The organism is Sphingomonas sp. S2M10 (assembly GCF_012650175.1).
Classification (GTDB): Bacteria; Pseudomonadota; Alphaproteobacteria; order Sphingomonadales; family Sphingomonadaceae; genus Sphingomonas.
The window spans coordinates 1-57671 of sequence record NZ_JAAILI010000026.1 but is presented as its reverse complement, the minus strand read 5'-3'; the positions used below and the strand labels follow the sequence as shown (position 1 = coordinate 57671).

At 68.2% G+C, this 57671-nt stretch carries 47 protein-coding genes and 2 pseudogenes (1 of these 49 running past the window's edge); 28 read left to right on the top strand and 21 right to left on the bottom strand.

Features of this window, described 5'->3' with window-relative positions; all coding sequences use genetic code 11:
• From S2M10_RS07125 to S2M10_RS07110, 4 genes are all read right to left on the bottom strand, one after another.
• Positions 1–960 carry the 5' portion of a glycosyltransferase family 2 protein gene (locus S2M10_RS07125; RefSeq protein ID WP_168845500.1) on the bottom strand. The gene continues 141 nt to the left of window position 1, outside the view, so the window shows 960 of its 1101 coding nt (coding positions 1–960); its start codon is at positions 958–960; its stop codon lies off the left edge, out of view.
• Complete coding sequence (gene leuB, locus S2M10_RS07120) at positions 957–2009, bottom strand: 3-isopropylmalate dehydrogenase (RefSeq protein ID WP_168845499.1); 1053 nt, start codon at positions 2007–2009, stop codon at positions 957–959. Before leuB ends, S2M10_RS07125 begins: the two co-directional genes overlap by 4 nt.
• 57 nt (positions 2010–2066) lie before the next feature.
• Positions 2067–2798, bottom strand: coding sequence for a DNA repair protein RecO (gene recO / locus S2M10_RS07115; RefSeq protein WP_168845498.1), 732 nt, complete (start codon positions 2796–2798; stop codon positions 2067–2069).
• A 73-nt stretch (positions 2799–2871) separates the two neighbouring features.
• Positions 2872–3921, bottom strand: coding sequence for an NAD(P)-dependent alcohol dehydrogenase (locus S2M10_RS07110; RefSeq protein ID WP_168845497.1), 1050 nt, complete (start codon positions 3919–3921; stop codon positions 2872–2874).
• A 126-nt stretch (positions 3922–4047) separates the two neighbouring features.
• Between S2M10_RS07110 and S2M10_RS07105 the strand changes: the two genes are divergently transcribed.
• Positions 4048–4941: a LysR family transcriptional regulator gene (locus tag S2M10_RS07105; protein ID WP_168845496.1), complete on the top strand. Its 894-nt coding sequence runs from the start codon at positions 4048–4050 to the stop codon at positions 4939–4941.
• Positions 4942–5019: 78 nt separating this feature from the next.
• Entirely contained in the window at positions 5020–5508 is a 489-nt protein-coding gene (locus S2M10_RS07100; RefSeq protein ID WP_348770546.1) for a cupin domain-containing protein, read from the top strand.
• A gap of 10 nt (positions 5509–5518) precedes the next feature.
• Here the strand turns inward: S2M10_RS07100 and S2M10_RS07095 are convergent.
• The 3 genes and pseudogenes from S2M10_RS07095 to purB form a co-directional block, all read right to left on the bottom strand.
• A pseudogene (locus tag S2M10_RS07095) lies at positions 5519–8088 on the bottom strand (HWE histidine kinase domain-containing protein).
• The gene (locus S2M10_RS07090) at positions 8089–8634 is read right to left on the bottom strand and encodes a biliverdin-producing heme oxygenase (RefSeq protein ID WP_168845495.1); all 546 of its coding nucleotides are present in this window, start codon (positions 8632–8634) and stop codon (positions 8089–8091) included. It lies immediately after the preceding pseudogene.
• An 89-nt stretch (positions 8635–8723) separates the two neighbouring features.
• Positions 8724–10040, bottom strand: a complete 1317-nt coding sequence (gene purB / locus S2M10_RS07085; protein WP_168845494.1) for an adenylosuccinate lyase — start codon at positions 10038–10040, stop codon at positions 8724–8726.
• A 132-nt stretch (positions 10041–10172) separates the two neighbouring features.
• Between purB and S2M10_RS07080 the strand changes: the two genes are divergently transcribed.
• The 9 genes from S2M10_RS07080 to S2M10_RS07040 all read left to right on the top strand — a co-directional run bounded on the left by S2M10_RS07080 (position 10173) and on the right by S2M10_RS07040 (position 19035).
• Positions 10173–10634 (top strand): EF-hand domain-containing protein, encoded by a 462-nt coding sequence (locus tag S2M10_RS07080; RefSeq protein WP_168845493.1) that lies wholly within the window; start codon positions 10173–10175, stop codon positions 10632–10634.
• 42 nt (positions 10635–10676) lie between these two features.
• A complete protein-coding gene (locus tag S2M10_RS07075) occupies positions 10677–11126 on the top strand; it encodes a PH domain-containing protein (RefSeq protein WP_168845492.1) in 450 nt (149 codons plus the stop codon).
• Positions 11127–11312: 186 nt separating this feature from the next.
• Positions 11313–13397 (top strand): hypothetical protein, encoded by a 2085-nt coding sequence (locus S2M10_RS07070; protein WP_168845491.1) that lies wholly within the window; start codon positions 11313–11315, stop codon positions 13395–13397.
• Positions 13397–14947 carry an MBL fold metallo-hydrolase gene (locus tag S2M10_RS07065; protein WP_168845490.1) on the top strand — a complete coding sequence of 517 codons (1551 nt, stop codon included), beginning with the start codon at positions 13397–13399 and terminating at the stop codon, positions 14945–14947. Before S2M10_RS07070 ends, S2M10_RS07065 begins: the two co-directional genes overlap by 1 nt.
• A gap of 21 nt (positions 14948–14968) precedes the next feature.
• Entirely contained in the window at positions 14969–15751 is a 783-nt protein-coding gene (locus tag S2M10_RS07060) for a hypothetical protein (protein ID WP_168845489.1), read from the top strand.
• Between the two features lie 3 nt (positions 15752–15754).
• A complete protein-coding gene (locus S2M10_RS07055; RefSeq protein WP_168845488.1) occupies positions 15755–16435 on the top strand; it encodes an N-acetylmuramoyl-L-alanine amidase in 681 nt (226 codons plus the stop codon).
• A 42-nt stretch (positions 16436–16477) separates the two neighbouring features.
• Positions 16478–17635 (top strand): patatin-like phospholipase family protein, encoded by a 1158-nt coding sequence (locus tag S2M10_RS07050; protein ID WP_168845487.1) that lies wholly within the window; start codon positions 16478–16480, stop codon positions 17633–17635.
• Between the two features lie 96 nt (positions 17636–17731).
• Positions 17732–18187, top strand: a complete 456-nt coding sequence (locus S2M10_RS07045; protein ID WP_168845486.1) for a carboxymuconolactone decarboxylase family protein — start codon at positions 17732–17734, stop codon at positions 18185–18187.
• On the top strand, positions 18184–19035 hold the full coding sequence (locus S2M10_RS07040) for a sigma-70 family RNA polymerase sigma factor (RefSeq protein WP_168845485.1): 852 nt from the start codon (positions 18184–18186) through the stop codon (positions 19033–19035). Before S2M10_RS07045 ends, S2M10_RS07040 begins: the two co-directional genes overlap by 4 nt.
• A gap of 14 nt (positions 19036–19049) precedes the next feature.
• Here the strand turns inward: S2M10_RS07040 and S2M10_RS07035 are convergent, their stop codons facing one another.
• The 9 genes from S2M10_RS07035 to S2M10_RS06995 all read right to left on the bottom strand — a co-directional run bounded on the left by S2M10_RS07035 (position 19050) and on the right by S2M10_RS06995 (position 29069).
• Positions 19050–19370 (bottom strand): 2Fe-2S iron-sulfur cluster-binding protein, encoded by a 321-nt coding sequence (locus S2M10_RS07035; RefSeq protein WP_168845484.1) that lies wholly within the window; start codon positions 19368–19370, stop codon positions 19050–19052.
• Positions 19371–19457: 87 nt separating this feature from the next.
• Complete coding sequence (locus tag S2M10_RS07030) at positions 19458–21890, bottom strand: TonB-dependent receptor (RefSeq protein WP_168845483.1); 2433 nt, start codon at positions 21888–21890, stop codon at positions 19458–19460.
• A gap of 194 nt (positions 21891–22084) precedes the next feature.
• Entirely contained in the window at positions 22085–23002 is a 918-nt protein-coding gene (locus S2M10_RS07025) for a YncE family protein (RefSeq protein ID WP_247650684.1), read from the bottom strand.
• Between the two features lie 18 nt (positions 23003–23020).
• Positions 23021–23905, bottom strand: a complete 885-nt coding sequence (locus S2M10_RS07020) for a sterol desaturase family protein (protein ID WP_168845481.1) — start codon at positions 23903–23905, stop codon at positions 23021–23023.
• Positions 23906–24079: 174 nt separating this feature from the next.
• Positions 24080–24412, bottom strand: a complete 333-nt coding sequence (locus S2M10_RS07015) for a UrcA family protein (protein ID WP_168845480.1) — start codon at positions 24410–24412, stop codon at positions 24080–24082.
• Positions 24413–24619: 207 nt separating this feature from the next.
• Positions 24620–24994: a hypothetical protein gene (locus S2M10_RS07010; protein WP_168845479.1), complete on the bottom strand. Its 375-nt coding sequence runs from the start codon at positions 24992–24994 to the stop codon at positions 24620–24622.
• 61 nt (positions 24995–25055) lie between these two features.
• Positions 25056–26603 (bottom strand): sulfotransferase, encoded by a 1548-nt coding sequence (locus tag S2M10_RS07005; RefSeq protein ID WP_168845478.1) that lies wholly within the window; start codon positions 26601–26603, stop codon positions 25056–25058.
• Entirely contained in the window at positions 26600–27517 is a 918-nt protein-coding gene (locus tag S2M10_RS07000; protein ID WP_168845477.1) for a DNA-binding response regulator, read from the bottom strand. The genes S2M10_RS07005 and S2M10_RS07000 overlap by 4 nt, the downstream gene beginning before the upstream one ends.
• A complete protein-coding gene (locus S2M10_RS06995; RefSeq protein ID WP_168845476.1) occupies positions 27507–29069 on the bottom strand; it encodes an ATP-binding protein in 1563 nt (520 codons plus the stop codon). Before S2M10_RS06995 ends, S2M10_RS07000 begins: the two co-directional genes overlap by 11 nt.
• 463 nt (positions 29070–29532) lie before the next feature.
• On the opposite strand from S2M10_RS06995, the gene S2M10_RS06990 reads away from it, so the two are divergent.
• Genes S2M10_RS06990 through atzF form a run of 8 tightly spaced genes read left to right on the top strand, consistent with a single transcriptional unit; the run spans position 29533 to position 39520 of the window.
• Entirely contained in the window at positions 29533–30612 is a 1080-nt protein-coding gene (locus tag S2M10_RS06990; protein ID WP_168845475.1) for a putative urea ABC transporter substrate-binding protein, read from the top strand.
• Positions 30613–30625: 13 nt separating this feature from the next.
• Positions 30626–31441 carry an ABC transporter permease subunit gene (locus tag S2M10_RS06985; protein WP_168845474.1) on the top strand — a complete coding sequence of 272 codons (816 nt, stop codon included), beginning with the start codon at positions 30626–30628 and terminating at the stop codon, positions 31439–31441.
• Positions 31438–32244 (top strand): ATP-binding cassette domain-containing protein, encoded by an 807-nt coding sequence (locus tag S2M10_RS06980; RefSeq protein WP_168845473.1) that lies wholly within the window; start codon positions 31438–31440, stop codon positions 32242–32244. The genes S2M10_RS06985 and S2M10_RS06980 overlap by 4 nt, the downstream gene beginning before the upstream one ends.
• 32 nt (positions 32245–32276) lie before the next feature.
• Entirely contained in the window at positions 32277–32720 is a 444-nt protein-coding gene (locus S2M10_RS06975) for a CopG family ribbon-helix-helix protein (protein WP_206364592.1), read from the top strand.
• Positions 32717–33535 (top strand): urea amidolyase associated protein UAAP1, encoded by an 819-nt coding sequence (locus S2M10_RS06970; RefSeq protein ID WP_168845472.1) that lies wholly within the window; start codon positions 32717–32719, stop codon positions 33533–33535. Before S2M10_RS06975 ends, S2M10_RS06970 begins: the two co-directional genes overlap by 4 nt.
• Complete coding sequence (locus tag S2M10_RS06965) at positions 33535–34170, top strand: urea amidolyase associated protein UAAP2 (protein WP_168845471.1); 636 nt, start codon at positions 33535–33537, stop codon at positions 34168–34170. Before S2M10_RS06970 ends, S2M10_RS06965 begins: the two co-directional genes overlap by 1 nt.
• Positions 34167–37769, top strand: a complete 3603-nt coding sequence (gene uca, locus S2M10_RS06960) for an urea carboxylase (RefSeq protein ID WP_168845470.1) — start codon at positions 34167–34169, stop codon at positions 37767–37769. The genes S2M10_RS06965 and uca overlap by 4 nt, the downstream gene beginning before the upstream one ends.
• The gene (atzF, locus tag S2M10_RS06955; protein WP_168845469.1) at positions 37766–39520 is read left to right on the top strand and encodes an allophanate hydrolase; all 1755 of its coding nucleotides are present in this window, start codon (positions 37766–37768) and stop codon (positions 39518–39520) included. The genes uca and atzF overlap by 4 nt, the downstream gene beginning before the upstream one ends.
• A 6-nt stretch (positions 39521–39526) precedes the next feature.
• Here atzF and S2M10_RS06950 read toward each other — a convergent pair whose 3' ends face one another.
• A complete protein-coding gene (locus S2M10_RS06950) occupies positions 39527–40432 on the bottom strand; it encodes an MBL fold metallo-hydrolase (protein ID WP_168845468.1) in 906 nt (301 codons plus the stop codon).
• 127 nt (positions 40433–40559) lie between these two features.
• Here S2M10_RS06950 and S2M10_RS06945 point away from each other — a divergent pair, with 127 nt between their 5' ends.
• Positions 40560–41504 carry a sterol desaturase family protein gene (locus S2M10_RS06945; RefSeq protein ID WP_168845467.1) on the top strand — a complete coding sequence of 315 codons (945 nt, stop codon included), beginning with the start codon at positions 40560–40562 and terminating at the stop codon, positions 41502–41504.
• Positions 41501–41962 (top strand): hypothetical protein, encoded by a 462-nt coding sequence (locus tag S2M10_RS06940; protein ID WP_168845466.1) that lies wholly within the window; start codon positions 41501–41503, stop codon positions 41960–41962. Before S2M10_RS06945 ends, S2M10_RS06940 begins: the two co-directional genes overlap by 4 nt.
• Positions 41963–41968: 6 nt before the next feature.
• On the opposite strand, the gene S2M10_RS06935 is transcribed toward S2M10_RS06940, so the two are convergent.
• The 4 genes from S2M10_RS06935 to S2M10_RS06920 form a co-directional block, all read right to left on the bottom strand.
• Positions 41969–43414, bottom strand: coding sequence for a family 43 glycosylhydrolase (locus tag S2M10_RS06935; RefSeq protein WP_168845465.1), 1446 nt, complete (start codon positions 43412–43414; stop codon positions 41969–41971).
• A gap of 8 nt (positions 43415–43422) precedes the next feature.
• Entirely contained in the window at positions 43423–44136 is a 714-nt protein-coding gene (locus tag S2M10_RS06930) for an acetylxylan esterase (protein ID WP_247650683.1), read from the bottom strand.
• A gap of 135 nt (positions 44137–44271) precedes the next feature.
• On the bottom strand, positions 44272–45717 hold the full coding sequence (locus S2M10_RS06925) for an alginate export family protein (protein WP_168845464.1): 1446 nt from the start codon (positions 45715–45717) through the stop codon (positions 44272–44274).
• Between the two features lie 10 nt (positions 45718–45727).
• A complete protein-coding gene (locus S2M10_RS06920) occupies positions 45728–47077 on the bottom strand; it encodes a dicarboxylate/amino acid:cation symporter (protein ID WP_282098031.1) in 1350 nt (449 codons plus the stop codon).
• A gap of 222 nt (positions 47078–47299) precedes the next feature.
• Here S2M10_RS06920 and S2M10_RS06915 point away from each other — a divergent pair, with 222 nt between their 5' ends.
• From S2M10_RS06915 to S2M10_RS06885, 7 genes and pseudogenes are all read left to right on the top strand, one after another.
• Complete coding sequence (locus S2M10_RS06915; protein WP_348770543.1) at positions 47300–48985, top strand: ATP-binding protein; 1686 nt, start codon at positions 47300–47302, stop codon at positions 48983–48985.
• On the top strand, positions 48982–50256 hold the full coding sequence (locus S2M10_RS06910) for a sigma-54 dependent transcriptional regulator (protein WP_168845463.1): 1275 nt from the start codon (positions 48982–48984) through the stop codon (positions 50254–50256). Before S2M10_RS06915 ends, S2M10_RS06910 begins: the two co-directional genes overlap by 4 nt.
• Positions 50257–50521: 265 nt before the next feature.
• The gene (locus S2M10_RS06905; RefSeq protein ID WP_168845462.1) at positions 50522–53428 is read left to right on the top strand and encodes a TonB-dependent receptor; all 2907 of its coding nucleotides are present in this window, start codon (positions 50522–50524) and stop codon (positions 53426–53428) included.
• A gap of 540 nt (positions 53429–53968) precedes the next feature.
• A complete protein-coding gene (locus tag S2M10_RS06900) occupies positions 53969–56191 on the top strand; it encodes a phage tail sheath C-terminal domain-containing protein (protein ID WP_168845461.1) in 2223 nt (740 codons plus the stop codon).
• 14 nt (positions 56192–56205) lie between these two features.
• Positions 56206–56721 (top strand): phage tail protein, encoded by a 516-nt coding sequence (locus S2M10_RS06895; protein ID WP_168845460.1) that lies wholly within the window; start codon positions 56206–56208, stop codon positions 56719–56721.
• Between the two features lie 8 nt (positions 56722–56729).
• Complete coding sequence (locus tag S2M10_RS06890) at positions 56730–57416, top strand: hypothetical protein (protein WP_168845459.1); 687 nt, start codon at positions 56730–56732, stop codon at positions 57414–57416.
• A 20-nt stretch (positions 57417–57436) separates the two neighbouring features.
• Positions 57437–57671: pseudogene (locus S2M10_RS06885) on the top strand (hypothetical protein); the annotation flags it as partial.

Below are 57671 nucleotides of genomic sequence, written 5' to 3'. Positions count from 1 at the left end.
CCCCACCGCGCATACCAGGCAGAAGCTCACCCAGCCGCCGATCAGCGCCGCCCCCTTCAGGCGCCGCTCACGATAGGTCAGGGCGTTGTTGAGCAGATAGTTGAACGTCATCGCCACGATCGTCGCGACAATCGTGCCGGTCACGAACGGCAGCCCCGCTACCCGGAACAGCAGGAACAGCACGCTGAGGTGCACCGCCGCGCCCATCGCGCCGATCGCCGAGAACATCGCAAAGCGGACGGGCACGACCTTGCCGAACATCCGGTCGTACAGCGCGATCAGATATTCCATCGCGACGACGTAATCGAGCTTGCTCTCGCCCTCCGTGCGGACGCGGAAGGTATAGGGCAGCTCGCGGAAGCTCAGCGGCCGGGGGCTCGCGGTCATGATGTCGAGCAGGATCTTGAAGCCGATACCGGAGAGCACCGGCACCAGCCCGCGCGCGATCTCGCTGCGGATCATGAAGAAGCCGCTCATCGGATCGGTCAGGTCGGCCTTGAGCACCTGGCGCGAGAGCCTGGTCGCGAAGGCCGATTTGGCGACGCGCTCGCGGTCCCATTCGCCGGTCCCGCCGCCGTCGCAGAAACGTGAGCCGATCACCACGTCGAGCGCGGCATCGGCCTGCAGCGCGTCGAGCATCTTGGGCAGCAGCGTCTCGTCATGCTGCAGATCGCCGTCGATCACCGCGACGCATGGGGCCGCCGTCGCGCACATCCCCTCGATGCAGGCCGAGGACAGGCCGCGTCGCCCGATCCGCTGAATCACGCGCACGCGCGGATCGCGGCGGGCGATGTCGCGCGCGGCGTCGGACGTTCCGTCCGGGCTGTCGTCATCCACGAAGATCGCTTCCCAGGCGCGCCCGGCAAGGGCCGCGTCCAGCTTGGCGATCAAGAGGGGCACATTGGCGCGTTCGTTGAACGTGGGAATAACGATCGCGAGTTCGAGCAGGGTTTCGCTCACTGAAGCTCCAGCAGCACCGCGTCCCCCATCGCGGACGTTGAAAGATTGCCCCCGAGATCGGCCGTCCGCGCGCCCTTGGCGAGTGCTGCGGCGACCGCTTTTTCTATGCGCTGCGCCGACGCTTCGTCGGCCAGCGAGTGCCGCAGCAGCATGGCCGCGGAAAGGATGGCGGCGCAAGGGTTCGCCTTGCCCTGGCCGGCAATGTCCGGCGCGCTGCCGTGGATCGGCTCGTACATGCCGTTCGCGCCCGACCAGTCGGCGAGCGAGGCCGAGGGCAGCATGCCGATGGATCCGGCGCACATGCTGGCCTGATCCGAGAGGATGTCGCCGAACAGATTGCCGGTGACGATCACGTCGAAGCTGGCCGGCGCGCGCACCAACTGCATCGCGGCGTTGTCGACATACATATGGGTCAGCTCGACCTCGGGATATTCGGTGCCCATCGCGGTGACGACGTCGCGCCACAGCTGCGAGGTCTCGAGCACGTTCGCCTTGTCGACCGAACAGAGCTTCTTGCGGCGGCGCTTGGCCATCTCGAAGCCGACGCGGGCGATCCGCGCCACTTCCTGCTCGTTATAGCTCATCACGTCATAGCCCTGGCGCAGGCCCTCGGGCGTGGTGCGATGGCCCTTCTCGCCGAAATAGACATCGCCGATAAGCTCGCGGACGATGACGATGTCGAGGCCGTTCACCACCTCGGGCTTGAGCGGCGAGGCATCGCCCAGCGCCGGGAACAGCGTCGCCGGGCGGAGATTGGCGAACAGGCCGAGCGCCTGGCGGATGCCGAGCAGCGCCGCTTCCGGGCGCAGATGGCGCTCCAGCTTCTCGAAGCGGGGGTCGCCGATCGCGCCGAACAGCACCGCGTCGGCGCGCTTGGCGAGCGCCAGCGTAGCATCGGGCAGCGGATGGCCGGCGGCGAGATAGCCGGCGCCGCCGACCGGCGCTTCCTCGAAGCTGAGGCCAAGGTTCATCGCCTCGAGCACCCGGCGCGCCTCGCGGGTCACCTCGGGGCCGATCCCGTCGCCCGGCAGAACAGCAATCAACGGCATTCCGATCCCCACGCAAGCAGCAGCTGGTATCCGGCCGCTTAGCCGCCTCGGGGCGGTTTATGCAACCGCTCGCAACAAGCGGTCCACCAGCCGTTCCCGCGCCGCCATCAGTTCCGCACCCCGCCCGATCAGCAGGTCGCGCGCCAGGAAATGGCCGGTGAGGCGCAGGCCGGCGAGGATGTCCTCCCAGTCCGCCGCACCGCCTTCGGTGAGGAAGGGAGGCAAGGCAAGCAGGCGGTGCTCATACCCCAGCGCCCCCGCCCGGCTGACCGCGATGCCGCTTTTGGGGCTGACATAGGCGAGCTCCTCGCTGCCGCCGGTCGCCGCGCAGCGTTCCAGATCGAGCCCGAAGCCCAGCTCGGCGAGCAGCAGCAGCTCGTAGCGCACCAGCGCCACTGCCCAGCCGCGCGCCGCCGGCGCGGCCTCGATCGCGTCGAGCACGCCGCCCAGCGCGGCGTGAAGGCGGGGATAAGGCAGTCCTTCCGGCAAGGTGGCGGCGGTGAGCGCCGTCACCCAGGCGAGCGCGGCGGCGGGCAGCGGCTCGCCGAACATCGGCGCCCTGCTGTGGAGCAGCTCGACGGTGAGACCCGCCAGCTGCTCCTCCGTCCGCGCGCGCCATTCGCCGAGGATCAGGTTGGCCGGTTGCAGCACCGGCCGCAACGCGCGCGAGCGCCCGCCGCGCACATAGCCGGGCTGCACCCCCTCGCCTTCGGTGAGCGCCCGCACGATCGCGCCATGCTCGCCATGCGTGCGAACGCTGAGCAGGATGGCTTCGGCGCGAAGGTGCATCGCTGCGATGTAGGGGCTGGGCGGCGGAAAGGGAAATGCGGGGGGCGACGGGAACGCCGCCCCCGCAACGGGCTCAGCCCATCGACGCGATGTCGATGACGAAGCGGTACTTCACGTCGCTCTTCAGCATGCGCTCATAGGCCGTGTTGATTTCGTCGGCGCGGATCATCTCGATGTCCGAGACGATGCCGTGCTCGGCGCAGAAATCGAGCATTTCCTGGGTTTCGGCGATGCCGCCGATCAGCGAGCCGGCGATTGAGCGGCGCTTGAAGATCAGCGCCGCGACGTTGGGCGAGGGATGCGCATGCTCGGGCACGCCGACCAGCGTCAACGTGCCGTCGCGCTTCAGCAGGGTGGTGAAGGCGTCGAGATTGTGGCTTGCCGCGACCGTGTCGAGGATGAAGTCGAAGCTGTTGGCGTGCGCCGCCATCGCGTCGGCATCGCGCGACACGACGACTTCGTCCGCGCCCAGCGCCAGCGCATCGGCGCGCTTGCTCTCCGAGGTGGTGAAGGCGACGACATGCGCGCCCAGCGCATGCGCCAGCTTCACGCCCATATGGCCGAGCCCGCCGATGCCGACGATGCCGACCTTCTGCCCCGGACCAACCTTCCACTGGCGCAGCGGCGACCAGGTGGTGATGCCCGCGCAGAGCAGGGGCGCAACGGCGGCGAGCTGTTCCTCGCCATGGCCGACCTTCAGCACGAACTTGTCGCTGACGACGATCCGCTGCGAATAGCCGCCAAGCGTATGGCCAGGCGCGTCCGGCGTCGGGCCGTTATAGGTGCCGACGAAGCCGTTCTCGCAATATTGCTCCAGCCCCTCGTCGCACGAGGCGCAATGCTGGCAGCTGTCGACCATGCAGCCGACGCCGACCAGGTCGCCGACCGCGAACTTGGCGACATGCTCGCCCACCGCGCTGACGCGGCCGACGATCTCGTGCCCGGGCACGCACGGGTAGAGCGTGCCGTCCCATTCGGAGCGGACCTGGTGGAGGTCCGAGTGGCAGACGCCGCAATAGGCGATGTCGATCTGCACGTCGTGCGCGCCGGGTGCGCGACGCTCGATCTCCATCGCTTCGAGCGGCTTGTCGGCGGCGTAGGCGCCAAAGGCTTTGGTGGCCATGCGGATTTCCCCTGGGTGGTGGTTGCGGAGGCGAGGCCGGACGGCCCCTCATCACCAAAGATGGTGCGGCGCGGCAGCGACGATTAGACACTGGAAGCTGCATGCGGTGATGAATAGAATTCAGCAATGAATCGTCAGCAGCTTTCCGAACTCGCCGCCTTTCTGGCGGTCGCCCGCCAGCGCAGCTTCACGCGCGCCGCTGCGCAGAGCGGCGTCACGCCTTCCGCGCTCAGCCACGCGATGCGCGGGCTGGAGGAGCGGCTGGGGCTGCGGCTGCTCCACCGCACCACCCGCAGCGTGAACCTGACCGAAGCCGGCGAGCGGCTGTTCGCCACCCTCGCCCCCCGGCTGGACGAGATCGCGGCCGAAGTGGCGGCGCTGAGCGCGCTGCGCGAGAAACCCGCCGGGCTGGTGCGGATCAGCGCCGACGAGCTGTCGCTGAAGACCACGCTCTGGCCGAAACTGGCTCCCATCCTGCGCGAATTTCCGGACATCCGCGTGGAGGTCGATACCGATTATCGCCTGACCGATATCGTCGCCGAACGGTTCGACGCGGGCGTCCGCTTCGGCGACATCGTCGCAAAGGACATGGTGGCGGTGCCGATCGGCCCCGATGCCCGCATGCTGGCGGTCGCCGCCCCGGAATATCTCGATCGCTGCGGGCGCCCGGCCGCGATCGAGGACCTGACCGACCATGCCTGCATCAACCTGCGCCTGCCCACCTATGGCGGACTCTACGCCTGGGAGTTCGAAGAGGAGGGGCGCGAGCGCCGGGTCCGGGTGGAGGGGCCGCTCACCTTTTCCTCGGTTTTCCCGGTGCTGCAGGCGGCGCTGGAAGGCTTCGGCATCGCCTGCCTGCCCGACGCGGCGGTGCAGCCGCACCTCGACAGCGGCGCGCTGGAGGCGGTGCTGAGCGATTTCTCGCCGCCCTTTGCCGGCTACCATCTCTATTATCCGAGCCGCCGCCAGCCCACCCCCGCCTTCGCCCTGCTGGTCGAGCGGCTGCGCTGGCGCGGTTAAGCGACCTACGACTCCCGCGCGCTTCCGGTGGTGCCGCAGCTCTGCCATGATCGCGCTCGCCACAGGGAGAATGATGCCGTGAAGATACCCGCCCCCCTCCTCGCGCTTGCACCGGTCTGCCTGATCGCCGCCGTACCGGCGCTGGCGCAGACCGCGACCGACCCCACCGCCGTCGCCGCCGGTCCGGCGGTGCAGGCGCAGCTGCGCGCGATGCTGGCGGAGATGAAGCCGGAACAGGGCTTCGCCTGGAAGCCGCTGGTACGCGACGGCATCAACATCGCGGCGATCGAAATCTGGAAGAAGCCGGGCAAGCCCGCCGTCCATCCCGATCAGGCCGAATATGCGATCGTGCTGGAAGGTGCCGGAACGCTCATCTCCGGCGGCACGATGCCCGACCGGGAAGTGCGCAACGCCACGCTGGTGGAAGGCAGCCGGATCGACGGCGGCACCACCCGCGCGCTGGCGCCGGGGGACGTGATTCTGGTGCCCGCCGGGGTGCCGCACTGGTTCGGCATCAACGGGGAAAGGCTGGTGCTGCTCGGGATCAAGCTACCCAAGGGCAGCTGAGCCGATCGGCCTAGCGCCCGAGCAGCCCTTCCAGCATTCGCGCCATGTTGACGGCGGTATAGGGCTTCTGGAGCACCGGCACGCCGGCATGCTCGTCGCCCAGCTGGAGCTGCTCGCCATAGCCGGTCGCGAAGGCATAGGGCACGCCTTCCGCGCGGAGGCGATCGGCGATCGGAGACTGGTCTCCGCGCCGAGATTGACGTCGAGGATCGCGACATCGAACTGCTCCGCGCCGATTTCCTCGATCGCGCTGCCGATCGACGCTGCGGTGGCGACCCGCGCAGCGCCGAGACGCAGCAGAATGTCCTCGGCGTCCATCGCGATGATCAGACTGTCCTCGACGAGCAGCACGGGCCCGCGCAGCACCGGCCGCAATTCTCCGCTCACCGGGAGCGACACCGGCTCCTCGACATCGCGGGCATGCTTCTCCGCCGCCGCGCCGTCGAGCACCACATGCCGCGCGGGGATGCAGAACTCCGCCTCCAGCCCGGTCAGCGGATAGCGCACCGTCGCCTTGCCGCCGAGGTCATAGGGTACCGAACGCTGGATGATCGTGGTGCCGAACCCCTGGCGCGTCGGCGGCTGGACCACCGGCCCGCCGCGTTCGCGCCACTCGACCCGGCAATCGCCTTCGGGATCGAGGCACCACCGCACCGATACGGTGCCGCTGTCGGATAGCGCACCATATTTGGCGGAGTTCGTCATCAGTTCGTGGAACACCAGCGCCATCGTCGAGAAGGCGGAGGGGCGCAGCAGCACCATCGGACCGTCCTGCTCCAGCCGACCCGAGCGGTCGCCCAGATAGGCTGCGGCCTCGGTGCGCAGCAGCCGGCCGAGCGGCGCGGGTGCCCAATTGTCCTCGGTGATCTGGTCGTGCGCGCGGGCAAGCGCCTCGATCCGCCCTTCCAGCAGGCGGATATAGGCGGCCGCATCCATCCCCGGCGCCCGCGACTGGCGCACCAGCCCGCGGATCAGGCCAAGGATGTTGCGCACGCGGTGGTTGAGCTCGGCGATCAGCAATTCCTGCCGCTCGGACGCGCGCTGACGCTCTTCCTGGGCGTCGTCGGACAGGCGCAGCACCACTTCGATCAGCGAGGCGCGCAGCACCTCGGCGACGCGCAGTTCCACCTCGCTGAACGGCAGCGAGCGGCCGCGAACTTCCTGGCTCCACAATTCGAAGCTCTGCCGCGGCGTCAGGCGGGCGCCGTGCGGCCCGAGCTCGACCGGCTTGTGCGGATCGCCCGCCCAGTTGACGGTGCGCACCAGTTCCTGCCGGAACAGCAGCACATAATCGCGCGGGCTCCGGCTGATCGGAATTGCCAGCAGGCCGGCACCCACATCGGCATAGTCCGCTGCCTGCGGCAGCACCTCGGCCAGATGGTCGGTCGCGAAGACGCGCCCTGCCGCCATCGCGTTCAGGCGGCGGGTGATCGCGGCGAAGGACGAGGGCGGCGGCGTGATACCGCTGAACGCCACCTTGCCGCCGATCCAGATCGCGATGCCGTCGCACGGCACCACTTCGCGCAGCCGGCTGCCCAGCCATTCGGGATCGTCGAGCAGCCCGCCATCGCTCGCCACCGCCGCCAGCAGCCGGTCGCTGGTCGCGCGCGCGGCGGCTTCGTAGATGGAGAGTTCCTTGCGTTCGCGGCTCTCCAGCTTGAGCGCGAACATCTGGCCGAACAGCTCGGCCATCGATCGGCGCTCGAAGCCCGGGCAACGCGGGCCGCCATAATGATGGCAGGCGAACAGGCCCCACAGCTTGCCCTCGACGATGATCGAGATCGACAGCGAGGCCTTCACCCCCATGTTCTTCAGATATTCGATATGGATCGGCGAGACCGACCGCAGCACCGACAGCGAAAGGTCGAGCGGCGCGCCGAATTCGTCGCGCGGCGGCACGATCGGCACCGTCGTGGCATGCACGTCCGCGATGATCCGGAACGGCGTTCGCAGATAGAGCTGGCGCGCCTGCTGGGGGATGTCGCTGGCCGGATAGCGGAGATCCATGAAGCTGCCGATGCCGCTGCGCGCGGCCTCCGCCACCACCACACCCGAACCGTCCCGCTCGAAGCGATAGACCATCACGCGATCGAAGCCGGTCAGCGCCCGCACCTGCCGCGCGCCTTCGCGGAAGAAGTCGGCGAGCGTTTCTTTCTCGTCCAGCCGCCCCATCATCGCGCGCAGCGTGCTGGCGGCATCGCCGGCGGAATCGGCGGTGCACGGCTCTCCCTCGACGACGATCGTGTCGCCGATCATGTGCAGCGCCAGATCATAGGCGCCGCCCCGCGTGCGCAGCGCCTTGATCCCGAAGATCCGCTCCAGCGCATCGTCGCCGCGCAGCAGCGTCAGCCGGTTGCGCAGCGCATGGATCGCCTCGTCCTCCAGATAGTCGCTGGCATGCGTGCCCAGCATGTCCTCGGCGGCGACGTCGAAATGCGCATCGACATTGGCGGAGGCCCGCTTGATCAGCCAGTCGCTGGAAAACGCGATGAGGAAGCCGAACGGCTGGATCGCACCGAGCTGGTGGATCGGCTCGCGATCACAGTTGGTCAGATCGACCTGAAAAACGCCATCGTCCACTTAACCAACCTTCGCCAGCCACTTCGTGCCGGCGGCCTCGAACCGCCCGAAGGTCTGGTTGGCGGCGCTTACGGCAAGTTCCAAGGATTCCGCCCCATATAGAAGCGCATCCAGTTTTTCCAACAATTCCGGCCACATATGTGGCGGCTGATGGCTGCCCAGATAGGCGCGCGGCCAGCTGTCCGGCACGCTGCGCGCAAGGAAACGGCCGCCCAGCCGCGAGCCTTCCAGCACATACAGCATGCCCGCCATCGCGGCATCGGACGTAACGGAATCCTGGATTTCGGGGGCGACAACGTGGATGCCGAGGGCGTCCAGATCGACTTTGATCACGCCCGTGCGGCGACGCTGCGGCCAGTCTTCGGTGATCGCTTCGCCGCCGCCCTGGTCGAGCAGCGCCTCGACCGGCAACAACGCCTCGGCATGGGCAGCGAGCAACCCCGCATAATCGTCGCGGCGGGCGAGATCGAAGCGGCTGAACAGCGCGTCGACCCGCGCATGCGCGGCGCCCGTGGACTCCCGCAATCGGCGATGAGCGGCATTCATGCGGACAGATTTTTCATGAGGCGGCGATCCACGGCAAGCACAAATCGCTCGCCGCAGATCCGTTCCATTATGGCCGGAATGGCCTTAAATCATGCCGTGCCAAAAACACGCGCGAAGATCGTGTCGACATGACGGTAATGATAACCGAGGTCGAACTTCTCCTCGATCACGTCCGGGCTCAGCGCCGCGGTTACTTCCGGATCGGCCTTGAGCAGTTCCATCAGCGACAGTTCGCCGTCGGACTCCCACACTTTCATCGCGTTGCGCTGGACGAGGCGATAGGCGTCCTCGCGGCTCACCCCGGCCTGGGTCAGCGCCAGCAGCACCCGCTGCGAGTGGACCAGCCCGCCCATGCGATCGAGATTCTTCTGCATCCGCGCCGGATAGACGAGCAGCTTGTCGACCACGCCGGTGAGGCGGGCGAGCGCGAAGTCCAGCGTGATCGTCGCGTCCGGGCCGATATAGCGCTCGACCGAGGAGTGGCTGATGTCCCGCTCGTGCCACAGCGCGACATTCTCCAGCGCCGGGGTGACATAGCCGCGCACCATGCGGGCGAGGCCGGTCAGGTTCTCGGTCAGCACCGGGTTGCGCTTGTGCGGCATGGCGGACGAGCCCTTCTGGCCCGGCGAGAAATATTCCTCGGCCTCCAGCACCTCGGTGCGCTGCAGGTGGCGGATTTCGACCGCGAGGCGCTCGATCGACGAGGCGATCACGCCCAGCGTGGCGAAGAACATCGCATGGCGGTCGCGCGGGATCACCTGGGTCGAAACCGGCTCGACCGACAGCCCCAGCTTGGCCGCGACATGTTCCTCCACCCGCGGATCGATATTGGCGAAGGTGCCGACCGCACCCGAGATCGCGCAGGTGGCGATGTCCGCGCGGGCGGCGAGCAGGCGCGCCTTGTTGCGCTGGAACTCGGCATGCGCCTCGGCCAGCTTGAGGCCGAAGGTGACCGGCTCGGCATGGATGCCGTGGCTGCGGCCGATCGTCGGCGTCATCTTGTGCTCGCGGGCGCGGCGCTCCAGCACGTCGAGCAGCGCGTCGATATCGGCCAGCAGCAGGTCGCTGGCGCGGGCGAGCTGCACCGCCAGGCAGGTGTCGAGCACGTCGGAGCTGGTCATGCCCTGGTGCATGAAGCGGGCTTCCTCGCCCACCTGCTCGGCCACCCAGGTGAGGAAGGCGATCACGTCATGCTTGGTCACCGCCTCGATCGCGTCGATCGCGGCGACGTCGATCGCCGGCTTGGTCGCCCACCAGTCCCACAGCGCCTTGGCGGCGCTCTGCGGCACCACGCCGAGGTCGGCGAGTGCTTGCGTCGCGTGCGCCTCGATCTCGAACCAGATGGCGAAGCGCGTCTCGGGCGACCAGATATCGGTCATCGCGGCGCGGGCATAACGGGGGACCATGGCGTTCCTTCGTGTGCGGAAAAGGGGGTGCCCGGCAGCCCCGGGCGGGTCGCCGCTGCGCCTAGCAAGAACCGGGCAGAGCGGCAACCGAACGCGCGGTCCGGCCGTTGTCCGGAGCATAGGAGAGGTCCGATGCTCATATCGCTGTTATCCGCCGCCGCGCTTCAGGCCACCGCGCCGGCGCAGGACCTGCCCGCCCAGCCGGTGCAGGCCGGCCAGTCGCCCACCGCCACCCAGGCCATGCCAGGCACCCAGCCGGTGCCCGCCGACCGCCCGCTATCGGCCCCCGCGCAACCTGCCGGCCCGCTTCCCGCGGCGGAGGCGGCGCAGCCCAGTCCCCGCCCGGATCCGGCGAAGCTGCCGGTGGAAGCCCAGTTCGCCCGTTACGACGCCAATGGCGACGGGATGTTCGACAAGGCGGAATATGGCAGCTGGCTGACCGCACTGCGCACCGCCAAGGAATCGGATTTCAAGGCGGACAGCCCCGAGGGACGCGGCTGGATCGACGGCAGCTTCGCCTCGGCCGACGCGAACCGGGACGCGAAGGTGAGCCGCGAGGAACTCGTTCGCTTCCTGACCCCGAAAGCGGGATGACTTCGCCGTTGCAGCGGGCAACGCCCCGGCTATGATGCGCGCATGGCGCAGTTGATCGATCGCTTCCAATCCTCCACCGCGGGCTGGCTGAAGGGCTCGTTCGCGGGCTGGGCGACGCTCGCTTCGTGCCTGATCGGCGTCGGCTTCGTGATCCTGGCGCTGCGCTGGATCGGCAACAAGGCAACGCTGTACGAAGTGACCGAGGACCGCATCGTCCTCTATCGCGGCATCGTCCGCAAATCGATCGACGAGATCGAGCTGTACCGCGTCAAGGACGTGCGGCTCGACTATTCGATCGTCAACCAGATTTCGGGCATCGGCACCCTCACCATCACCTCGTCGGACGAGACGACGCGCGGTGGCCCGCTGGTGATCCGCGACGTCGAATATGCGCGCGAGCGGCGGGAGAAGCTGCGCGAACTGGTCAGCAACGCCCGTCGCCTGCGCGGGGTGCGCGAAGTGGACATGGTGCAGGAAGACCTGCGCGGCTGATCCTGGCCGATCGCCAGACCCTATGCATCGTCACGCTGAGCTGCTAGGAAGCAGCTATCGACTCGTATCACGTCCCGGCCGCAAGCGTCCTTTCGGGCATTCGCACGGCCAGTTTTATCTGACGGTCGCACCATAAAAATCGTAACGATCTGATCGCAAAACACTGCTCTCAAGGGGGAGAGGCGTGTGGGTACGAACTATCCGAAGCCGGCCGTCCGGCGACTGAAGGTCTATGCCTTCGATCCGCAGGCGTCCGTCACGCTGTCGACGGCGATGGCCAACGACTATGTCATCGAACTGCCTTGGGAGCAGCGCTGGGAGGCGCCGCTCGAGAAGGGGCCGGTCAATGATTATGTCGAGGTGATCGACGTGGATCCGGCGGCAGGTCTGGTCTACGCGCCGGTCGACCTGAACGATCCCTGGCTGCGCGACGGCGGGCTCGATCCGTCCGAGGGGCGGCCGCAATTCCACCAGCAGATGGTGTTCGCGGTGGTGATGCGCACGATCCGCGCGTTCGAACGCGCGCTCGGCCGGGTGGTGCTCTGGGCGCGCGACGAGCAGATCTCGTGGCGCGACACCGCGCTCACCCCGGTGGAGCGCAACTTCACCCCCCGGCTGCGGATCTATCCGCACGCGCTTCGGGAGGCGAACGCCTATTACAGCCCGGCCAAGCGCGCGCTGCTGTTCGGCTATTTCAAGCCGGACCAAGACGCCGCGGACGTCCAGGCGAGCTGGGTGTTCACCTGCCTGTCGCAGGATATCGTCGCGCACGAGACCACGCACGCGATCCTCCACGGCATGCGCCAGCGCTCGATCGAACCGAGCGGCATCGACGCTGCCGCCTTTCACGAAGGCTTTGCCGACATCGTCGCGCTGCTCCAGCATTTCTCGATGACGCCGGTGGTGCGGCAGCTGCTTGCCGCCAGTAACGGGTCGCTGCGCGAAGCCGGGCTGTTGACCGGCCTCGCCGAGCAGTTCGGCCGGGCGATCGGCCGCAGCAAATCGCTGCGCTACGCGCTGGAAGCATTGGGCGACCGCGCCGCGGCACCGGCGGACGGATCGGCGGCCAGCATCACCGCCGCCATCCGCACGCTGGGCGCGACGACCGAGCCGCATGCGCGCGGCGGTTTCCTGGTCGCCGCCGTGTTCGATGCGTTCGTCACCATCTACGAACGCCGGACCGAAGACTTGCTGCGGCTCGCCCGGCCGGGGCTGGTGCCCGGCAATGGCCTCAGCCCCGATCTCGTCGGCCGGCTGGCGAGCGAGGCGGCCACGGCGGCGGATCAGGTGATGCGCATGTGTGTCCGCGCGCTCGACTATCTGCCGCCGGCTGGGGTGAAGTTCGGCGAATATCTGCGCGCGATCATCACCGCCGACACCGATCTCGTCCGCGACGACCCGCTGCGGTACCGCGTCGCCTTTGTCGAGGCGTTCAAGCGCTGGGGCATCACCGTGCCCGGCTGCATCTCGATGGCGCCGGACAGCCTGTTGTGGGACGCGCCGCGGCTGGAGGACTATCCGGACATCCTTCGGCATGCCGAGACCGATGCGAAAGCGCCGTTGGCGGACCCGGCCGACGCACTGAGCATGTTGTTCACCGACATGCTCAGCCGGCTCAAATTCGGGGTGACCTTCGAGGCCGCCGACAAGGGCGATGCCGCCTATTCGATGGGCGACAACGGCCATCGCAATCTGCGCGACCTGGCGATGCAGGTGGTCGTCCACAATCAGCGCGCTATTCACGACTGGCTGGAGGGTCGCGTTACGGACTCGGCCGATTGGGAGCGGCTGCTCGGGCTCCGCCTGATGCCCCTGGCCGACCGGCAGGACGATGGCTGCCGTCCGCTGCTGTCGATCGAGGGCAGCCTCGGCGATCGCCGACGCAAGCCGCAGCCCAGGTTCGAGGTTCATTCGGCCCGCATCTCGCGGCGCACCGGGCCGGACGGATTCGAAATGCACCTGCTGATCGCCGAGGTCGTCCAGCGCCGTCGCGGCTATTTCGACAAGGAAGAGCAGGCCGCCGCCGATCGCGGCGACAAAAAGGTGATCGGCGACATCCGCTGGACGACGCCCGACTTCTGGTTCCGCGGCGGCGCGACGCTGCACGTCGATCTGCGCGACGGGCGGCTGCTGCGCATCCTGCGCAAGCGGATCGACGATGACGACCGGCTCGAGCGCGAACGCGCCTTCCGCAGCGGCGAGACGACCGGGGAACCCGCCGCCGCGCCCCACCCCAACGAACCCTTCGCCTTCATCCACCGGGGGATCTGATGGCCAGTGCAGCACCGGCGGCCACGGCGCCGCTCCAGGTCTTTGTCCGCATGTACCGCGCGCTCAAGCCCGGCGCGGCCTATCAGGGGATGCTGGGCGACTGTTTCCTGATCCGGCTGGTACAGGGCGACCAGGCCTCGCACATCCTGATCGACTGCGGCCTGCTGCTCGGCAGCGCCGAGGCCGATGCGCGGATGCAGGCGATCGCCGCCGACATCGTCGCGACCACCGGCGGCGTGCTCGACCTGCTGGTCGTCACGCACGAGCATTGGGACCATATCTCCGGCTTCTCCCAGGCGCAGGACGTGTTCCTCGGCGCCCCCGATCCGGCGACCGGCACGGAGACGCTGCAGGTCGCCCATCTCTGGATGGGCTGGACCGAAAAGGATGGCGATCCGCAGGTCGAGCGGCTGCGCACCCGCTTCGACAAGGCGGGCTTCGCGCTCAACGCGCTGGCGGCGCGGCTGGAAAGCCAAGGCGCCGCGGCCGCGTCGCAGGCGGTGGAGCTCCAGGGCTTTCGCGGCGCATCGAGCAACGGTGCCAGGCGCCTGCAGGGCCGCGAGATCATGGCGGCGCTGAAGCGCAAGTCCAGGGCCGCGCCGCAGTTCCTGGAACCCGGCACCGTGCTGCCCACGCCGGCCGGCCGCCCCGGCGCCCCCGCGCTGCGCGCCTATGTCCTCGGCCCGCCCCGCGACGAGCAGTTCCTGTTCAAGGACAAGCCCTCCGCCAAGGCGCCGGAAACCTATCTCGCCGAGCTGAAGCTGAGCGAGGACATCCTCCGCTTCGCCGAGAGCGGCGACCTCGCCGCCGATCCCGACACGCCGTTCGCGCCGCCCTATCGCACGCTCAAGGTGGCGGACGTCCGCGCTGCGATGGAGGCAGGCGCACCGCTCACCGGGGATGCGGCGTGGGTCGCGGAGCGCTATTACGGCTATGTCGGGCCGTCGGCCAAGGCCAAGCCCGGCCCGCGCGACCAGTTGCTGGACGCAGCCGGCAAGCGCCGCACCGTCGATGCCGACTGGCTGGGCGCCGCCGATCCGCTGGCGCTCAAGCTGGACAGCGATACCAACAACACCAGCCTGGCACTGGCCTTCGATCTGCCCGATGGCAGCGCGATGCTGTTCGCCGCCGATGCGCAGGTGGGGAACTGGCTATCATGGTACAGCCGCACCTATCGCGACGAAACCGGCGCCGAGCACAGCGCCGAACAGATCCTCAACCGCACCCGCTTCTACAAGGTCGGCCATCACGGCAGCCATAACGCCACGCTCGACGCCAAGGGGCTGGCGATGATGACGCGCGATGATTTGGTGGCGGCGATTCCCACCGACGAGGCGTTCGGGAAGACCCAGGGCCGCAGCGGCTGGCAGATGCCCAATCCGCGCGTCAACGCCGCGCTGCTCGCCCGCACCAAGGGCAGGATCCTGCGCAACGATCGCCACTATGACAGCGCCGCGCGCGCCGCCGATCCGGAGCTGCGCGGCGTCGACGCCGGCTTCTTCGACCGGGTCGAGGAGACGGATCTCTATCTCGAATATCATGTGCTCTGAGGATCAAGGAGGGGTAGTCTGATGCCGACCATTCATGACGCACGCGACGTGATCGCGACGACCGAGCTGCCTGCGATCGAGGCGTTCGCCGCCGATGCCCCGACCGGCGGCGGCCTGCCGGATTTCGATGCGGACAAGGAACAGGCCGTGGTGATCGGTTCCGACGTCGTGTCGTTCGGCACCGGCGTCGATGCCGAGTTTCGCCAGGCGATTGCGGACAGCGCGCTGTTCGCGCAGCTTGCCGCGCTGAAGGAAGTGGGCGCGGACGCCGATCCGATGCTGTTCTTCGACGCCTATTTCCGCCGGCTGATCCAGCTGGGCTGGATGGTGCAGCAGCGCGACACGTCGGAACTCGACGTGAAGGGCGACGGGTTCGACGTCCACCACGCGATCACCGGGGTGATCACCGCCTTTCTCGCCCCCATCGCCGGCGCGGCGCAGGCGGTGCTGGCGGTGCTCGACGGGCTCTACCAGATGAACACCAGCGCGCCCTTCATCACGCTGTTCAACAAGCGCAGCACCCGGCAGAAGATCGGTCGCTTCCAGTTCACCTATGTCCGCAATGGTGCCGATAACGGGCTGCTTGCCGAGATGGCGGCGTTCGGGCTGGTGGCGGACGAGGTCATCACCCAGCTGCTGTTCTTCAAGATCCACAAGAACCGCGCCTCGGTGCGCCGCAGCCTGGGCCAGCTTTCGATCGCGCAGGATGCGCTGAGCGGCATTCGCGCGCAGCTCGCCGCCAAGGTGCAGGCCTATCGCGTGTCGATGATCGCCGAGGCGGATCTCGGCCCGGTGGAGGCCTGATCCATGGCGAAATGCCCCTTTGCCGAACAGATGCCGATCAGCGGCACCTCCGGTTCGTTTCTCGGCGGGCCCTACAAGATCGTCCACCACACCACCGAGGGTAGTGGCGCGCAGGCGGCGTTCGATGCCTTCCGCACCAAGAAGGCGGATCCGCACTTCACCGTCGATGCGGTGAAGATCTACCAGCATATCGACACCGGCACCGCCGCCCGGGCGCTGCGCCACCCGGCGGGCACGCCGGAAACCAATCGGGACAGCGCGCTGCAGATCGAGCTGGTCGGCTTCGCCGGCGCGAACAAGAACCCGCGCGCGCTCGCCAATGTCGCGCGGCTGTGCCGCTGGCTGGAGGAAACCCATGCCATCCCGCGCAAATGGCCGGCGGGTCCGCCCAAGCCGGGCGTGAAGGGGCGCGATCCCGGCGGCCATGCCCGCGACCAGGCGATCTTCGACAAGCAGGGCGGGCATTACGGCCATTCGCAGGTGCCGAACAATTCGCACTGGGATCCCGGCTATTCGGCGCTCGAATCCGCCTACATCCTCGCCGCCGAGTTCGATGCGAAGGGCCGCCTGAGCAACCCCGATCACCCGGCAGTGAAGGCGCTTGCCGACCGGCCGCTGGCCGCCGCGCCCGAGCACCCGGAGATCATCGCCGACCACAATGACGATGTGGGCGAGCCGGAGTGATCCGCCGCATTTGATACCACGCCGACCACGCAGGAGCATGCCATGGCAGACCAGTTCGCGGGAACCGAAGACGGCGATGTCGATCAGCTGTTCAATTCACCCGATTATGATGCGGACGGGGTCGGCCTTGCGCTGTCGGGCGGCGGCTACAAGGCCGCCGCCTATCATGTCGGCGCGCTCGTCCGGCTGAACGAGCTGGGCTGGCTGCCCCGCCTCTCGCGGGTGACCAGCGTCTCCGGCGGCTCGATCACCGCCGGGTTTCTGGGGTGCAACTGGCACAAGCTCGCCTTCGATGCGAACGGCGTGGCGACCAATTTCGATGCGGTGATCGTGCAGCCGCTGCACGCCTTTCTTACCGAAGTGAACTTGGACGTGACGCAAGGGCTGCTCGGGCTGCTGCTGCCGTTCCGCTCGGCTGCGGACGGCGTGGCGGGCGGCTATGACAGGCATCTGTTCCACGGCGCGACGCTGCAGGACCTGCCCGAGGAAAGCCCCGGCACCGCGCCGCGCTTCGTGATCCTGGCGACCAATTACGAACTCAACTCGCTCTGGCGCTTCGCCCGCCCCTATGCCGCCGATTATCGTGTGGGGCGGATCGACCGTCCCACCCTGCCGCTGTCGCGCGTGGTCGCGGCCTCCTCCGCCTTCCCGCCCTTCTTCTGCCCGATCGAGATCGATCTGCGCGGCCAGCGCTGGATCCCCACGCCGGGCGCGGACAAGCATGGCGGCCAGTTTCTCGAACGCGCGCTGCTCGCCGATGGCGGCATCTACGACAATATGGGGCTGGAGCCGATCTGGAAGCGCTATGGCACGCTGCTCGTCAGCAATGCCGGCGGGCATTTCGACGAGGCGCATCATCCCACCGACTGGTTCAGCCTGCTGCTGCGGGTGATCAACATGATCCACCGCCAGGCGGAGAACAACCGCCAGCGCCCGCTGATGCTGCTGGCGAAGCTGAACCAGCGGCGCGTCGGCTATTGGCCGCTGCGCAACACCGCCGCCGACTATTCCCACCCCAGCGTGCAGCTGCCGAGCGCCGCGGACGTGGCGGCCGCGCAGGACGAAAGCGTCCGGCTCTGGTCGCTCGGGCTCAAGGCGTTCGCACGGCTCGCCAATCACGGCTACAGCCTGTGCGACAGCGCGCTCGGATCCTATCTCGCGCCGCCGCCGAACCCCAAGGCCGCGCACTTGCCGTTCTGAAGCCCGTCGCCGAGGATATTTTTCGCCACGGCATGTCACATCCCCCGCTGCCGCCTCGTCATGCTCGCAGTTCCCCGAACAGAAGGACCTGCGATCATGACCGGACGTACCAACCCCTATGCCGCCGCCCCGGATCTGCTGAAGGCATGGCTGGATTTCTCCACCCTGGTTGCGCAGAGCGGCCTGGAGGACTCGCTGCTGGAACTGGTGAAGCTGCGCGCCTCGCAGATCAACGCCTGCGCCAACTGCCTCAACATGCACAGCTACGAGGCGCGGCGCGCGGGCGAGAGCGAACAGCGCATCGCCCTGCTGCCCGCCTGGGAGGAAGCCCCCTGCTACACGCCCCGCGAACGTGCCGCACTCGCCTGGGTCGATCACCTCACCCGCATTGCGGAAAAGCGCGCGCCCGGGCCGGTCTATGACGCGCTCGCCGCCGAATTCAGCAAGGAAGAACAGGTGCAGCTGACGCTGGCGATCATTGTGATCAACGGCTGGAATCGCCTCGCCATCGGCTTTGACCTGTTCATGCCGGAGCTCGGCTGGAAGGCATGAGCAACGCCGCCGCCTTCGACGCGCTCCGGCCGGTGCTGCTCCGCCTCGCCTACCGCATGCTCGGCTCGCTCGCCGATGCCGAAGATGTGGTGCAGGAGGCGTGGCTGCGCTGGAGCGCCGAGGACCGCGCGGCGGTGCGCATGCCCGAGGCATTTCTGCGCCGCATCGTCACCCGCCTGTGCCTGGATCTGCTCAAGTCGGCGCGGGTGCGGCGAGCGGGCTATTTCGGGCCTTGGTTGCCCGATCCGCTGGTCGAGCCGGAGATGGCGGAAGACGTGACGCTGCCGCTGCTGCTGGCGTTGGAGCGGCTTTCCCCGCTCGAGCGCGCGGCGTTCCTGCTCCACGACGTCTTCGATGAGAGCTTCGAGACGATCGCGGAGAGCCTGGGACGCGCCCCCGCAGCGTGCCGCCAGCTTGCCGCCCGCGCCCGCACGCATGTCCGTGCCGAACGCCCGCGCTTCCCGATAGAGCGCGGGCACGGCCTGGCGATCGCCGAGGCCTTTTTCGCCGCGTCGCGCGAGGGCGACATCGCGCGGCTGGGCGCGATGCTGGCGGCCGATGTCACCCTGCATTCCGACGGCGGCGGCAAGCGTCCAGCCGCCGGGCGGGTGATGCGCGGACTTGGCGAGGTCACCCGCAGTTTCGCCGCCATCGCCCGGCTGATGCGCGGGCGCAGCAGCACGCTGCTCCGTACCGCCTATGTCAACGGCCTGCCCGGCTTCATCACGCGCGAGCCGGACGGGCTGTTGCAGACCACCGCGCTGCTTATCGACGATGGCAGGATCCGCGCCGTCTATGTGATGCGAAACCCGGACAAGCTACGCCATCTGGAGGCCGTGCTGCACTGAAGACGGCCCCGTGGTCAGCCGAGATCGGGTGCGATTTCCACCCCCAGACCGTCCAGCGCGGGGCCGAAGGCGATCTGGCAGGACAGCCGCGAGGTCGCACGGCGCTGGCTGGCGCCGTCGAGCAGCGCATCCTCGTCCTCGCTGATCGGCGGCAGCCGGTCTGCGAAGGCCGGATCGACATAGACATGGCAGGTCGCGCACGAACAGCAGCCGCCGCAGAAGGCCGGCAGCGATTCGAACCCGGCATCGCGGATGATTTCCATGACGCTCAGCCCGTCCTGCGCCTCGACCGCCGTCTGCGCACCGGCAGGCGGGGTCACCAGAAGTTTCAACATGTCTTCACCTTGAACGAAGGGGAACGGGAGGCGCGTCGAGGCGCCTCCCGCGGGTGGAAAGGATGCACCGCCGCCCGGCGGCGCGGTTCAGTAATGAATGCGGAAGTCGATGCCGACGCGCCGCGGGGTCAGGACCGAGCGGGCGTAATAGCGCTCGACCACCCCCGTGCGCGCCTGGTTGTACGAGCTGAGATCGTTGCTCACCGAGGTATAGGCATATTTGTTGAAGATGTTGTCGGCGAACAGCCCGACCTCGAACCGATCGCCGCGATAGCTCAGCGAGGCACGGTGGGTCATATAGTCCGGAATCGCCTCGCCGTTGCCGCGCAGGCCGACGCGCGAATAGATGTCGCCGGTATAGGTGGCGGCCCAGTTCGCCTCGATCTCGCCGCCATGGGGTAGCGGGTAGGTATAGGTCAGCTGCGCGCTGCCCGAATGCCTGGCCGATCCGGGCAGCCGGTCGCCATCGGCCGCGTCGTAGCGAACCCCCTGGCTGACGACGAGGCCGACGACATCCTCCGTCAGGCGCGCATCGATATAGGAATAGGTCCCCTGCACGGAGAGCCGCGGCAAGACCTTGAAGGTGCCGGAGAATTCGATGCCCTTCGATTCGGCGGCGCCGGCGTTTGTGGTGATGCCGACCGCGCCGTTGACGGTCTGGCTGGGCACCTGCACGCCGCTCCACGTGACCCGATAGGCGTCGACGGTGAACTGCAGCCGCTTGTCGAACAGCGAGGCGCGGACGCCGACTTCCATGTTGCGCGTCTTGTCCGGCCCGTAGACCAGTTCGTTGGGCAGCGCGCAGACATTCTGCCCGGGCGGCAGCGGCACCACGCAGGGCGCGACGCGGTTGACGCCGCCGATCCGGTAGCCGGTGCTGTAGGTCCCGTAGACGAGCAGATCCGGGCTGAACTTGTACGAGGTATTTGCCTTCCACACGACGCCGTCGTCGCCGGTGCTGCCGGAGCGGACCCGGCTCGGCGCGAACTGGATCAGCGGATAGGGCGTGCGGGTAAGGCCGCCGCCGAACAGCGGGGTGTCGGTGCCGCCGGTCGCGGTCGCGTCATACTTGAAATAGCGCAGGCCGCCGGTGACCTGCCAGGCCGAGGTGGCGTGCAGCGTCGCCTCGCCATAGACCGCCTTCTCCACGGTCTTGGTGTTGACGAACGAGATATATTCGAGGTCGTCGGGCCGGTTCACGCCCGCGAACGCCGCGAAGCCGGGCGTGTATTCCTGGCGGTCGCTGGCATATTTCAGGCGGTTGTAGAAGCCGCCGATCACCCAGTTGACCGGCCCGCCGTGCGAGGAGACCAGCCGCACCTCCTGGTTGAACTGTTTGTAGCTGCGATGATTGTTGGCGAAGGACGAGAAGGCCGGGAACGCCTCATATCCATAGTCCAGATCCAGCAGCAGATCGGTATTGTCGTCGGTGTTGACGATCCGCTGCTCGGTATACGCCGTCGTGCTGACCAGCTGCGCGACGTTGAACAGGTTGATGTTGAATTCCGCCGAATACAGATCCGCCTTGCGGTGGAACGGCTCGAGATAGCGCCACGGCCCCTCATATCTGCCGGTGCCCAGCACGCCCGCGCCATTGGCCTGGCGGCCATTGGTCTTGGTGTCCTGATGCGCATAGGTGAGGAACGCCTTCACGTTCGGATTATATTCGAGCAGCAGCGTGTTGCGCGTGGTGAACGTATGCTCGAAATTGACGTCGTCCTGCCGCTTGAAATTCGCCGCATAGTCCGCCTGCGTGCCGAGCGAGCCCTGCGCCGCCGTGGCGCCGCGTACCGGCTGGGCATCCGAGATGCCGGGCCGCTGGAGCATGTAGTTGTAATCGATGAAACCGGGATTATCGTAATAGCCGACCACCGATCGCAACGCGATATGATCGGTGAGGATCGGCAGGTTGACCGTCACGTCGCCGATCCGCCCGAAGTCGCTGCTGTGTGACTGGGCATAGCCGCGGCCGTGCAGGTCCACCGAGAAGCGGCTGGTGTTGGGCCGGTTGGGCATGTAGCGCACCGCGCCCGCCAGCGTGCCGAGGCCGTAAAGCGTGCCCTGCGGCCCGAGCAAGGTCTCGACGCGCGCGATGTCGATCAGCTTGAAGTCGAGATAGAGCGGCACCTCGCCCAGATAGACGCCGACCGCATCGTTCCCGTTCGCGCCGTTGACGCTGGTATCCCCCGACTCGATGCCGCGCAGGATGATGTTGCCGGTGCTCGCGGGGCCGGTATCGACAATGGTGAGGCCGGGCGTGAAGGCGGCGAGCCCGCGCACATCGTCGATGCGCTGGCGGGCGAGCGTTTCTTCGGAAACCGCGCTGATGTTGATCGGTGCATCCTGCAGGGTGACGCTGCGGCGGCTGCCGGTGACGACGATCTCGTTGCCGCCCTGGTCCTCCGTCTGCTGCACCGCCGGGGCGCCGGCCCCTTCGGTCTGCGCCGCCGCGCGGGTCGCGCCGAAGCTTGCGAGAACGGTTGCACCCAACAGCGCCGCGCGGGAAATCGATCGTGCCACCCTAGCCCCCTTTTCTGGTCTGGTCCCTGGCCGCCACGCTGTGCGGCTGGCTTGTGACCGCAGACTTTGGGGAAATCCGATGCACCGCCATGGGGCGTTTGACGTACCGCATCGCAGCAATCCCGGGCGGGGACAGACGCGAAACGCCGCGCACCCTGAAAGGTGCGCGGCGTCTTCCGATCAAGCGAAGCGCATTAGCGCGCGGTGGCGACCGTCGTCGGCGCCAGGCTCCACCAGGACAGGGTGTGGACATCGTGCGCGCTGGTCCACACGCCCGTGCCGGCGAAGCGCAGCGCGCCGCTGCCGCTCGGCTTGCCCAATCGGCCGAGGATCGCGAGCGACTTGGGATCGATTGTCACGAAGGTCTGGTCCGCGGTGGTGCGCAGCCACACCATGCCGCCGCCGGTATCGATATCGCCATAGAGCAGGTCCGCGCCGACCTTGACCCGGCCGGACACCGTCATCGCCGCGGGATCGATCCGCGCGAGGGTACCGTCGCCTTGTTCCTGCACCCACACCGCGCCCTCGCCGGCCGCGAGGAAGCCCGGCTGTTTGCCGAGTTTCACGCGCCCGGACACCTGGTTGGTCGCCGGGTCGATGCGCTGGAGCGACTGCTGGCCGCTGCTGACCGCCCAGAGCGCGTCGAAGCCGAAGGCGAGATAATGGGTCCCGGGGTCCACCGCGACCGAGGCAACCACGCGATTGTCGCCTGGATCGATACGGGCGATCTTGCCCGCATCGTCGCTCGCCACCCAGATCGATCCCGCGCCGGCGACGACGTTCAGCTCGCCCTTGGGATTGGCGATGCCGGTGGGAATCGCCGCCAGCAGCCTGGCGGTCTTGAGATCGATGCGGTTGAGCGTGCCGTCCTTGCAATCGGCGACCCATAGCGATCCTGCCGCGATCGCCATCGCGCCGCACGGATGTGTCATCGCCACTTCGTCGCGCTTGCCGCCGCGCGACCAGCGCTCGACGCGGCCCTTGTTGGTCGCCCAGACGCTGTCGCCGTCCACCGCGAGGAAATCGGCGAAGCCGGGCACGGTGAGCACCTGCTCCTCGCGCGGCTGCGGATCGGCATCCACGGGCGCGGCGGCGATCAGCATGGCGAGCATCGGCATCCAGACCATCGCTCAGCCCGCCGCCACGTCGGTGGTGGCGCTCGGGCGCTGCTTCACCCTGGCGAGGATCGGCTGGAAAGGGTACAACCATTGCTCGCGGATCGACAGCCGCCGCCGCTCGTCCTGACCGACCACCGAGGCCTCGCCTTCCTTGTAGGTGCCGAAGATCCGGTCGAGCAGGATCAGCGAGTTGCCGTAATTGCAGCGCGTGTCCTCGTACAGCACCGAATGGTGCAGGCTGTGGTGCCGGATCGTGGTGAACACGAAGCTGTACCAGATCGGCGGATCCGCGCGGACATTGGCGTGCGCGAAGCCGGAGACGACGCCCAGCACGCTCACCGCGCAGAAGATCGCGGTCAGCGGCAGGTCGAGCAGCGCGACGACGCTGAGGCTGATCAGGAACAGCTCGATCGGATTGCCGACATAGCCCTTGGCCGCATTGAGCTGGGTGATGTGGTGGTGCGGCGCATGGGTCAGCCAGAAGGGCGCCGAATTGTGCATCAGCCGGTGCATCCAGTACTGGCCGAACTCGATCAGGAAGATCACCAGCGCCACCTGCGCCAGGAACGGCCAGTGCATCAGCCACGGCGTCGCGATCCCCAGCGACTGTTTGAGCGCGAGCAGCGGCGTATCGGCCAGCGTGCGCGACGCCCAGGAGATCGCCGTGGAACTGAGCACGACGTAGAACAGGTCGGTCCAGAACTCGCGCCAGTTCATCCGCCAGCCGGCATGCCGTTCGAACACGAACTCCAGGCCCTGGATATACAGCGTGATCAGCGCCGAGACGATCACGATCGTCCAGGGGCTGGCGAGGATGGCGGCGGGCGCGAAGGCCCAAAAGCAGACGACCGCCACCACGGTCGCCGGCGGAATCAGGTTCACGAGCCCTTTGGTCATGCGCTTTTCGTCCCGATCGCGAGCGAGGCGATGCCGCCCCGCGCCGATCTGAAGCCTAGCCATGCAAACGATGCACGCGCAGGTGGCCGAATGACGTAGCGGCCCCGAAAACACGCGGCCGCGCGCATCCGTTCGGGACACGCGCGGCCAGAAACGCCGGTCCGAGGTGCGGGCTCAGCGCAGCGACGCGACCTGCACGCCACGGCTGTTGCTCGCCTGGGCGACACGCGCCTCGATCTGGCTGCGGACCTGCTCGGCGACATCGGCGCGGCACAGGCGGGCACGGGCTTCAAGCTCCGGATGGATCGTGGCGAGATTCTCGCCGCACACGGCGCGCGCGGCCTGGTCGACGCGGGTGGCGAGGCGCTGCTGGCCGTCGGCGGTGGCGAGGTCGAGCCCGGCGAGGGTCAGCGTCGCGCTCGGCTTGCCGAAGCCGGTGTCGGTGGTGCCGGCAACAGCGGCGGTGCTGATCGAGAGGGCGGCGGCGGCCGCGACGAGCATCTTCATGGCAATCTCCTGCAACCAACGTCCGCCTCAGCCGGGCGGTCGAGGCGCACCTAGTCACAGGACCCAAGAATTGCAATAAAGAAGCGCCAACAGCCGCAAATAACTTCAGCACCGCAAGGGTAGCCGAAGCTTTGCAACGCAGCATTCGGTATTACGCAGCCACCTTCAAAATAATACGTGTCAGCAGGACTCCCCTATTATTACCGATCAGCGCGCCCGTACCACCAGCGCGGCGAGTTCCGTGTTGTGTCCAAGCAGCCCGACCGGCAGCCGCACCGCTTCGCGCTGCTCCACCCGCCCGGCGGAATCGACCACCGTGACCGACAGCGTGCGCGCGAACGGCGTCGCCAAACGCCTTACGCTTGCGAGCGGAATTCTCGTCTTCCAGCCGCGTTCGCCGCGGGTCGGCACGACGCGATCGTTGATCAGGACGGTCGCGTCGGCGGAGCTGCGCGCGCCCCGGACGAGCAGGCATTCATCGGCACCGCACCGCACCAGCTTGGCGCTGGGCGGCGTTCCAGCCTGCGCGGCCGGCGCCGTCATCGCGGCGATCCCGAAGGCAAGGCGGAGTGCAATTCCCATGATCGACAGGCTGAACCGAGCCGCCGCGCCGCACCATGGGGCGTTTGACGTACGCTTTTCGTCAGTCGATCGCGATGCCGCGCTCGGCGAAATAGGCGGCGACCGGCGCCAGCACCGCTTCGTGCCGTCGCCAGCGCGCCACCGAGTCGCGGTAGATCGGGCGGCGTACCTGCGCCGCGCTGGGGGTGGAGACCGCCCCGCCCTGCGCGTGGAAATCCAGGCAGCGCTCGGACCAGTCGAGCCCGCAATGCGCGAGCAGGCGACGGGTCGCGCCTTCCTGGTCGGCGACGACATCTTCGTAGCGCAGCTCCAGGATACGCCCGGGCAGCTCCGCGCGCCACAGGGCCATCAGCCGCTCGAAGCCGGCCACATAGGCGGCAATGTCGAGCAGGTCGTAGCTATAGTCATAATAGCGCGAGCCGATCGCGAACAGGTTGCGGAAATTGGCGAGCACCGTGTCCATCGGGTTGCGGCGCAGGCATACGATCGCGGCGTTCGGCAGTGCGCGCGCGGCGATGCCGGCATAATGGAAATTGCCGGGGAACTTGTCGACAAAGCGCCGCTCGGGCAGCCGCCGGTGGTGCGCGGCGCGCGCGAGATAGTCGCGGCCGATCGCACCGAGATCGGTGCCCGATGCGGCATGCAGCGTCTCGGGATCGAGCACCGTGCGGCTGCGCGTGCCGGAGGCGGCCTTCACCGCCAGCGGCAATGCCTGAAGCTCGCCGACGCTCTCCACCGCGGGATGCGCGGCGAGGATGCGGTCGACCAACGTGGTGCCGGTGCGCGGCATGCCGAGGATCAGGATCGGCGCCTCGGCGGGCGCGTCGGTAACCGGCGCGGCGGCGAAGGCCGGCCAGCTCCCCGCCACCGCATCGACGATTCCCGCGTCCCGCGCCGGATCATATCCCAGCGCCGCGCGATGCTCGGCATTCACTTCCAGCAGGCAGGCCAGCGCCGCGTCGCCATGGCCGATATCCTCCAGCTCCTTGGCCAGCGCATAGCCCGTCAGCAGCCGGTCCGCCCCCCGCGCACGCTGCTTCGCCGCCTCCAGCCGGGCGACATGGTTGCGCTCCGGCGCCTGCTTGCGCAGCCCGGCGAGCAGATGGTGGGCGCGGGCATCGTCGGGGCTGCGCGCCAGCAGCGTCTCCAGCACCGCCTCGGCATCGTTGGCGCGGCCCAGAAAGCTCAGCGTCGCCGCCTGGTTGTAGAGGAACTGGTCGTTCTCCGGCGCCAGCGCCACCGCCTCGGTGAAATGCGGCAGCGCGGCTTCATGATCGCCGAGCCGGGCATAGACGCAGCCGATCGTGTCGCGGGACAGCGCATCGGCAGGCGGGTCCGCCTCCGCGGCGACGAGTTGCGCGGCCGCATCGCCGTCGCGCCGCACCAGCGTGTAGAGCCGGGCGAGCTGCGCGCGATATTCGCCGCGCGGCGCTTCCGCCACCGCCGCCTCGATCTGCCGGATCGCCTCGCCGATCCGCCCCTGCTCCGCCGCGATCACGCCCAGCAGGAACATACCCTCGGCGGAGGGCAGCGTCGCCGAGGCCAGCCGCGCCGCCCTCTCGAAGTCCCCCCGCTCCAGCGCCGCCCGCGCCGCCGCCGCCGCGCTCATCCCGCCAGCGTCGCCACGGCGATCGCCGTCGCCGAGGCGCGGTTCTCGACGCCCATCTTCTGGAAGATCTGCTCGAGATGCTTGTTCACGGTGCGCGGGCTGATCTCCAGTATCTCGCTGATCTCGCGATTCTGCTTGCCCCGGCTGAGCCACACCAGCACCTCCGCCTCGCGCGAGGTGAGGCCGTGCCGATCGGCGAGGACGCGTTCGGCATCGCCCTCGCGCTTTTCGGTCAGGCGGAACAGCCATTCGCGCGCGCTGGTCTGGCGCAGGAAGCTGCACTGGAGTGCGCTGTCACCGATCTGCAGGCTCGCCTGCGCGCCCGGCGGCACCGCCGGATCCTGCAGCCGCCGCACGATCGCCGCGAGTTCGTCGGGCAGATCCAGCGCGCGCGGCGACCAGGCGGGGAACAGCCGCGCGATCGTGTCGGCGGCGAGCGGGGTCAGCCAGCTGGTCTGCCCGCCCCCGTCCACCGCGAAGGAGGGCCGCCCGGCGGTATCCAGCGCGAGCTGGCTGCTCTGCGTGATCCGCGCATTGGCCAGATGCACCGTCACCCGCGCCAGCAGCTCGTCCACCACGATCGGCTTGTGGACATAATCGACCGCACCGGCATCGAGCCCGCGCACGACATGCTCGCTCTCGGTCAGCCCCGTCATGAAGATCACCGGCACGTGGCGGAAGCGGCCGTCCTGCTTGATCCGCCGGGTGGTGCTGAACCCGTCGAGCCCCGGCATCACCGCGTCCATCAGGATCAGGTCCGGCCTGCCATGCTCCAGCAGCTCCAGCGCGGCGAGCCCGTCGACCGCGATCAGCACGGTCATCCCGGCCTGCTCCAGCGTCGCGGTGAGAAAGCGGAGCGATTCGGGGGTGTCGTCCACCACCAGGATGGTGGCGCCGGGATCGCTAGCGGACATCGTCGAGCGTCCTTGCCAGCCCGCGCAGATCGAACGCCTCCAGCTGCGGCCGCAGCCGCGCGACGAGATCGACGCTTTCGGGGACGTCCCTCTCCAGGTTCACCAGCGTGGTTTCGATTCCGCGGACATGCCCAAGCTTCATAAAGCGGCGGAGATCGTCGAGATAGGGTGTCGCTGCAACCGGCAGTGCCAGGGGTGGCCTGGGCGGTGCCGGCGCGGCGCCCGCCTCCTCGACGATCCAGCCGAGCCCCAGCTGGCGCGCGATCATGTCGAGCAGCGCATCGAGATCGACCGGCTTGGTGAGGAAGGCATCGTGCGCGCGCCTTCCGTCGCGGCCGGCATGGAATTCATGCGCGTTGGCCGAGACCATCACGATCCGCAGGTCCGGGCCGAAACGCGCCCGCAGCTGTTCGGCCACATCCCAGCCGCTGGTGCCGGGCATCTGGATGTCGAGCAGCACGAGATCGGGCGAACAATGGTCGGCAAGCGCGAGGCCCGGCGCACCGCCGCTCGCCTCGAACACCGAGAAGCCGAGCGGGCGCAGCAAATGGTGGACCACGGTGGTCTGCGCCGGGCTGTCGTCGATCACCAGGATCGTCCGCCGCGGCCCCTCATAGCCGGTGACGCGGCGATAGGCCGCCGCGCCCGCGGGCGCCTCGATCGGTTCGGGGAGCAGCAGGCGGAGCAGGAAGCTGCTGCCCTTGCCCAGCTCGCTCGTCACCGTGACTTCGCCGCCCAGGATGCGCGCCAGCACGCGGGTGATGGCGAGGCCGAGCCCGATGCCCGGCTGCATCACTGCATCGGGCTCGCGGCCTCGCTCGAACGGCTCGAAGATGCGTTCCAGATCCTCGGGCGGGATGCCCGGGCCGGTGTCCCGCACCTCGATCGCGGCGCTCTGGCTGCGATACCGCACCGTGAGCGTCGCGCCGCCCTTGTCGGTATATTTGATCGCGTTGGACAGCAGGTTGATCAGGATCTGGCGCAGCCGTTTCTCGTCGGTGCGGACATAGGCGGGCAGCCGTCCTTCCACGACATAGTCGAGCGACAGCCCCTTGGCCGATGCCTGAACGCGGAACATCTCCACCACCTGGTCGAGCAGCGCGGGCAGCCGCACCAGTTCCTGCCGCACCTGGAGCACGCCGCTTTCGACGCGCGAGATGTCGAGCAGGCCTTCGACGAGGTTGGTGAGATGCTCGGCCGAGCGGCGGATCACCCCGCCCGCCTCGCGCGGCGGGATCGAATCGCCGCGTTCGAGCAACTGGGCATAGCCATAGATGGCGTTGAGCGGCGAGCGGATCTCGTGGCTGACCGCGACGAGATAGCGCGTCTTGGCGGCGTTGGCGGCCTCCGCGGTTTCCTTCGCCCTGCCGAGCGCGGCTTCGGTTTCCTTGTGCGCCGCGATCTCCGCATGAAGCCGCTCGGTCTGCGCGTGATTCGCGGCTTCCGCGGCGCGGTGACCGGCGCGCGCCTTCAGGAACAGCCGGATAAAGGTCGCGGCAACGGCCAGCGCCAGCCCCAGGCCGATCGTTCCGAGGATGCGCGCCATCGCCATGGATTAGCGCCCTCGACCGGGAGCAGGCTGCACCTGCATTCCTCCCCGGTACAGGGAGGGGGACCGCTCACCCGAAGTCGCTGCTCCTCCCCCTTGACGGGGGAGGATAGCGTAGCTTGGCAGCTTGCTGCCTAGCGAAGCTTGGAGAGGGTGAGCGGTTGCGCAGCAACCGCGCTCCCATCGCTGCGCGATGGGCCCCTCCCTCCCCCGCAAGGGGGGAGAGGTTAAGCGCAAGTGCGATTGCCGGGAGGTTCCGAGGAGGAGCGGAAGGCGCGCCGACCCACCCCGAAACCGAGGCTCGCCAGTGCCTGAATGACGCATTGCAGCATCACGATTTGGGGTGACACATGCCATATGACATGCCTATAAGTCGTATTACTGGATTGAGCAAACGTAATATCGGATGCGACCGTCCGGCGGCTGAAATTCGCGCTTTCTCGCGCTGCGAAGATGGGGGTCGATCATGATAAAATGGGGTTCCAAGGCGCGGGTCGTGGTCGCGGCAATGGCGATGCTGGCGACGGCGTCGTGCGGCGGCAGCGGCACTCCACCCAAGGCGCGGACCGAGTTCAACATCGGCTGGTCGATCTATGCGGGCTGGATGCCCTGGCCCTATGCCGAACAGGCCGGCATCGTGAAGAAATGGGCCGACAAGTACGGGCTCAAGATCCACTTCACCCAGGTCAATGATTACGTCGAGTCGGTGAACCAGTTCAACGCCGGCAAGCTCGACGGCGTCACCGTCACCAACATGGACGCGCTCACCATCCCCGCCGCCGGCGGCAAGGATACCAGCGCGATCATCCTGGGCGATTATTCCAACGGCAATGACGGCATCGTCCTCAAGAACGCCAAGAGCCTCGCCGACATCAAGGGCCGCACCGTCTATCTCGTCGAGCTGTCGGTCTCGCACTATCTGCTCGCGCGCGGGCTCTCCACCGTTGGCCTTCAGCTCTCGGACGTGAAGACGGTCAACACCTCGGACGCGGACATCGTCGGCGCCTTCGCCAATCCCGCCGCCACGGCCGTCGTCACCTGGAACCCGCAGCTGACCGAAGTCGCCAAGCTGCCCGGCGCCACCAAGGTGTTCGATTCGAGCCAGGTCCCCGCCGAAATCCTGGACCTGCTCGCCGTCGATACCGCGACGCTCAAGGCGAACCCCAATCTCGGCAAGGCGCTGGCGGGCATCTGGTACGAGACGATCCAGCTGATGCAGAAGAAGGACGCCGCCGGCGCCGCCGCCCGTGCGGCGATGGCCAAGCTCGCCGGGGCCACGCCGCAGGCGTTCGACGCGCAGCTCGCCACCACGCATCTCTACGGCACCCCACAGGACGCGGTTGCCGCCGTGAAGTCGCCGGCGATCGGCGCAACCATGGTGAAGGTCCGCGACTTCAGCTTCTCCAAGGGGCTGTTCGGCCAGGGCGCCAAGTCGGCGGACGCGATCGGCATTTCGGTGCCGGGCAAGACGATCGGCGACGCCAACAACGTCAAGCTGCGCTTCGACCCGACCTATATGGAGCTGGCCGCGGCCGGCAAGCTCTGAGGCCGGACCGCACATGCGCTGGGTGAACATCCGACCCCGCCGCCGCACCGGCTGGCTGCTGGGGAGCCTGCCGCTGCTGCTCGCGGCGCTGGTCTATCTCGTCGCCTCGGCGGCACGGCACGCCGAGAACCCCTCGGACAAGCTGCTGCCCACGCCGGGCGCGATGGTCGAGGCGATGCACGGCCTGCTCGCCCAGGCCGATCCGCTCAGCGGCAAGCTGCTGTTCTGGGCGGACACGCTGGCGAGCCTCGAACGGCTGGGCCTCGCGCTCGGCATCTGCGCGCTTTCGGCGCTGCTGGTCGGCATGGTGCTGGGCGTGCTGCCCGCCGCCCGCGCCACCTTCGGCGCCTTCGTCACCACCATCGCGGTAATCCCGCCGATCGCGCTGCTGCCGGTCCTGTTCATCGTCTTCGGGCTAGGCGACACTGCCAAGGTCGCGCTGATCGTGATCGGCGTCACCCCCTTCCTGATCCGCGACCTTGCCGACCACATTACCGCGATTCCCCAAGAGCAGCTGATCAAGGCACAGACGCTCGGCGCCAGCAGCTGGCAGCTCGCGCTCCGCGTCGCCCTGCCCCAGGCGCTGCCCCGGCTGATCGCCGGCATCCGCCTCTCGCTCGGGCCCGCCTGGGTCTATCTGATCTCGGCCGAGGCGATCGCGTCGGACATCGGGCTCGGCTACCGGATCTTCCTCGTCCGCCGCTATCTCTCGATGGACATCATCATCCCCTATGTCGCCTGGATCTCGATCCTCGCCATCCTGATGGACGTGGCGCTGGCCCAGCTGAGCAAGCGCGCCTTTGCCTGGGCGCATGGAGCCGGCCGATGAGCGCGCTCCTTTCCTTCCAGAATGTCTGGCTCGAATATGGCGACAAGGTCGTGCTCGAACGCGTCGAGCTCGACATTGCCGAGCGCAGCTTCGTCTCGATCGTCGGCCCCTCCGGGGCGGGCAAGAGCAGCTTCCTGCGGCTCGCCCTCGGCCAGGAACGCCCGACGCGGGGCAAGATCCTGCTCGACGGCACGCCGCTCCCCGGCGAATGCGGGCCGGATCGCGGCGTGGTGTTCCAGCGCTATTCGGTGTTCCCGCACCTGACTGCGCTCAGGAACGTGATGTTCGAGCGCGAATGCGTCGGCGCCCCGCTGACCGCCCGGCTGTTCGGCGCCGCCCGCCGCCGCGCCCGCGACGAGGCCGCCGCGATGCTCGCCGAGGTAGGGCTGGGCGACGCGCTCGACCTCTATCCCGCCCAGCTTTCCGGCGGCATGCAGCAGCGGCTCGCCATCGCCCAGGCGCTGATCGCCCGCCCGCGCGTGCTGCTGCTCGACGAGCCGTTCGGCGCGCTCGATCCCGGCATCCGCCAGGACATGCACCGGCTGATCCTCAAGCTGTGGGAAGAGCACGCACTCACCGTGCTGATGGTCACCCACGACATTTCCGAGGCGTTCAACCTCGGCACGCGCGTGCTCACCTTCGACAAGCGCCGCATCGATCCGCACGCCCCGCACCGCTTCGGCGCGACCGCCGTCTACGACCTCCACCTCACCCGCAAGCGGCGCGAGGCGATCGTCGAGGCGCAGCAGGAAGTATTACGATTGACAGAATCAGTAATAACCGGGAAAGAGGAATCACTGTGAAGGAACCGTCCTCCTCCCTCGCCCGGCTCAGCATGAGCCTCCCCGCCGAACTCTTCCGCCAGCTCGATGAAATGGTGGAGGATCGGGGGCTCCCCTCGCGCTCGCAGCTGATCGCCGAGCTGATCCGCGACGAACTCGCCGAGCAGAGCGCCGCCTCGCGCCCCGAGGAGATGCTCGCGGGCACGATCACGCTGGTCTATCGCGCGGATCTCGGCCGGGTGCGCCACCAGCTGGCGCAGACCCAGGCGGAGTATCTGAAGGAGGTCATCTCCTCGCAGCACGTGTTTTTAGAGGACGATCAGTCGCTCGAGGTGCTGCTGGTCCAGGGGCCGGCGCGCCGGCTGCGCGACCTGTGCGATGCGCTGCGCAAGGTGCGCGGCGTGCAGCAACTGCGCCTCTTCACCACCACCGCGCTGCTGCCCCCGCTCCACGAGCAGGACGAGGCGGCAGCCCCAACCGGGAGCAAGGCGGCATGAGCATTCTCGCCGACCCCAATGCCGCGCGCGACCATGCGCGTGCGATGGCCGGCACCGTCGTCGAGGCGATGCCGATCCTGCCGCCCCGGGCGGACGATCTGCCCGCAGGCGTCTCCGCCGACGATTGCGTCTGGGAAGAGACGATCGCCGCCGGCGGCTATGCCAGCCGCGTGCTGGCGCGCGGCACCCGGCTGCGGCTGATCGACCTGCAGGGCGATGCGTGTGTGTCGCTCGAGCTGTTCAACGCCGCGATGCCGACCGAGCGGCTCAATGTCGCCGATACGGTGAAGGTGCAGTGGAACGCCTATCTCGGCGAGGGCAGCCTGTTCCTCTCGGACATGGGCCGCGTGCTCGCCAGCATCGAGAGCGATGCCGCGGGCACGCACGACGCGTTCTGTGGCGCCTCCAACGCCGCGTCGAACGCGCGCCGCTATGGCGACGGCAGCAATTCGGGGCCGTTTCCCAACGCCCGCGACCGGCTGCTGCTCGGTGCCGCCAAGCACGGCCTCGCCCGCCGCGACGTGCATCCGTGCGTCAACCTGTTCAAGGGCGTCCGCATCGCCGCCGACGGCACCACCGAACCGCAGCTAGGCCCCTTCGCACCCGGCCGCGCGCTGGTGCTCCGCGCCGAGATGGACCTGATCGTCGTGCTCGCCAACTGCCCGCACGTCCTCGATCCGCGCCCCTGGACGGTCACGCCGCTGCGCGCCACCGCCTGGCGCGGCCCGGTCACCGCGGAGAACGATCCGATCCGCAACGCGACGCCCGAGCGGCAGCGCGCCTTCCTCAACACCGAAGACTGGGTTCGCCGCTGATGGAACAGGACGTAGCGCTCGCCGGCCTCACCGGCCGGGTGATCCATGACGAGACCGTCCCCGCCCGCGCGCCCTGGCTGCACCGGGTGAAGGCGGGCGAAACGCTCCGCGTCGTCGATCTCGAAGGCAATCAGGCGGTCGATTTCCTCCTGTATGCGACGCACGACGATGCCGAGCGCTACAGCGCGCAGGACACGATCGCGGCGCAGGCCAATATCTTCCTGCGCACCGGCAGCGTGCTGCGCTCGAACGAGGGCCGGCCGATGATGACGATCACCGCGACGGCGGTCGAGTATCACGACACGATCGGCGGCGCCTGCTCCTGCGAGTCCAACACGCTGCGCTATGGCCATTTCACCAAGGCACAGCACGCCTGTGTCGACAATTTCCTCGAGGCCAATCTCCGCGACGGCCGGGGCAAGCGCGACATCGTGTCGAACGTCAATTTCTTCATGAACGTGCCGGTCGAGGCCGATGGTGCGCTGGGCATCGTCGACGGCATCTCGGCGCCCGGCCTTACCGTGGACCTGCGCGCAGAAATGGATGTGACCGTGGTCGTTTCGAATTGCCCGCAGATCAACAATCCCTGCAACGGCTTCAATCCCACCCCCGTCCGCATGATCGTCACCGCATGAGCGGCGTGCGCACCGTCCTGATCGCCAATCGCGGGGCGATCGCCTGCCGGATCATCCGCACGCTCAAGACAATGGGCATCCGCTCGGTCGCCGTCTTCTCCGACGCCGACGAAGCCTCGCGCCATGTCGCGCTCGCCGACATCGCGGTGCGGATCGGCCCGGGCCCGGCGGCGGAAAGCTATCTCGACGTCGCCCGCATCCTCGCGGCCGCCAGGGATACCGGCGCCGACGCGATCCACCCCGGCTATGGCTTCCTCTCCGAGAACGCTGCCTTCGCCGAGGCCTGCGAGGCCGCCGGCATCGCCTTCATCGGCCCGACCCCCGACAGCATCCGCGCCTTCGGCCTCAAGCACAGCGCCCGTGCGCTCGCCGAGGCGGAGAACGTCCCCCTCGCCCCCGGCACCGGCCTGCTCGACAGCGTCGAGGCCGCGCTCGAAGCGGCCGAGCGCATCGGCTATCCGGTGATGCTCAAGGCGACCGCGGGCGGCGGCGGCATCGGCATGCGCGTCTGCACCGACGAACAGGCGGTGCGCGACGGCTATGCCGCGGTGGCGCGGCTGGGCGCGGGCAATTTCGGCGATGCCGGGCTGTTCCTCGAACGCTTCGTGCCGCGCGCGCGCCATGTCGAGGTGCAGATCTTCGGCGATGGCCAGGGCCGCGTCGTCGCGCTCGGCGAGCGCGACTGCTCGCTCCAGCGCCGCAACCAGAAGGTGGTCGAAGAAGCCCCCGCCCCCCACCTCCCCGAGCGCGTCCGTGCCGCGCTGATCGAGGCGGCGGTGCGGCTGGGCCAGGCGGCCAATTATCGCTCAGCCGGCACGGTCGAGTTCCTCTACGATCCCGCGCGCGAGGACTGGTTCTTCCTCGAAGTGAACACGCGGCTGCAGGTCGAGCACGGCGTTACCGAGGAAGTGACCGGCGTTGATCTGGTCGAGTGGATGGTGCGCGGCGCGGGCGGCGACTACAGCTTCCTCGACACCCCCGTCCCCGCCCCCAAGGGCTGGTCGATCCAGGCGCGGCTCTATGCCGAGGATCCGGCGGTCGACTTCCGCCCCGCCTCGGGCACACTCACCGACGTCGCCTTCCCGGAGGGCGTCCGCGTCGAGAGCTGGGTGGAATCGGGCAGCGCCGTTTCCTCCTTCTACGATCCGATGCTCGCCAAGCTGATCGTGCACGGCGAGGACCGCGAGTCCGCCGTCGCCGCAATGCAGGCGGCGCTCGACGGCACCCGCTTCGCCGGCATCGAGACCAATGTTCGCTGGCTGCGCGACGTGGCCCGAAGCGAGGATTTCGTCACCGGCGACGTCTCGACGCGGTCGCTCGAAACCGTGGTCCATCGCCCGCAGAGCATCGTCGTCCGCTCGGCCGGCACCGCGACCAGCGTGCAGGATTATCCCGGCCGCGTCGGCCTGTGGGACATCGGCGTGCCGCCCTCCGGCCCGATGGACACGCGTGCCTTCCGCCTCGGCAACATGCTCCTCGGCAACGACAGCACCGCGCCCGGGCTGGAGATGACCGCCACCGGCCCCACGCTCGTGTTCAATACCGCGACCCGCATCGTCCTCACCGGCGCCGACTTCGCCGCGACGCTCGACGGCAAGCCGGTCGAACGCAACAAGCCCGTCGCCATCGCCGAGGGCCAGACGCTCGCGCTCGGCCGAGTCACGGGCGGCGGCATGCGCGGCTATATCCTGTTCGCCGGCGGGCTCGACGTGCCGAGCTATCTCGGCAGCGCCAGCACCTTCGATCTCGGCGAGTTCGGCGGCCATGGCGGCCGCGTGCTCCGCGTCGGCGACACGCTGCACCTCACCGATCATGCGCCCGCAGTGATCCCCGGCCCGCGCACGGTCCCGCAGGAGCAGCTCGGCCCCGACTGGACGATCCGCGTCCTCTACGGCCCGCACGGCGCCCCCGATTTCTTCGCGCCGGAGGATGTCGACACGATCCTCACGGCCGAGTGGAAGGTCCATTACAACAGCAACCGCACCGGCGTGCGGCTCGTCGGCCCCAAACCGCACTGGGCACGCAAGGATGGCGGCGAGGCGGGGCTCCACCCCTCCAACATCCACGACAATCCCTATGCGATCGGCGCGCTGGATTTCACCGGCGACATGCCGATCATCCTCGGCCCGGACGGTCCCTCGCTCGGCGGCTTCGTCTGCCCGTTCGTGGTGATCGCGGCGGACCTGTGGAAGGTCGGTCAGCTCGCCCCGGGCGACCGCATCCAGTTCGAGCAAGTCAGCCTCGACGAAGCCGATGCCGCAGCAGCGGCCGAAGAAGCCTGGATCGAGGGCCGCCCCGCCACCGCGACCAGCCCCGCCAAGGGCGGCGGCCGCGATGCGATCCTGGTCGACCTGCCCGCCAAGGGCCGCCGCCCGCGCGTGCTGTTCCGCCGCCAGGGCGATCGCAACCTGCTGGTCGAATATGGCCCGATCACGCTCGACCTCGAGCTGCGCTTGCGCGTCCATGCCGCGACCACCGCGCTCGCCGAGCTCGCGCTGCCGGGCATCCTCGACATCGTGCCGGGCATCCGCTCCTTCCAGGTGCATATCGACGGCATCCGCCTGAAGGAGGCGGCGCTGATCGAGCGGCTGACCGCGATCGAAGACGCCCTCGGCGATCTCGAGGACTTCGTCATCCCCTCGCGCATCGTCCACCTGCCGCTCAGCTGGAACGACCCCGCGATCCACGAGACCATCCAGCGCTATATGCGCGTGGTCCGCGACGACGCGCCCTGGTGCCCGGACAATATCGAGTTCATCCGCCGCGCCAACGGGCTCGAAAGCGCCGGGGAGGTCCACCGGATCATCTTCGACGCCAGCTACCTCGTCTACGGTCTGGGCGACGTGTATCTCGGCGCGCCGGTCGCCACCCCGATCGACCCGCGCCACCGGCTCGTCACCACCAAGTACAACCCTGCCCGCACCTGGACGCCGCCCAACGTCGTCGGCATCGGCGGGGCGTACATGTGCATCTATGGCATGGAGGGTCCGGGCGGCTACCAGCTGTTCGGCCGCACCATCCAGGTGTGGAACACGTACCGGCAGACCGGCGCCTTCGCCGAAGGCAAGCCGTGGCTGCTCCGCTTCTTCGACCAGATCCGCTTCTTCCCGGTCAGCCATGAAGAGCTGACCGAATGGCGCCGCGACTTCCCGCTGGGGCGGCGCGAAATCAAGATCGAGGAGACCGAGTTCCGGCTCTCCGACTATCGCGAATTCCTCGCCGAAAACGCCCGCTCGATCGCCGCGTTCGAGAAGCAGCGCAACGCCGCCTTTGCGGCCGAGCGCGCCGATTGGGAACGCAAGGGCGAGTTCGACCGTGTCGCCAGCCTCACCGAAACCGCCGATGACAGCGCAGACGAAGCCGTGACGGTGCCCGAGGGTGCCGAGCTGGTCGAAGCGCCGTTCGGCGGCAGCGTGTGGAAGCTGCTCAAGGAAGTCGGCGACGCGATCGACGCGGGCGAGACCATCGCCGTGCTCGAAGCGATGAAGATGGAGTTTCCGGTGACCAGCCCGGCAGCGGGCACGGTGGCGGCGCTCTATGTCGCCGAGCGGCAGACGGTCACCCCGGGTTCGCCGGTGCTGGCGCTGGTGCGGGCATGACGGCGCTCGACCGGCTCTCGGTCGCGGGCATTGCCGCCGAGGTACAGGCGGGGCGGCGCAGCGCGGTCGCGGTGATCGAGGACGTGCTGGCCCGGCTCGATGCCTATGATGCGATCCAGCCGGCGGTGTGGATCTCGCGCTTCGAACCCGCTGCACTCCGCGCCGCTGCGGCTGCGGTGGATGCCCGCGTCGCCGCAGGCGAGACGCTGCCGCTGGCCGGCGTGCCCTTCGCGGTGAAGGACAATATCGACCTGGCGGGCCTCCCCACCACCGCCGCCTGCCCCGCCTTCGCCTATCAGCCCGAATACTCGGCCACCGTGGTCGCGAAGCTGGTCGCTGCCGGGGCGATCCCGGTCGGCAAGGCCAATCTCGACCAGTTCGCCACGGGGCTGAACGGCACGCGCAGCCCCTATGGCATCCCGCGCAATGCCTATAACCGCGCCTGGGTGAGCGGCGGCTCCAGCTCGGGTTCGGCCGTGGCGGTCGCCGCCGGACTCGTCGCCTTCGCGCTCGGGACCGACACCGCCGGCTCGGGGCGTGTGCCCGCCGCGTTCAACCATCTCGTCGGGCTCAAGCCGAGCAAGGGCCGCTGGAGCAGCACCGGCCTGGTCCCCGCCTGCCGCACGCTCGACTGCATCACCGTCTTCGCCGGCACCACCGAGGATGCCGCGCTCGTCGACAGCATCGCCGCCGGCTTCGACGCGACGGACTCGCTCTCTCGCGCGCTGCCGGACGTGCCCCGCGCCCGCCGCCGCATCGGCGTGCCCCGCGCGGAGCAATGCCGCTGGTTCGGCGACATCGAGTCCGAGTTTCTCTACCATCAGGCACTCGCCGGCCTCGATGCCGAACTGGTCGAGATCGACCTAGCCCCGCTCGATGAAGCCGCCCGGCTGCTCTATGACGGCCCCTGGGTCGCCGAGCGCACCGCCGCGCTGCAGGGCCTGCTGCGCGACAACCCGCGCGCGATCCACCCGGTGGTGCGCGAGATCGTCGAGGGCGGCTTCGGCTACAGCGCGATCGACGCGTTCAACGGCGCCTATCGCCTCGCCGAATTGGCCCGCATCGCCGAGGCGATGTGGGACCAGGTCGACCTGCTCGCCCTGCCCACCGCGCCGACCAGCTACCGCGTGGCGGAGATGCTCGCCGAGCCGATCCGGCTCAACGCAAGCCTCGGCGCCTATACCAATTTCGTGAATCTGCTCGACATGGCCGCCATCGCCGTGCCCACCGGCAGCTATGCCAGCGGCGTCGGCTTCGGCGTGACGCTGATGGGCCCGGCGGGCACCGATCGCGCGCTGCTCGACGCGGCACACGCATTTTTCCCCGCGCCGGCATCCCCGCCGCCGCTGGACCTGGAGGGACGGATGGAAACGGTGAAGCTCGCGGTCGTAGGCGCCCATCTCGAAGACATGCCGCTCCACTGGCAGCTGACCTCGCGCGAGGCCAGGTTCGTCACCGCCACCACCACCGCGCCGACCTACAAGCTCTACGCCATGGCCGAAAGCGTGCCGCCCAAGCCCGCGCTGGTCCATAGCGAGGACGGCGCCGCGATCGCGCTGGAAGTCTACGAGCTCGACATGGCCGCGTTCGGCAGCTTCGTGGCGGAAGTGCCCCCGCCGCTCGCGATCGGCACGGTGACGCTCGCCGACGGCAGCATGGTTAAGGGCTTCGTCGCCGAACCGCGCGCGATGACCGGCGCCGAGGACATCACCGCGCTCGGCGGCTGGCGCGCCTATATCGCGCGGGGCTGAGCGCCCTCAGTCGTTGGGCCGCGCGGGCACCGGATAGACGATGAAGTCCGCGTGCCGGTCCACCACCGGCACCGGGCCCGCCTTCGCCACCGCCGCGCGCAGTTCCTCGATCACGGCGGCCGCCAGCGGTAGCACATGCTCGTCGGCATGCACCGGCGCTTCCATCCCGTAATCCTTGCCCGGCGTCGTCGTCATCTCGATATGCGCGCCGAGCAGCGCCCGGATCGGGTGCGTCTTGGCAAACGCCGCCAGTCGCTCCGCACTCGCGCGAAAATCGTCGAAATGGTTGCGCGGCACGTACAGCCGCCCCGGATAGAGCATGTCGCCCGAGAACAGCAGCCGCGTGCGCACATCATAGACCATGATGTGCGCCGGCTGGTGCCCCGGCGTCGCCAGCACATCGAGCACCCGCCCGCCCAGATCGAACCGGGCCACGTCACGCGGCCAATCGGCGAAGTGGAAAAAGGCCGCCACCTCGGCAGGCTTGAGTCCGACGACGTCGGTATTCGGCCGGTCGCGGAACTCGGCATCGCCCGCATGATGGTCGCCATGCCCATGCGAATGCGCGACGACAAGCCGGATCGGCCGCCCGCCATGCCTCGCCCGCCACTCCGCGATCACCCGGTCCACCGTCGGCCGGATCTTCAACCCGCCTGCCCCCGTATCGAGCAACAGCGCGCGGTCCCGCCCGAACAGCAGATAGAGGAACGGCGCCTCGAAATTGGTCTTCACCGATTGGCGGATCACGAAGGTGTCGCGGTCGATCGCCTGCACCTGCGTTTCCGGCTCGCGCGCGTCCGTACCGTTGATCCACGGCGCGAACGCCAGCGGCTTCGGGTCGGCCGCGCCGAGCAGCAGGAAAGCGCCGAGCGCGAGCGAGAAGCGGCGTTGGAAGCGGGTCATGCGCCGCATGCTGCGGCACCGAACCGGGCCGAACAACCCGCGAAATCGGCCGCTACGTCAAACGACTTACGGCGCCAATGCCCCGTTTCGGTCATCTTCCGATCATCGGAATCACGGGCGAGGACCGGGCGCGACCATGGATGCAGCTGTACCGACCAACTTCGAAACGACCGGCGTGCAGGGCGGCCCGGTCAAGCGCTTCATCTTCACCTGGTTCCAGCCGGCGGTGCTGCTCGCGATGGTGCTGTTCTGGACGCTGGCGCCGGATTCGATCGCCAAGGCCTCGGTCGCGGTCGGCATCGGCATCGTGTTCAAGCTCTGCCTGCTCGGCATGGAGCGGATCAGCGAGCGCCACCGCCACTGGCGGCTGACCTGGAAGGAACTCGCCAGCGATCTCTTCTATGTCGGCATGAGCTACACGCTGATCAAATATGCCGGCAAGCAGTTCGGCGACGATGCGATCATCGACGCGATCAAGCATTATTTCCATATCAAGACCGCATGGGCCGGCCAGATCCCGATCCTGTTCCAGGCGCTCGCCATTCTGCTGATCTTCGATTTCTGCCAATATTGGATGCATCGCGGCATGCACAACTGGTACCCGCTGTGGCTGACGCACGCGCCCCACCACCACATCACCCAGCTGAACGCGCTCAAGGGCTCGGTCGGCAACCCCATCGAGCTGTTCCTGATCGGTCTCAGCCTGGGCGGCTTCTTCGACTTCCTGCCGCGCGCCGCGCTGCTCGCCGGCGGCATCGGCATGGCGATCGGCGCCTATACCCATGCCAATATCCGCTTCAACACGCCGCGCTGGTGGTCCTTCCTGTTCAACACGGTCGAGCATCACAGCCTGCACCACTCGCCCGATTACGACAGCAGCCGGACCAACTACGCCAACACCTTCATCTTCATCGACCGGATCTTCGGTACCTGCCGCGATTCCGAGGCCGCCCATGTCGGGCTCGACGATTGCCGCCGGCTGGGGATCAAGGAACAGATGGTCTACCCGTTCCGGCCGCTGGTCGGCTGGGTCAAGCAGCTGCGCGCCCCGCGCCTGCCCGACGCGGTAGCCGCCGAATGAGCTGGCTGCGCGCGATCGACTGGATCTGGCACGTTCGCGGCACGCTGGCGCTGCCCTCGCGGCCGAACTCCTTCACGGCGCTGGAGCCCGTCTTCGAGGAGCGCGGCACCACGCTGGAGCGGAGCCTCGACACGCTGGTGTTCCACAAGGACAATCCGGACTCGCAGGACAAGCTCGCCTCGTTCGAGCATGGCACGCTGCAATTCGTCGAGACCGAGCGAGGCCCGGCGCTCCGCTACGACCTGACCAGCCATCCGCTGCTCTGGTGCTTCCTTGCCCCCGCCCCCTTCGCCGCGCTCGCCTATGCCGCGCAGCCGATGCGCATTCCCGGCTATGTCTTCGCCGGCATTTTCGCGGCGCTGTACCTCGCCGGCCGCATCATCGAGCAGCGCAACGCCCACAAGCTGTTCCGCGAGCGCCTGCTCGGCGCCGACACCGCCGCGGCGGTGCCGGCCTGACAGTGCTCAGGGTCGCTGGAAGGTCCAGCGACCCGCATCGCTCGCCGGATCGAACGGCATCAGTGCCGGCGTGCTCCGTCCGATCGCGACCAGCGCCTTGGGGTGCTTGGCATCGGCCTGCGCCTTGGGCTGGATGCGGTAGCTGCCATCGGTCAGCTGGTCGATCCGCCACAGCTGCTCGGCCGCGCCGGTAAAGGCGGGCACGGCCTGCACGCTGCCTTCGGGCCCTACCGCCAGCGCACGCTCGGTGCCTGCGATCAGGATCTTGTAATAGGGCGCGCCGAACGCCCCGCCCGCGCCTTCCGCCGGCGCGATCGACCAGAGCTGGTGCGCGCGGATCATGTAATCGCCAAGGTCGACTTCGATCGCGCCTTCGGGCCAGCTTACCCGATTCTCGGCGAGCGTCTGGTTCGGGATGGGGCCGGTAGGGTCACCCGGCCTGGCGAAGAAGCTGCGGCGGGCATCGAACGGCATGCGGACGAAATCCACCGCCAGCTCCAGCGCCCCGCCACCGCGCTCGGACTGGATCTCATAGGTCCCGGCCACCAGATTTTCGCCCGTCACCGGCCAGCCATCCTTCCACAGCAGCGGCAGGATGCCGAGCACGCTGCGCCCGCCACGATCGAGATCCGACTCGTAATGCATCGAGAATTTCTCGACACCCTCGCCCAGGTCGAGCAGCCCGAAATGCCCCGGGCCGTACTGCCGCCCGCGCCCCGCCACGACCAGCTTGCCGCCGCCCTTGAGCAGCGGCACGCCCATATGGTCGACAAAGGGTCCGGTCGGGCTGCGCGACCGACCCACGCGGATATTGTACGAGGAGTTGGGCCCGTCGCAGCAGGTGCCATGGGTGCCGAGCAGATAATACCAGCCGTCGCGGTGCAGCAGCGCGGTCGCTTCCATGTCGATCGCGACGTCGACCGGCTGGCTGCCCGGCATCTTGTCCCCGGTCTTTGGGTCGAGCTCGATCATGCGGATATAGCCGAAATAGGTGCCGTAGCTCAGCCACAGCCGGCCTTCGGCGAAGAGGAAGGCGGGATCGATCGCGTCGGCGGGCTCCAGCCCGTTGGTCGAAGCGACGATGCCGACATCGTGATAGCCGAAATCGGGCGACTTGGGATCGAGCGACCTGGTCCACATCACCTTGACGTTGCTGGCATGGCCGCCGTTCATCCCGCCGCCGCCCACCGCATAGCTCACATAATAGCGGTCGCCGATCTTGATCACGTCGGGCGCGACGCCGCCGCCGGGCCGCTCGCCGCCGCTGCGCCAGGTCCAGCCATCCTCGGACACGAGCCCGCCCCCGCGCGTGCCGAAGGTCCACCAGCGGCCGTCCGAATAGGTGATGGTCGAGGGATCATGGATGAACGGCTCCCCCGCCAGCTGGGCGGAGGCGGCCTGGGGCTGGGCGAGCAGGAACAGCGCGGCGAGCGGCAGCGTGGAGAGCTTCATGGCGTTCCTCACTTCACGTCGATGGTGATGTCGCGGATCGGCTTGCCGGTCTCGTCGACGAAGCGGGCGCAGAAATCGCTGAGGCCGGGGCCGTTGATCACCGCGCCGCGCAGCACGTTGCGCCCCTTGCGCAGCGTGATCGGGCGCGACAGGACGTCGTCCATCACCATCCGCCGATCGCCATAGAGCCCGGCAACCTCGCTGCCGTTCAGCCACCAGCGCGACGCCGAGTTGGAGCCCATCGCCAGCCGCACGCCGCGCATCTCGCGGGGCGCGTTGATCACGGTCACCGCCCAGAAGATCACGCCATAGGTCGGCTTGCCCAGCCCCTGCGCCAGGTAGAACAGCTTCACGTCGAACAGGCTGGAATCGAGCGCATGCCAGCGCAAGGCACCGGGCGCGCTGTCGCCGTCGCGCGGTACGGTCTCGAACGTGCCCGGATAGGTGCCGGGCGCGATCGCCGCGCGGACATAGCTGGGGGTGAAGCCGGTATTGGTGCGGTTGGGCTTCACCACCGGCTCCAGCAGCAGCCAGCGACGGAGAAAGCCATCGGCATCGGGTGCGATCGGATCGGCGGAGGCCGGGGTGAAATAGGGCGCCAGGCCGGTCGGCGGCGGCAGCGTCTCTTCCACCATGCCGGCGGTCTGCGCGTGGAGCGCTCCCGGCGCGAGCAACGTCCATGCCATCGCGCGCCACAACGCGGCCGATCCGGGCCTGCCCATCGCCAGTGTCTCCTCTCCAGGACGACTCGTCGGCCGCCATTGTTATCGGTAACAACATGGCTAGGCGGCGGCGCGCTGCGCCGTCAACCGGTGAAATGCTTGCAAAGCAGCGGCAGCGGCCGCGCGCGGGTCAGGTCAGAAGCGGAAGCTCACCCACCCCGCCACGAAGTCCGAGCTGGCATAGCCCGCCTTGGTGAGCGCCGGCCCGGCGGCGAAATGCTCGTACCGCCCGGTGAGCGACAGCCGCGGGGTGATGGCCCACACCGCCTGCAAGCGCGCGACATCGGCGGTATGGGAATCGCGGACATTCTGGGTGCCGGCAAAGGGCTGGCCGCTCGCCCGGTACACCGCGTCATGGACATCGGCGCGCCAGGCCCGCTGATACTCCATGTTGAGCCGAAGCTTCGCCGTCGGCGACAGGTTCAGCGTCGGCGCCAGCGCCACCAGGTTGCTCGGCGTGAGGAACAGGCCGTAGCTGTAATAGATGTTGTTGCCGAACGGCGCATAGGCGTTGCGCAGCGTGGCCCCGCCATAGCCGCCGCCGCCGCTGGCATAATCGGCGTGGAAGCCGATCCGCGGCGCGCGCTTGCCGCTGCCGAGCCGGACGTTCTGGGCGAAGAAGCCATGCCAGGCGTCGATCCGCTGGTCGATGAAATGGCCCCATTGGTGGTTGACCGACCAGTCCAGCGTCACCGGCCCCGCCTCGCCCCACACATGCGTGCCCAGATAGTAGCGCGTCGCCGGACCGATCCTTCCGCCCCAGGTGCCCACCGTGTTGCGGCGGCGCCAGAAAAAGGGATCGAAATAGAGCTTGGCGCCGCCCACCCAGGCCTTGGGCACGACGAAGCCCAGGGTCACGCCCGAGAAACGCCGGGCGGGATCGATCACGTCGTCGTCGGTGCCGAGGTCGCCATATTGGGTGGGCTTCAGGTCGAACAGGTCCACCCGCATGGTCTTGCCCCGCGCCCAGGCGCGCACGCCGTTCAACGTGTAGCGAATCGTGTTGTTGTCGCACTGCGAGGTCAGCAGATTGGGCCCGTCGGTGAATTCCTGTCGGCCATAGCGTGCGCCGACATCGATGCCGGCCACCTCGCCCTTGGCCTCGACGAACAGTTGTTGCACCGCCACGTCGTTGCGCAGCGTCGCCGCCGGTGCGCCGAGTTCGACCCCGCTGATGCTGCCATGCGCGATCTCGCCATAGACGCGCAGATGCTCCCCGATATGCACGTCCGCGCCGCCGACCAGCCGGAAGATGTCCTGCCGCTGCGCGCGGCTGTTGCGCAAATTGGGGTTGGTGGTGTGGTTCACCCGCAGCCGCGCCTCGCCGGAAAGCGTGACATAGACGTCGCCGTCGCGCGTCAGCTTCAGGCACTTGAGCGCGTCGATCGGATCGTCGCGCTTGGCGGGGTCGCAGAGCTTGCGCCAGTCCTCCGCCCAGCGCGACAGATTGTAGCCGCCGGTGGTGGCACCGTCGCCGATCGCGGCCGCGGGATAGCCGGCGGTTTCCACGACCTGCGCGGCGGCAGGCATGCTCAGGGCGAGCGCCGAACTGGCGCCCAGAACGCAGGTTACGCTACGCATGGGAACTTCCTTATTCGGCCGGAACGGCGTCGGCAGGGCGCTGGTCGATCCGCAGCGCGCGACCGTGCAGCGCCGCGTCGAGCGCATCGTGATCCAGCCGGCCTTCCCAGCGCGAGACGACCACCGTCGCCACCGCATTGCCGATGAAGTTGGTGAGGCTGCGGCACTCGGACATGAACCGGTCGACACCGAGGATCAGCGCCATGCCCGCCACCGGCACGCTGGGCACGATCGACAGCGTCGCCGCCAGGGTGATGAAGCCCGCGCCTGTCACCCCCGCCGCGCCCTTGGAGGAGAGCATCGCCACGCCCAGCAGCAGCAATTGCTGCTCGATCGAGAGGTGCACGTTGGTCGCCTGCGCGATGAACAGCGCCGCCAGCGTCATGTAGATGTTGGTGCCGTCGAGATTGAACGAATAGCCGGTCGGCACGACCAGGCCGACGATCGTCTTGGGGCAGCCGGCGCGCTCCATCTTCTCGATCAGCGAGGGCAGCGCGCTCTCCGACGAGGAGGTGCCCAGCACCAGCAGCAGTTCCGCCTTCAGATACGCGATCAGCCGGAAGATCGAGAAGCCCGCCATCCACGCGACCGTGCCCAGCACGACGAACACGAACAGCGCCGAGGTGAGGTAGAAGGTGCCGACCAGCATCGCCAGATTGGCGAGCGTGCCGACCCCGTACTTGCCGACGGTGAACGCCATCGCGCCGAAGGCACCGACGGGCGCCGCCTTCATCAGGATCGCGACGACCTTGAACATCGCCAGCGAGATGTCTTCCAGCGCCTGGGTGATCCGCTCGCCGCGATCGCCGACCAGCGCCAGCCCGATGCCGAACAGGATTGCGACGAACAAAGTCTGCAGGATGTTGCCGCCGGTGATCGCGGAGAGGAACGTATCGGGGATGATGCCGAGCAGGAAGCCGGTCAGCGTGCTCTCATGCGCCTTGGCGGCATAGTCGGCGACCTTGCCGGCGTCGAGCGAGGCCGGATCGATGTTGAGCCCCTCGCCCGGTCGAACGACATTGGCCACGACCATGCCGACGACCAGCGCCAGCGTGGAGAAGAACAGGAAATAGCCGAAGGCCTTGGCCGCGACCCGGCCGACCGCCTTGAGGTCGCGCATGCCGGCGATGCCGGTGACGATGGTGAGGAAGATCACCGGCGCGATGATCATCTTGACCAGCTTGATGAAGCCGTCGCCGATCGGCTTGAGCGCCTCGCCGGTGGCGGGGGCGAAATGGCCGATCAGCACACCCGCCACGATCGCGACGAGCACCTGCGCATAGAGATGCCGGTACCAGGGCAGCGCCTTGGCCGGCATCGCGGGCGCGGTATCGTGGGACTGGGCGGGGATACGAACCATCACTTCCTCTCCTTCGGCCTCCGTTGTGCCGGTAGGACTCGATCCCGGCATTCTCGGTCGCGCGGCCCTGCGGAGGAAACAAAAAAAGGAATCTTGATTCGTAGTTTTATTTCAGATGCTTAACCGGATACACCTGCGCCTTCCGGGCAAAAATCGACACAACCCGCCGCGAATAAAGTGCAAAAACTTGCACATCGACCGGCGCTGACGGATAGCGGGTCGGTGACCGATCGTGACTCGCTTGCCGGCTGGCGCTACTGGATCATCGCCGTGCTGATGGCCACGGCGGTCGCTGTTGCCGGGGCATGGATTGCTGGCGCCGGTACCCGCGACGCGCTGATCACCAGCACCCGCACCGGCGCCCAGCTCCGTGCCGCGCTGCTCGACAGCGAAATCGCACGTTTCCGCCTGCTGCCGCTTGCCCTCAGCGATGACAGGCAGGTTGCCGCCACGCTCGCCGGCGCCCCTGCGGGGCCGCTGAATGCAAAGCTCGAGGCGCTTACCCGCACCACCGGCGCCGCCGCGATCTACGTGGTCGGCGCGGACGGGCGCACCCGCGCCGCAAGCAACTGGCGCACCCCGCAAAGCTTCGTCGGATCGGACTATCGGTTCCGCCGCTATTTTCGGGAGGCCCGCGCCCGCGGCGAGGCCAGCCAGTTCGCGCTCGGCACGGTCAGCCGCCATTCGGGCCTGTATCTCGCCCGCCGCACGCCGACCGGCGGCGTGATCGTGGTCAAGCTGGAGTTCGATGCGATCGAGGCGGCATGGCGGCGCGCCGGGGGCGACACCCGGGTCGAGAATGCGGCCGGGCTGGTGCTTGTCGCCAGCGATCCCGGCCTGCGCTTCGCCGTGGCGCGCCCGATCCTGCCGGCGGTGCTCGCGGCGCTCCGGCGCGAGGCGGCGCTGCCCGAAACCTCCGCCCCCGTGCTGCTGCCACCCGCACGGGGCAACCTGGTCGAGGCGAGCGTGCCGACCAGCCAGCCGGGCTGGAGCCTGTCGCTGCGCCGGTCGATCGGCCCGGCGGTCGCCGCCGCGCAGCGCACCGCCGGCCTGGTCGGGTTTTTGGCCGTGCTGGCGCTCGCCGCGCTGATCTGGAGCCTGCGCCAGCGCGCCACGCTCAGCCGTCGCCGCACCTCCGAGCTGGAGGCCGCCGTCGCGGAACGCACCGCCGAGCTCCGCCGCGAGATCGAGGAGCGCGCCGCGATCGAGGCCCGCGCCGCCGATCTGCGCGAGGGACTGCGCCAGGCCAACCGGCTCGCCACCCTCGGCCAGGTCACCGCCAGCGTGGCGCACGAGACCGCCCAGCCGGTCGCCGCGATCCGCACCTATGCCGAAACCAGCGTGCAGCTGCTCGATCAGGGCGCGACCGACATGGTGCGCGACAATCTCGACACGATCCGCCGCCTCAGCGACCGGATCGGATCGGTCACCGCGCAGCTGCGCGGTTTCTCGCGCCGCCAGCCGGGCGAGGTCCGCCCGCTGCCGTTGGCCGAGGTGCTGGACGGCGCGCTGCTGATCCTGAAGGAGCAATTGCGCAACGTGCGGCTGGAGCGACCGGCGATCGGCACGCACCTGCTGGTGATGGGCGGGCGGGTGCGGCTGGAGCAGGTGTTCGTCAACCTGCTGCAGAACGCGACCGAAGCGCTGGCCGGCCGGCCGGACCCGACGATCGCGATCCGCCTCACCCTGGCCGAGGGCCTGGTCTGGGTGCGAATCCACGACAACGGCCCCGGCATCGCGCCCGACATCGCCGCGCGCCTGTTCACGCCCTTCGCCACCAGCCGCAGCAACGGCCTGGGCCTTGGACTGGTGATCTCCAGCGACATCATGACCGAACTGGGCGGCAGCCTGCGCTGGCTGGCGGAGGAACGCGGCGCCTGTTTCGAGCTGGAGCTGCGACGGGCATGACCGTGCCGGTCGCCTTGGTCGATGACGATGCCGATCTTCGCGCGGCGCTCACCCAGCTGCTGACGCTGGCGGGTCATGACGTGCGAATGTTCGTCGACGCGCCGACGGCGCTGGCGGGCATCGACCGCGATTTCGCCGGCGTGGTCGTTACCGACGTGCGGATGCCGGGCATGTCGGGCGTGGACCTCTTCCACCGCCTGCGCTCCGTCGATCCGGAGCTGCCGGTGATCCTGATGACGGGCCATGGCGACGTCGCGATGGCGGTGGACGCGATCAAGGCCGGCGCATGGGACTTCCTCACCAAGCCCTTCCCCGGCGATGCGCTGGCCGCCGCGCTGCAGCGCGCCGGGACCGCCCGCACGCTCGCCCTGGAGAACCGCCGGCTGCGCGAAGCGACGAGCGACGGGGACGCCGCGCTGCTCGGCGAAGCGCCCGCCATTCGGCGGCTGCGCGAAATGGTGCCGGTACTGGCCGATGCCGCGCTCGATCTAGTCCTTGAAGGTGCGACCGGCACCGGCAAGGAAGTCTATGCAAGGCTCGTCCATCGCACGGGTCGCCGTGCGCGCCATCGCTTCCAGGCGGTGGATTGCGCGGCGCTGCCGCCGGGTATCGGCGCCCGCGAGCTGTTCGCCCGGGACGGCCTTGTCGCCCGTGCCGATCGCGGCACGCTGTTCCTCGACCATCTCGATCTGGCCCCGCCCGAGCTGCACCACCGCCTCGCCCAGTTCGCCGAGACGCGCACCGTCGCCACAGAGCAGCGCGATCCCGATCCCGTCGACATACGGATCATCGCGGCGATCGGCGAGGGCGGTGCCGCGGCGCTGCCGCCCGGCCTCTACCATCGGTTGGCCGGCGTGCCGCTGCGCCTGCCGCCGCTGGCAGAGCGGCGCGAGGACGTGCCCCTGCTGTTCGCGCATCTCGCGCTCCAGGCTGCCCGGCGCCACCGTCGCCCCGCCCCGCCGCTGTCGGAGGCGGCGCATGCCGCCGCCATGCGCGACTGGCCCGGCAATGTGCGTGAGCTGGAACGCGCCGCCGAGCGCTTCGTCCTGGGTCTGGAGCCGCCTCCGGCCGCTGCCGCCGCCGCGGCCGTGGAGTGCCGCTCGCTTACCGAACGGCTCGAAGCCTTTGAACGCACGGCAATCCTTGATGCGATCGCCGCCGCAGGGGGCGAGATCCAGGCCGCCATCACCGCCTTGGGGCTGCCCCGCAAGACCTTCTATTATCGGGTCAAGCGGCTCGGAATCGATCTCCGGAGCGCACGCGGACGCTGATGCGCGCCGCCCGGCGGGCGCGGCGGTCGGCAGCAATGCCGATGCTGTCCGCGCATCCATGGCCGGTTGACACCGGTTACCTCAGCGCGCAAGAATAGCGATCGGAGCAGCGGGCAAAGATCCGCCTCCGCAGGAGGGGTGGTCGAGACGCGCGACTCGTCGGGCGAAAAGGCCCTCCCCCGAAAATTCCATGCCGCATGACACGCCGCAGGCGCGCCGCTCGGCATCAGAACAAGCAGGCCCTGCGGGGCGATGGGAGAGAGAAATGGCTGAGGGTTTCGGGGTGCGCGATCGGGCACGTACACGGCAGCTGCGGGGTATTTCCGCGAGCGCGTTGATTTTTGCGCTGGCGACGCCCGCCGCGGCATGGGCACAGGCGGTGCCGGCGGAGGCCCCGGCGGAGGCGGCGCCGATCGCCGATCCGGCGCAGACGGACGCCACCGACAGCGAAATCATCGTAACCGGTTTCCGTCGGTCGCTGGATGCCGCGCTCAACGTCAAGCGCGAGTCGGTGGCGGCGGTGGATGCGATCGTCGCCGAGGATATTGCCAAGTTCCCGGATCAGAACCTCGCCGAATCGCTGCAGCGGATCCCGGGCATCTCGATCCAGCGCGATGCCGGCGAAGGCCGCGCGATCACCGTGCGCGGTCTCGGGGCGCAGTTCACCCGCGTGCGGGTGAACGGCATGGAGACGGTCGCCACGTCGACCGACGGCGCCAGCGCCAATCGCGACCGCGCGTTCGATTTCAACGTCTTCGCGTCGGAGCTGTTCACCTCGATCGTCGTCCACAAGACGGCGGAGGCGTCGCTCGACGAAGGCTCGCTCGGCGCGGTGGTCGATCTGAACACCGGCAACCCGCTGGCGGGCAAGGACGGATTCACCGCGGTCGGTTCCGCGCAGGCGAACTATAACGATCTTTCCAAGAAGCTCCGGCCGCGCCTTGCCGGGCTGCTCTCCTGGAAGAATGCGGCGGGCACCTTCGGCGCCTCGGTCTCCGCCGCGTACAGCAAGACGGACAATCTCGAACTAGGCAACAACACCGTCCGCTGGGCCCAAGCACGATTCGATTCGGTAAACGGCACACCCTGCTTCTACAACAGCGCCACCGGCACGACGCCGGTGCGGAACAGCGGCGGCACTTACCGCTCCAGCGCCGCGTGCGACCGGGCCGCTCTCGCCTTCCACCCGCGCATTCCGCGCTACGGCGAGGTACTCCACGATCGCCAGCGTCTGGGCGTGACCGGCAGCGTCCAGTTCGCGCCGACCGACGCGACAAAGATTTCGATCGACGGCCTCTATTCGCGCTTCAAGGAAAATCGCGAGGAGAAATGGGGCGAGGTGCTGCTGCGCTCCAACGAACGCTCAATCGATCTGCTCAACCCGAGCTATGACAACAAGGGGAACATGGTCTCCGCCACGCTGAACGACGCGTGGGTTCGCACCGAGCATTATCTGCGCCAGTCCGAGACCGAATTCTACCAGATCGGCGGCAGCTGGGACCAGGATCTGACCGACACGCTGCGCTTCACCCTGCTCGGCGGCATCTCCAAGTCGACCGCGGACATTCCGCTTGAGACGACGTTCGTCTTCGACAACCGCACGTCGCAGAATTACAGCTATGACTATAGCGACATGTGGCGGCCGAAGCTGACCTTTGGCACCAGCGTCACGGATCCGGCGAACTTCCAGCTGGCCGAAATTCGCGACCGGCCGTCGAGCGTGATCAACAAGTTTCGCACCGCGCAGCTGCGCACCGAATGGGACGTGACCGACGGCTTCCAACTCAAGGCCGGCGGCGTTTATCGCCGCTTTTCCTTCGATTCGGTGGCCTATACCCGCGACGCGGTGGTATGCCCGACCAGGACCAGCGCGGCGCCGGACGCGGTGCTGGGCACGGTGACCTGCTCGGCGTCTAGCCAGGTTTTCGCACCGGGCGCGGTGTACGGCTTCCCGGCTGCCGGGCTGGGCGAGACGTTCAACCTCGGTAACGCAGGCCAGCCGGCGGGTACGACCAGCACCTTTCTCATCCCCAATATCGATGCCTCGGCGAAATATACCGGCCTTTACAATCGCGCGTTGGCGCCGGATGTCGGCAACATCCGCAGCGTCATCGAGACGGTGAAGGGTGGCTATCTCGAATTCGACGTGAAGGGCGATCTATTCGGCCTGCGCTACGCCGCCAATGCGGGCATGCGCTATGTGCAGACCGGGCAGACCTCCACCGGACTCAACAACGGCGTGCCGGTGACCGTGGATCGCAGCTATGACGATTGGCTGCCGGCGCTGAACGTCGCGCTGTTCCCGGCCGAGAAGGTGATCCTGCGCGGTGCCATCTCCAAGGTGATGACGCGCCCGACGCTGGGCAACCTGACCCCGGGCGGCTCGGTCGACGGCTTCAACTACCGGATCAGCTTCGGCAATCCGCAGCTCGAGCCGTTCCGCGCCACCTCCTATGACCTGGCGGCCGAATGGTATTTCGCACCGCAATCGATCTTCTCCGTCGCGGTGTTCAAGAAGAGCGTCCAGAGCTTCCCGGTGTCGGTGACCACGTCGGGCACCTATGCCTCGACCGGGCTGCCGACCTCGATCATCCCGCCGAGTTCTCCGGCCGCATCCAATCCCGAAGGCCAGATCTGGCAGATCAGCACGATCACCAATGGCACGGGTGCCTCGCTGAAGGGCATGGAAGTGTCCTTCCAGACCGCCTTTCGCTTCCTGCCCGGCTTCCTCAAGAATTTCGGCATGATCGCGAACGCGACCTTCATCGATTCGGATGCCGCCTATACGCAAAGCGGGCCGGCGATCGCGCCGGGCGGGGCCCTCGTCCCGGTGACCCGAACGGAAACGCTCTACGGTCTGTCCAAGCGCGCCTATAACGGCACGCTCTATTACGAGGACAGCCGCTTCAGCGCACGCGGTTCGATCAGCTATCGCGGACCGTACATCGATGGCGGCTCCGGCACCGGCAACATCTTCGAAGGCTATAACGCCTCGCTCAACGTCGATGCGTCGATCCGGTACAAGATTACCCCGAACATCGAAGTCTCGATCGAAGGCACCAACCTAACCGACGATTATCGCGATCGGTACACGGACCTGGATGCCAACCGGAACTATGAGTATAATCACTTCGGCCGCACCTTCCTGATTGGTGCGCGCTTCAAGATGTGAGCGGAATGGCGCACGCCGCGATTGGCTGCGTGCGCTGACCTGCACCGCAGTTCGCTGCGCGACCAGCTTGGCTGCTGACGGCCGGGATGGTTCGCGCGCGAGTCGCGGGTTCTGGTATCGAGGTCCCAGCGAAATCCCGGATCCGGCAGCACTCGAAATGGCGGACTTGTCCTCGGCAGCTCTCGAAATGCCACGGCGGCTGGCCAACGCACATGTGAGCAACGGGCCGCACAAATCTGAAGTGAAATAAAATTGTTCTTATCGTCGTTCTGATCTCAACGTGGCCTAAGATGTGATCGACCAAGCAAATGCCATGTCGATTCCGTCCTATCCCCTGCAAGTTACCGACGCTAAGGTTCGCTTGACGGACAGTGTAGGCAAATGCACTGTTCTCCAATCCGAACAGGGCCGCCAAACAAATATATTCTGCAGGCACATGCCGTACTGACATGGGCAGGGTTATCCCACGTCTGCCACGATCGGGGCGACGCAGGGGCTTCCGACTCGCGCCCAGCCCATAACTCTTGGGGAGGATTGGCGATGTATTTGGATGGCTATCCGGGCGTCTACGTTCAGGAAGTTCCTTCGGGCATTCGGACAATCATCGCAGCGTCGACCTCGACCTTCGCCGTTCTCGGCCATTTTCCACGCGGTCCGGTGGGCAGGCCGGTCAAGGTCACCAGCTGGAACGACGTGGTGCGCACCTTCGGCGACCTCGACCGCCGCTTCGTGGCGCTCTACACGCTGCAGGATTTCTTCCAGCAGGGCGGCGGCTATGCCTGGATTAGCCGCGTTGCTTTCGAACGCCCTACCGCCCTGCTCACCAGCGTGGAACAGGCCATGGTGATCGAAGCCCGCGCGCCGGGCGCGGGCGGCAACACGATAACGGCGGCCATTGCCCTGAACGCCGATGGCAGCTTCAACCTGAGCATCGTCAATGGCGGCGATTCCGCCACGGTATATGCCAATCTCAGCGCAGACCCCGCCTCGCCCCGCTTCGTCGAGCGCATCGTGAACGCGGCCGAGGCGGCCGGAGGATCCCCGCTCGTCCAGGTGCGCAACACCAATTTCCCGCCGGCAGCCACGGCGGCGGCGGCATTGGCAGGCGGTGCCGCAGGTGTCCGTGCCACGCGCACTATCGCCTCGGTGCCCCAGCCCGCGCTGACCTTGCAGGGGCTGGATGGGTGGACGGCGGGCACGCGCGTCGCGGCCACCGCCAACGGCGCCAATTTCGATTTGACCTTCAGCGGCTTCCAGGGCGGGCCGGTGAGCATCGCCGGTCTCACCATCCAGCCCGGCGGCAATTATGTCGCCGATCGGGTGGCGACGGTGGTGGACGGCAATGGCCGGCGGATTGCCGCGGTGGTGCTCAGCCGCAACGCATTGCGCGTGCCGACGGACAATAGCGGCACCGCCCCCGCCACGCTCGCCGCGAACGGCAATGTGGCGGCCTCGGCCGCAGGCCAGCCGGCGGCGGCCGCCGCGACGATCGGGCGCGCGCAGGGCAACGGCAATGCGATGACCGTCTCCGCCGCCAATCCGGGCACTTGGGGCAACGTGCTGCGGGTGGGGATATCCACGGTACCCGGCGGTTTCGACCTGGTCGTCAACGAATATCGCGGGACCGACATCGTTGCCAGCGAGACCTATCGCGGGCTGAGCATCATCCCGGGCGACGCGCAATTCGCCGAAGCCGTGGTCAATCCCGTGTCGCGGCTGATCCGCCTGTCCAACATCAGCGGGGCGCCGCCACGCGCTTCGCGGGACGGCGCGGCGGTGGATCGCCTGACACTCGCCGACCTTACCGCGCTCGGCGGCGGCAGCGACGGCACGCTGCCTGGCGAGCCGGCCTGGGCAACCAACGCCGCGGCGGTGTTCGGCGGCGTATTCGATGCGGCGCAAGGCATCGGCAGCTACGACCAGATCGCCCCCGAATTGTTCAACCTGATGGCGATCCCCGAGGCGCCGCTGATGGCCGATGGCGGCTTCGACACCTACAGCGCCGCCGGCAATTATTGCCGGACTGCCCTTGCCTTCCTGCTCGTCGACCATCCGGCTGCCAATGACCGGGTCGATCTCATCGCTAACTGGGACATTACCGGCCGGCTGGGATCGGACCTCGCGCGCAGCGCCGCGCTTTGCTTCCCGCGGCTCGACAAGGCCGATCCGCTGGGCGGGCGGCGGCAGATGCAGGCGAGCGGCGCAATTGCAGGGCTGATGGCGCGGATCGACGGGCAGCGCGGCGTATGGAAGGCACCGGCCGGTCTCGAAGCATCGATCAGCGGCGCGGTGCCGACGGTGGGAATGACCGACCGCCAACAGGCGGGGCTCAACCGGGCAGGCCTCAACTGCCTGCGCGTCAAGCCCGGCGCGGGGCTGGTGCAATGGGGGGCCCGCACGCTCGCGGGCTCGGACATCCTCGCCAGCGAATGGAAATATGTGCCGGTGCGCCGCACCGCGTTGATGATCGAACAGACGCTGCGCGACTCGCTCGGCTGGGTGGTGTTCGAGCCCAATGACGAAAGCCTGTGGGCGCAGGTGCGGTTGAACGTCGGGGCCTTTCTGCAGTCGCTGTTTGTCCAGGGCGCCTTCCAGGGACGCACCCCGCGCGAGGCCTATCTCGTCAAATGCGACGGCGAGACGACCTCGCAGCAGGACGTGAATGCGGGCATCGTCAACATCCTGGTCGGCTTCGCCCCGCTCAAGCCCGCGGAATTCGTCGTCGTCCGGCTGACGCAGCTCGCCGGCCGCCTCGCCAACTAACAGGGGGACCTGCCATGGCCGGTTTCGTCGTCAACGCGCAGCGTTTTGATCCGTACAAGAGCTTCCGATTCCGCCTCAAATGGGACGGGAAATATGTCGCGGGCGTCTCCAAGGTGAGCGCACTCAAGCGCACCACCGAAGTGGTGGAGCATCGCAACGGCGGCGATCCGACCGCGATGCGCAAATCGCCCGGCAACACCAAGTTCGAACCGCTGACGCTCGAACGCGGCGTGACCCATGACACGGATTTCGAGGCCTGGGCGTCGCTGGTCTGGCAGATCAACAACCCGGCAGGCGCGCAGATCGCGCTGCGCGGGTTTCGCAAGGACCTGCTGCTGGAACTGCACAACGAGGCAGGGCAGGTCGCACTGGTCTACCGCATCTACCGCGCCTGGGTTTCCGAGTTCAGCGCGCTGCCGGAGCTGGACGCGAACGCCAATGCGGTCGCCATCCAGTCGCTGGTCCTGCAGCATGAAGGCTTTGAACGCGACGTCGACGTTGCCGAGCCGACCGAACCCGCGATCGTCTAGGCCAGGCGATGCGCTCCCTCGACGAACAGGTCGCGCTCGCGCTGGTCGAGCAGGGAAGCCGCCTCGCCCCGCTCGATCAGGCGGTGCTGCTCGTCGCAACGCTGGACGGCCTGTCCACCGCCGAGGCCGCCGCGCTCGCCGTCGACCGGCGGGACCGGCTGCTCCTCGACGCGCGCATGACCACGTTCGGCCGGGATATCGGGTTCTTCGCCCGCTGCCCGCAGTGCGGCGAGGGCAACGAGGCCGCGTTCGATCTCGCCATGCTGCCCGATGCTGCGCCCGCCGAGGGCGTGGCGGTGCAGGTCGGCTCGCGAGAGATCCGGCTGCGCGCGCCTAGCAGCGCGGCGATCGCTCGCGCCGTGCTGGCAGCCCGAACCGAGGGGCTACTCGCGGAGATCGCCGGCGACGCGGTCGCAATCGACGATCCCGACCTGGCCAGGGCGGTGGAAGAACTTCTCCCCGCCGCCTTCCCGCTGCTCGACATCCGCTTCACACTGACGTGCAGCGGATGCGAAACCGTGTTCGACACGCGCTTCGACATCGTGCCCTGGCTGTGGCGCGAGATCGAGGGTGTCGCCGCACACGCAATCGATACGGTCGATCGCCTCGCACGTGCCTATGGCTGGACCGAGCGCGAGATCCTGGCGCTGAGCCCCGCGCGGCGACGGCTTTACCTCGCGAAGCTCGTGTCGTGAGCGGGCTGCTCGCCACCCTGTTGGCAGCGGCGCAAGGCAAGGCCGCCGTCGCCACGCATCGCCCGCACGCCCGCTTCGAACCGGCGACCTTCGCTCCCGACGACATCGAGTGGCGCGACCCGACCGAAGCGCCGCCTGCCCTGGATCGTGCCGACGGCGCGGCACCGCCCCCGCGCGCCAGCACGTCCGACGCCCCCGCGACGGCGCCGACACCGGCGCATGCGCCCAGCCGCCGCACGCCGACCGCTGCACCGC

What these genes read in the sequence shown, in the direction of transcription:
- leuB (WP_168845499.1), bottom strand. Translation starts at nt 2,009, where the DNA reads ATGCCGTTGATTGCTGTTCTGCCGGGCGACGGGATCGGCCCCGAGGTG.
- recO (WP_168845498.1), bottom strand. Translation starts at nt 2,798, where the DNA reads ATGCACCTTCGCGCCGAAGCCATCCTGCTCAGCGTTCGCACGCATGGC.
- S2M10_RS07110 (WP_168845497.1), bottom strand. Translation starts at nt 3,921, where the DNA reads ATGGCCACCAAAGCCTTTGGCGCCTACGCCGCCGACAAGCCGCTCGAA.
- S2M10_RS07105 (WP_168845496.1), top strand. Translation starts at nt 4,048, where the DNA reads ATGAATCGTCAGCAGCTTTCCGAACTCGCCGCCTTTCTGGCGGTCGCC.
- S2M10_RS07090 (WP_168845495.1), bottom strand. Translation starts at nt 8,634, where the DNA reads ATGAATGCCGCTCATCGCCGATTGCGGGAGTCCACGGGCGCCGCGCAT.
- purB (WP_168845494.1), bottom strand. Translation starts at nt 10,040, where the DNA reads ATGGTCCCCCGTTATGCCCGCGCCGCGATGACCGATATCTGGTCGCCC.
- S2M10_RS07080 (WP_168845493.1), top strand. Translation starts at nt 10,173, where the DNA reads ATGCTCATATCGCTGTTATCCGCCGCCGCGCTTCAGGCCACCGCGCCG.
- S2M10_RS07075 (WP_168845492.1), top strand. Translation starts at nt 10,677, where the DNA reads ATGGCGCAGTTGATCGATCGCTTCCAATCCTCCACCGCGGGCTGGCTG.
- S2M10_RS07065 (WP_168845490.1), top strand. Translation starts at nt 13,397, where the DNA reads ATGGCCAGTGCAGCACCGGCGGCCACGGCGCCGCTCCAGGTCTTTGTC.
- S2M10_RS07060 (WP_168845489.1), top strand. Translation starts at nt 14,969, where the DNA reads ATGCCGACCATTCATGACGCACGCGACGTGATCGCGACGACCGAGCTG.
- S2M10_RS07055 (WP_168845488.1), top strand. Translation starts at nt 15,755, where the DNA reads ATGGCGAAATGCCCCTTTGCCGAACAGATGCCGATCAGCGGCACCTCC.
- S2M10_RS07050 (WP_168845487.1), top strand. Translation starts at nt 16,478, where the DNA reads ATGGCAGACCAGTTCGCGGGAACCGAAGACGGCGATGTCGATCAGCTG.
- S2M10_RS07045 (WP_168845486.1), top strand. Translation starts at nt 17,732, where the DNA reads ATGACCGGACGTACCAACCCCTATGCCGCCGCCCCGGATCTGCTGAAG.
- S2M10_RS07040 (WP_168845485.1), top strand. Translation starts at nt 18,184, where the DNA reads ATGAGCAACGCCGCCGCCTTCGACGCGCTCCGGCCGGTGCTGCTCCGC.
- S2M10_RS07035 (WP_168845484.1), bottom strand. Translation starts at nt 19,370, where the DNA reads ATGTTGAAACTTCTGGTGACCCCGCCTGCCGGTGCGCAGACGGCGGTC.
- S2M10_RS07025 (WP_247650684.1), bottom strand. Translation starts at nt 23,002, where the DNA reads ATGCTCGCCATGCTGATCGCCGCCGCGCCCGTGGATGCCGATCCGCAG.
- S2M10_RS07020 (WP_168845481.1), bottom strand. Translation starts at nt 23,905, where the DNA reads ATGACCAAAGGGCTCGTGAACCTGATTCCGCCGGCGACCGTGGTGGCG.
- S2M10_RS07015 (WP_168845480.1), bottom strand. Translation starts at nt 24,412, where the DNA reads ATGAAGATGCTCGTCGCGGCCGCCGCCGCCCTCTCGATCAGCACCGCC.
- S2M10_RS07010 (WP_168845479.1), bottom strand. Translation starts at nt 24,994, where the DNA reads ATGGGAATTGCACTCCGCCTTGCCTTCGGGATCGCCGCGATGACGGCG.
- S2M10_RS07005 (WP_168845478.1), bottom strand. Translation starts at nt 26,603, where the DNA reads ATGAGCGCGGCGGCGGCGGCGCGGGCGGCGCTGGAGCGGGGGGACTTC.
- S2M10_RS07000 (WP_168845477.1), bottom strand. Translation starts at nt 27,517, where the DNA reads ATGTCCGCTAGCGATCCCGGCGCCACCATCCTGGTGGTGGACGACACC.
- S2M10_RS06995 (WP_168845476.1), bottom strand. Translation starts at nt 29,069, where the DNA reads ATGGCGATGGCGCGCATCCTCGGAACGATCGGCCTGGGGCTGGCGCTG.
- S2M10_RS06990 (WP_168845475.1), top strand. Translation starts at nt 29,533, where the DNA reads ATGATAAAATGGGGTTCCAAGGCGCGGGTCGTGGTCGCGGCAATGGCG.
- S2M10_RS06985 (WP_168845474.1), top strand. Translation starts at nt 30,626, where the DNA reads ATGCGCTGGGTGAACATCCGACCCCGCCGCCGCACCGGCTGGCTGCTG.
- S2M10_RS06980 (WP_168845473.1), top strand. Translation starts at nt 31,438, where the DNA reads ATGAGCGCGCTCCTTTCCTTCCAGAATGTCTGGCTCGAATATGGCGAC.
- S2M10_RS06975 (WP_206364592.1), top strand. Translation starts at nt 32,277, where the DNA reads ATGAGCCTCCCCGCCGAACTCTTCCGCCAGCTCGATGAAATGGTGGAG.
- S2M10_RS06970 (WP_168845472.1), top strand. Translation starts at nt 32,717, where the DNA reads ATGAGCATTCTCGCCGACCCCAATGCCGCGCGCGACCATGCGCGTGCG.
- S2M10_RS06965 (WP_168845471.1), top strand. Translation starts at nt 33,535, where the DNA reads ATGGAACAGGACGTAGCGCTCGCCGGCCTCACCGGCCGGGTGATCCAT.
- uca (WP_168845470.1), top strand. Translation starts at nt 34,167, where the DNA reads ATGAGCGGCGTGCGCACCGTCCTGATCGCCAATCGCGGGGCGATCGCC.
- atzF (WP_168845469.1), top strand. Translation starts at nt 37,766, where the DNA reads ATGACGGCGCTCGACCGGCTCTCGGTCGCGGGCATTGCCGCCGAGGTA.
- S2M10_RS06950 (WP_168845468.1), bottom strand. Translation starts at nt 40,432, where the DNA reads ATGCGGCGCATGACCCGCTTCCAACGCCGCTTCTCGCTCGCGCTCGGC.
- S2M10_RS06945 (WP_168845467.1), top strand. Translation starts at nt 40,560, where the DNA reads ATGGATGCAGCTGTACCGACCAACTTCGAAACGACCGGCGTGCAGGGC.
- S2M10_RS06940 (WP_168845466.1), top strand. Translation starts at nt 41,501, where the DNA reads ATGAGCTGGCTGCGCGCGATCGACTGGATCTGGCACGTTCGCGGCACG.
- S2M10_RS06935 (WP_168845465.1), bottom strand. Translation starts at nt 43,414, where the DNA reads ATGAAGCTCTCCACGCTGCCGCTCGCCGCGCTGTTCCTGCTCGCCCAG.
- S2M10_RS06930 (WP_247650683.1), bottom strand. Translation starts at nt 44,136, where the DNA reads ATGGGCAGGCCCGGATCGGCCGCGTTGTGGCGCGCGATGGCATGGACG.
- S2M10_RS06925 (WP_168845464.1), bottom strand. Translation starts at nt 45,717, where the DNA reads ATGCGTAGCGTAACCTGCGTTCTGGGCGCCAGTTCGGCGCTCGCCCTG.
- S2M10_RS06920 (WP_282098031.1), bottom strand. Translation starts at nt 47,077, where the DNA reads ATGGTTCGTATCCCCGCCCAGTCCCACGATACCGCGCCCGCGATGCCG.
- S2M10_RS06910 (WP_168845463.1), top strand. Translation starts at nt 48,982, where the DNA reads ATGACCGTGCCGGTCGCCTTGGTCGATGACGATGCCGATCTTCGCGCG.
- S2M10_RS06905 (WP_168845462.1), top strand. Translation starts at nt 50,522, where the DNA reads ATGGCTGAGGGTTTCGGGGTGCGCGATCGGGCACGTACACGGCAGCTG.
- S2M10_RS06900 (WP_168845461.1), top strand. Translation starts at nt 53,969, where the DNA reads ATGTATTTGGATGGCTATCCGGGCGTCTACGTTCAGGAAGTTCCTTCG.
- S2M10_RS06895 (WP_168845460.1), top strand. Translation starts at nt 56,206, where the DNA reads ATGGCCGGTTTCGTCGTCAACGCGCAGCGTTTTGATCCGTACAAGAGC.
- S2M10_RS06890 (WP_168845459.1), top strand. Translation starts at nt 56,730, where the DNA reads ATGCGCTCCCTCGACGAACAGGTCGCGCTCGCGCTGGTCGAGCAGGGA.